The sequence below is a fragment of the Sphingomonas silueang genome (assembly GCF_040049155.1).
In the GTDB taxonomy this organism is placed as follows: domain Bacteria; phylum Pseudomonadota; class Alphaproteobacteria; order Sphingomonadales; family Sphingomonadaceae; genus Sphingomonas; species Sphingomonas silueang.
The window spans coordinates 1-48,434 of record NZ_JBDZDK010000030.1 but is presented as its reverse complement, the minus strand read 5'-3'; the positions used below and the strand labels follow the sequence as shown (position 1 = coordinate 48,434).

Sequence of the window (48,434 nt, the reverse complement as noted above, 5' to 3'; positions counted from 1 at the left end):
ACGAGCGCTCGTACGACCAGTCTCAGAACCGAAAACTTCCCGCACCGCCCGCGCCCTCGTCAAAGACGATAAGCATCCCGGCTACGGCCAAACGGGCAAGGCGGCCCTCAGGCCACGCTTACAGGCGATCTGCATCCCGAGCGATTGACCAGCCCGCCCCGCGCCCTCCGGCGCGGGCTAGTCGCCTAGAACCGGCTCGCGCTCGCGGACAATCGTACCATCGATCTCGCGCCATTCGGAGGGAGTGAGCACCATCCCAGAGAGGGGCAAGCCAAACGCCCGTGAGAACGCGGGCGCGATCGCCGTCCGAAGCGTTCGCACCCGACGCCACCCGGGCTCGCCAGCTCCATCGATGGCGACCAGCACCAAATCGACATCCGCCGGATGAGCGTCCAAGTCCAGCACGGAGCCGAAAAGAAAGGCGGCTGACAGATCACCCTGGACTGGTGCCAGTGCGTTGCGAAGCCAAGCTCTCATTCGGCGAACCCGACACCCTTGCGCTTCAAATAGGCGAAGAACTGGCCGTAGGGCATCACGGAGACGCCGTTCGCGCGACCGTAGGCCTTCGCCTCGACGGTCGCGCCGCTCCAGGTATTCGAGTAGGCAATGATCGTCGCGCCAAGCTCGCGAGCCTTCTCCACGACGTCGCTATCAACATTATACTCGCTGGAATTAGGGCAATAGACGCGCTCCTCCCCACCCTGAAACGTGATCGTCAGGATGGGGTCTCCGCCGTCGCACGCCGCGTCACTCTCCTCGTCGATCTTGGTCCGCAGCCAATTAGTGCTCAAATCTTGTCTCCCGAGGCTTCGTAATAGGCTGACAGGACAGTGGATCGCTGGTTAACGAGGTGACCTCGGATCGAGGCCGGAAACATGAACTTTTTGTAGAGGTCAGTCTGCACAGTTTGGAAAGTCTCATACATCGCGACGTGCAGCAGCAGCGACTGATACGAGGCGAGCGAGTCGGTTTCCGACATGAGATGCGTCTTCGTTCGCAGGATTGTCTCTATCACGACGTTGTTGGCGAGCACCTTCTTTTTCGTCTCCGCCCAGACGAGCGCTGCAGCCTCTCGGCCGGCCTCATCTTCCGGCCAAGTCTTCCTGCTCGTCTTCTCGAAAATCTCGGCGTTGATGTCGATCAGCGCCAGCAGCGGGTTGTAGAATTCGCTGAGCGACGCGGAGAGCTGGTCGATCTTGCGCTGCTTAAGGGCAGCCTTGAACGTCTTGCCGGCTTGGAGATGCACGATCCAGAGCGCGATCGCGTTGGTGATTGCGAGCGTCAGTCCGGCTCCGACAAGCGGCCACACGCCCTTCTCGTACCATTCGTTGTCGTCCTTCGGGGCGAGTTGGAGTGCCTCGCTGGACTGGATGACGAGCGAGTGGGTGGCAGGAGGAGCGCTTGCGGCCGGCACCGCTGCGAGCGCTGCCAGCGTCAGCGCCCCCCATGCGGCCGTCACCCGGCGTGGCGCCTTCACGGTTGAGCCGTCGATCTTAATGCGATCTGGATAGGAGCAAATGTCATCATTATAGCATAGCGGGGGCATCGGCTCTTGTCAGGTGAACGATACCAAGGCTGCAAGACCACAGCTGGCCGGAAGCCGCCCGTTTCCAATCGCGAATCTTGGCAGGGAGCTAAGCTCAAGTCGCCCGTCAAAAGCGCGCCGAGTGCTTTGTCCCAGCTCTCGCCATCGAGGTTGGTCGACCGAGCGCGATGAATGAATGTCTGAAATTGAGCAGCTGGGAAGGCGGTCTGAACGTCCGGAAATGGGTCGTCTCAGCCGAACGGCTGCTTGGGGGTTCCGAACCCGATCCCGGCCGCTAGGTGGATCGTCCGGATATATCCAAACCGGCAGTCACACCACTCGCAGCAGTCCCGTTTCTCCGTGTCCAACCGACCGTTTCGAGATAATGCAATCGGGAACAGGTTTTGGGAAAACGGCTCAAACCTAAGCGCATCGGAGACTGAGCATGCATTTGCTGTCCCTCTGAACCTTCCTTTACGGGAACGCCGATCAGGCTCTGGTTAGCTCAGTTTTGCGCGTGATAGTCCAATGCTCCAGTCGTTTGTAGACGATCACCTTGTCGCCGATCAGATCTCCATGCCGGCGACAGAAGAGGTCGAGCTGATCGCGATCGCCGACCAGTTCGACACAGATCGTCAGATGCGGATCGGCAATTTCCGAGCCGTTCTCCCGGATCGGTTCGTGATTGCTGAAGCCGTAATGGGTATTTTGCGCGACGGCGTTGATGATGCCGTCCGCCTTCGCGGTGCGAATCAGCTCGCGATAGAGCGGCTTTGCCCCCCAGAAGCGACGCGGGCCGATCTTGTCGGACGGTTTCAGATAGATGCGCAGCATCCCGACTTCGCGGTGATGGACGGTGAAACGATTGGGCATGACGGGCTTTCGACAGGAAACAGGATCAGGCGCGCGTGCGCCGGCGAGAAGCGCGGTGCGTGCGGGCATCGCGCAGGGTCGCGTCGGGTGTGAGGTGTGCGGCAGGTACCTTTGGCACAGCGACGCGCTGCGACAGGTAGATGCCGTTGTGGCCTGAGCAGAGGTAGGCGACGAAGCACGCGACTGCGATCGGCACCGCATAGGCCGCGCCGAACAACTCGATCCCCATGAACGTGCAAGCCAGCGGTGTGTTGGCCGCGCCCGCGAACAGCGCGACGAAGCCGATCGCTGCGAATAGCCCCGACGGTACTCCGAACATCGGCGCGAGCGCATTGCCGAGCGCCGCGCCGATAAAGAACAGCGGCGTGACCTCGCCCCCCTTGAAGCCCGCGCTCAGGGTCACGACGGTAAAGAGCAGCTTCAGCGCCCAGCTCCACGAGTGCGTATCGGGACCAAAGAAGCTGGCGATGGTCAGGCTGTCCGGTGTCGCGGCGAGCGTACCCAGGCCAAGATAGTCGCGGGTTCCGAGCAGCCAGACCAGCGCAATCACGGCCAGCCCGCCGATAACGGGTCGTAGTGGGCCATAGGGGATCACGCGCTTCAACCATCCGCCCAGCGCGTGATTGGCCTCGGCAAAGGTCAGCCCGGTCAGACCGAAGGCAATGCCGGCGACACCGGCCTTGGCGACGAGCAGCGCGTCGACCGGCACCAGCGCATCGACATGGTAGACGCCGTGATGAATGCCCCAGGCAAGACAGGTCCAGTCACCGACCAGCGCCGCGACCAGGCATGGCACCAGCGCGCGATACTCGACCCGACCGATCGCCAGCACCTCCAGTGCAAAGACCGCGCCCGCAATCGGCGTCCCGAAGACCGCGCCGAACCCAGCCGCGATCCCGGTCATAAGGAGGGTGCGTGTCGCTTCCGCATCCAATCTGAGCGCGCGTCCAAACCCGCTGGCAAGACTGCCGCCCAACTGCACGGCGGTGCCTTCACGTCCCGCCGATCCCCCGAACAGATGTGTCACGACCGTGCCGAAGAAGATGAGCGGAGCCATGCGCAGCGGCACGCCGCCCCCCGGTTCGTGGATTTGCTCGACGATGAGGTTGTTGCCGCCTTCGACCGAGCGCCCTGTCAGATGGTAGAGCAGTCCGACCACGAACCCGCCGATCGGCAGCAGGTAGAGCAGCCAGGGAAAGGCGAAGCGAAGCCGGGTTACGGCGTCGAGGCTCCGCAGGAAGGCCGCGCAGAGCGTTCCCACCGCTGCGGCCATCGGGACCAGGATCAAAGCCCACCGCAGTACCGACGTGGCATGGGTGCGGCGATCGCGAATGAACGCTGCCATGTTGAACTGGTCATAGAGATTGCGAAATGTCGCGCGCACGATTCCTCCTTGCTGCCTTGCGGCGCCTGGTAGGAATCATCGGCCCTTGCGAGGGCGGTTCGACCGAATGGCCCGGCGGAAATCCATCGCCGTGCCTGCGCATATGCTGTCCGACCGCGACCCGGTCAACCAACCGCAGAAGCATGAGACTATCGTTTTGGTGAGGACCGATAAAATGGCTTTGGCCACGGAATAAACCCCGACGAGCATCGTCTACGCTTTCGAGACCGATGCGCTGGAGGCTTATGCGTAGACGAGATTGGATGCTGGGTCTGACGGCTTCGGCCCTACTTACCGGCGCAGTCGCGGCCGCCCCCGCCGATGGCTACGCTACCATGATGTCTGTCGCGATGGACCGGATGATGGCGGGCATGATGGTCAAGCCGTCCGGTGACGTCGACCGCGACTTCGTGGCGATGATGCTTCCGCATCATCAGGGTGCCATCGATATGGCGGTGGCGGAGCTGCGCTACGGCCATAACGAGCAGCTCAAGCGCATCGCGCAGGAAATCATCATCGATCAGCAGCAGGAGATCGCCGCCATGAAGCTGGCGATCGGCCAGCCGCTACCGCCTTCGACGCCAGCCCCGACGCAGGGCGGCGACCACCATAGCCCTATGGAGCACTGACATGATCCGGACCATCCTGCGCTCGGCCGCCTTGCTGATGAGCGCCGCACCGGGCCTCGCCATGGCCCAGCAGGCGCCGTGGAACGCTAAGGACATGCCCGTCAGCCACCGCGACCGCGTCTATGCGTCTGAACAATTCTCCAACACGGTGTCGGTGACCGACCCGGCCGACAACCGGCTGCTCGGCGTCATCAAACTCGGCGATCCCCAGCCGATGAACTTCTCCCCGCTCTACAAGGGACAGGTGCTGGTTCACGGCCTGGGCTTCTCGCCGGACGGGAAGACCTTGGCGGTCGTGTCGATCGGATCGAACGCCGTGTCGTGGATCGACACCGCCACCAACACCGTCAAGCACACGACCTATGTCGGGCGCAGTCCGCACGAGGCGTTCTTCACGCCGGACGGCAAGGAGGTGTGGGTCACGGTCCGCGGCGAGGATTATATCGCCGTGCTCGACCCCACGACGTACAAGGAGACGGGGCGCATCAAGACGCCCGGTGGTCCGGGCATGACGATCTTCTCTCCCGATGGCCGGTACGGCTATGTCTGCTCTTCGTTCAATCCGGTATTGGCTGTGTTCGATGTCGCGACCCACGCGCAGGTCGGACAGGTGGCGCAGCCAAGCCCCTTCTGCCCCAACATCGCCGCGACGCCGGACGGCAAGCAAGTGTGGTTTACGCTGAAGGACATCGGCAAGACGGTCGCATTCGATGCTCGGCCACCCTTCGCGATCCTGAAGGTGCTGGATACCGGGCCTATCACGAACCATGTCAATTTCGCCCGCACGGCCAAGGGGCAGTTCGCGTATGTGACGGTCGGCGGAGAGAATGTGGTCAAGGTGTTCCGCACGTCCGACTTCACGCCGGTGGCAACAATTCCGGTCGGCAAGATGCCGCACGGTGTTTGGCCATCGGGCGACGGCCGGCGCGTTTATGTCGGGCTAGAGAATTCCGATGAGCTGGCCGCGATCGACACTGCCGGCAACACGGTCGTCGCTACCGTGCCGGTCGGACAGGCACCGCAGGCGATCGCCTATGTGTCGAACGCAGTTCCGACAGGCCCCGGCACCGACAATCTCCAGCCGCTCGGCACAGCGGGCAAGGCGCTGCATCTGACCATGGGGCCGATTGGCGGCAAAGGTACGGCAAGCAGCATCACCCTCTTCGACCAGGGCATCATTCAGGTCGTGCAGAGTGCCGTTACCGGTTTGCAGCCCAAGAAGCCTTACATGCTCGTACTGACCGCCAATGCGGACGGCAGCGGCGCTGTAGAGCCGCTTGCGAACTTCATGAGCAACCCGGCAGGTGCGGCGATCGTCAACGCATCGGGTCCGATCCGCCAGATCGTTCAGGGCAGCACCGCGACACCCCGGCGCTTTCTGGCGGTTGCGGAGGTGGTGAACGGCGCGCCGGGGCGCATCGTGCAGGTGCAGCGCGACTGAGATGGACCCGCTTGCCGCCGCGATCGAACCGCTGATCCCCGGGCTGCGCCGCTATGCCCGGTCGTGGTTGCGCGACCGGGTGATGGCGGATGACGTGGTGCAGGATTGCCTGGAGCGCGCGGTCGGGCGCTGGCGACAGCGACGGGGTGCGGAGGTCCGCCCGTGGGTCTATGCGATCCTGCACAATTTGTTGGTCGATCATCAGCGGCAGCATAGCCGGCGAGGTACGGCGGTTCCGCTCCACCTCGTGGACGACGCCGCGCTCGGCCGCCCGGCCGATCAGGACACAGGCCTGCACCACCGCGACCTGCTGCGCGCGCTTGATGCGTTGCCTGAAGAACAGCGAACGGTGCTGCTCCTGGTCTCGGTCGAGGGCCTGCCCTATGCGGAGGTCGCTGCCGTAGTCGGCGTGCCGCTGGGCACGGTAATGTCGCGCATATCGCGGGGGCGCGACCGTCTGGCGACCCTCCTCCGGGAGGGTGAACGGCCGCGATTGAGGAGCGTGCAATGACCAGCCCGATCGGCGAGGACGATCTGGCCGCATGGATCGATGGCAGGCTGTCGCCCGAGCGGCAGCGCCTGGTCGACGCCTATCTTGAAGGCCAGCCGGACGTGCATGCCCGTGTGCGAGAGCAGGCGGAGCAGGCGCGAGCCCTTGCATCCCTGTTCGCCCCCGTCGCGGATGAACCGATCCCGGCGACGATGCGCGTGGCAGCGATCAGGGGACGGCAACGGCAACCGCGTTGGCAGCTCGCCATCGCCGCGTCACTTCTGCTGGCGTTGGGGTTTGGCGGTGGCTGGTCGAGCGCGCGGTGGAGCGGCGAACCCCGCGCGGGCATCGCGGCGCTGGCCAACGAGGCGAGTGATAATTTCCGTGTCTATGCCGCCGACCGGATACGACCGGCGGAGATCGGCCCCGACCAGCGCGCCATGCTGATCCGATGGACCTCCGCTCGATTGGGTGAGCGCGTCACGATCCCGGACCTCAGCACGGCCGGCTATCGCTATGGCGGGGGGCGACTGGTCGCGACGCCCCACGGCCCTGCGGCACTGCTCCTCTACGACGGACCGCAAGCGTCGAAACTTGCGGTGCTGACGAGGCCCATGCAGATCGACAAGACCGCGAGCATGACCAGCACGTCCAGCGGGACCATGGGCCGGGTCACATGGGCGGTTGATGGGATCGGCTATAGTGTGGTGGGCGAGCGACCCGCGGCCGAGTTGCATCCGATCGCCGACGAGGTCCGGCGCCAGGCCGATGCGGCGCTGGTGTCCTGATTGCACCTTGCCGCTTCCCGACGCCGACAGGCACCGGGCGATCCAGCGGGATCACGGCTTGCGCTCGACGTCCTTCCTGTCGGCCTCGGCCGGCGTCCGGCGAGCCCGCTCGCGGATGCGGCGTTCCAGCGGCGCACCGACGAACAGGACGAGCATTGCAAGGCTCACCCCGCCGATGATGAGCGGCCACACTGCCAACCCCGCTGCCGCGCCGATCGTGGCCGTCACCCAGATGCACGCGGCGGTCGCCAATCCATGCACTTCCTGACCCTGGCCGACCCGCAGCACCGCGCCGGCACCGATGAAACCGACGCCTGTCAGAATGCCCTGCATCGCCCGTCCTGCGGCGTCGGCGTTTACATTTGGCAGGCCACTATGCACGACCGCCTGCACGGCGATGCAGCTCGCCAGACCGACCAGACCCAGCGTTCGCAAGCCCATGATCTGCCGGTTCTCGCGCGAGCGTTCCCAGCCGAGCACCATCCCGGCCGCGGTCGCCACCACCAGCCGCCCGATCGCATCGATCCAGAAGCCGATGTCCGATGCCGCTGACGCTTCGATCATTCGACCAGCACGTGGACGTGATGCCAGGCGGTGCACAGATATCCGGCGAAGTTCCACATCGTGTCCGGCCGTTCGGGCTGTCCCTGTCCAGCCCCGTCGAAGGCGCGCACGACAAGGTGCTGGCGACCTTTGGCAAGCGTGGCGTCGAGGGTCCAGCGCCGCCAACCCCAGTGCGTCTCCGGATCATCGGCGAACGTCGCCTGTTGCCACTCGCGACCACCGTTTACCGACACTTCGACCCGAGAGACGCGGCGATCATAGGCGATGGCATAGCCCTCGATCCGCACCTCCCCGGCCGGCAGGCTTTCGCCAGAGCCGGGCACGCAGATCGCGGCGTTGAGCGGCATGGCATTGATGGTCAGACCCCGGCTCCAGTCGACGGTGTCGCTCGTCACATCGGCGGGAAACAGCTTGTAGTCGTGCGCCTGGATCGGTGCGTCGGAAGGCATGTCTCGCACCTCGATCCGTGTCAGCCATTTGGCGCTGCGCACGCCGGCATAGCCCGGCACCACCATGCGGAGCGGTGCGCCGTGTTCGGGCGTCAGCGGCTCGCCGTTCATCGCCCAGACGAGGAGGACGTCGGGCTGCCGCGCCTTGCTCATGGCGATCGATACCCCGAACAAGGCTTCCTCGCCCTCCACGTCCACCTCGTCCGCGCCGGTGAACGCCACGAACAGGTCGGACGCATCAGGTGCGCCGACCGCATCGAGCACATCGGCCAGGCGTACGCCGGTCCACTCTGCATTGCCGATCGCGCCGACATCCCAAGGATCACCCGACGTTTTTCCGACCTGCTGGAGGTCAGTGCGCCGGTTGCCGGCGCACTGGAGAACTGCCGTCACCGTCCGCGTGGGGAACGTAGCTTTCAGTTCCTCTACCGAGAAAGAGCGGCTCGCCATGCCCGTCCCGCTCACCTCGATCCGATGATTGGCGGGCAGATCCGGCACTGGCCCGTGGCTGCGCACGTAGAACAGCGCCTGCGGCGTCAGGAACCGCTCGATCAACGCACTGGGCGTCGGCTCGGCGTTGTAGGGATCGGATTTGCGCTCGATCATATCGGTCATGGACGAACAAACGCCGCAAGCGCGCGGATCGCTTCAAGTCTTCAAGACCATCACAGACGAAAGGCTGCCGATCGTTCCGATATCCAGATTGGAATGAGCAGATCAAACGGTTGGTCGTATCGATCAGATTGCGCGATATAAGCTGCATGACCCTGGAGCAGCTCAGAATATTCGTCGGTGTCGCGGAGCGCGAACACGTCACCAAGGCAGCGGAGGTGCTGAACGTCACGCAGTCTGCTGCCTCCGGCGCGATTGCTGCCCTCGAAGCGCGCTACGGGGTTCCTCTGTTTCACCGCGTCGGGCGTGGCATCCAGCTGACCGAAGCAGGCCGCGGCTTTCTGGAGGAAGCGCGCGCGGTGCTGGGGCGGGCAGCGCATGCCGAGACGATGCTGGCGGACTATGCCGGGCTTGCCCGTGGTTCATTGCGGATCGTCGCCAGCCAGACGATCGCGAGCTACTGGTTGCCGGCAAAGCTCGCCGCCTTCCACGAACGCCACCCGCAGATCGCGGTTGAGCTCGCGATCGACAACACCGAAGGTGCGGCAGCGCAGGTCCTGAGCGGCGCGGCGGAACTCGGCTTTGTCGAGGGCGAGGTGGACGAACCGGCACTCGCCCACTGGACTGTCGGGCGTGATCCGATGGTGCTGGTCGGCCGCGAGGACGCCGAACGTGTCGACGAGGCCTGGCTGCGCACTGAACGCTGGATCGTCCGTGAGCTGGGATCCGGTACGCGCTCGACCTTCGAGGACGTGCTGCGAACGCGCGGGTTTGATCCGGCCCAGCTGACGATAGCGATGACGCTGCCGTCCAACGAGGCGGTGCGTACCGCGGTCGAGGCCGGTGCCGGCGTTGCCGTCTTGTCGCGATTGGTCGTAGCTCGTGCGCTCAAGGCCGGTGACCTTGTCGAGCTGCCGCTCGGGCTGCCCGACCGCGCCTTTCACGCGCTGCGCCACAAGGAACGCTATCGCACCCGCGCGGCCGACGCGCTGACGGACCTCATCAAGGAGCAGGTCGCATGACTGCCGACACGCACTCCGTTCTGAGCGGCCTCAAGCCGCTCAGCCGGCTCGATCACCCCCGCGAGATGATCCGCCAGTTCACGCCCAACTGGTTCGCCGCGACGATGGGCACGGGCATCCTCGCGCTCGCACTGCCGCAGGTACCCGGCATTGGACCCTCGCTGAAGCCATTCGGCGAGGTGTTGTGGTTCTTCAACATCGCACTCTTCGCGCTGTTCGCCGGCCTCTATGGCGCGCGCTGGGTGATGTTCGGGCATGAGGCGCGGCGCATCTTCGGGCACAACACCGTGTCGATGTTCATCGGGACCATCCCGATGGGGCTGGCGACAATCATCAACGGCTGCCTCGCCTTCGGCATCGCGCGGTTCGGGAATGGCATCGTACCGGTCGCGCAGGTCTTGTGGTGGATCGACGTCGCCATGTCGCTCGCCTGCGGCGTGCTGATCCCGTACCTGATGTTCACCCGCCACGAGCATAGCCTGGACGGCATGACCGCGGTATGGCTGCTGCCGGTCGTCGCTGCCGAAGTGGCGGGTGCCAGCGGCGGGCTGCTCGCGCCGCATCTGGCCGATCCCCACGCGCAGCTAGTCACGCTTGCGACCTCCTATGTGCTGTGGGCCTATTCGGTGCCGGTCGCGTTTGGCATCCTCGCCATCCTCATCCTGCGCATGGCACTCCATAAGTTGCCGCATGAAAGCATGGCGGCATCCTCCTGGCTGGCGCTGGGACCGATCGGCACGGGTGCTCTGGGCATGCTGGTGCTCGGGGCGGACGCGCCGGCGATCCTCGCGGCGCACGGGCTGGCCGGTGTCGGTACCGTCGCGGAAGGGATCGGCGTTGTGGCCGGACTCTGCCTGTGGGGCTTCGGCCTGTGGTGGCTGGCGCTCGCGACGCTTATCACCATCCGCTACTGGCGCGCCGGCGTCCCGTTCAACCTGGGCTGGTGGGGCTATACCTTTCCGCTCGGCGTCTACACCGTCGCCACCTTCCGCCTAGGCACGACGCTGAACCTCGGTTTCTTCGGTTTCGTCGGCACGGTGCTGACGGTTGCGCTTGCGGCGATGTGGCTGCTCGTCGGCGCCAAGACGCTGGCCGGCGCATGGCGCGGCAACCTGTTCGTCTCACCCTGCATCGCCACCCCGAACTGATCCGCCATGATGATCGGATCAGTCGGTCCGATCACTTGCGAAACGCCCCTTCGATCCGCCAGCGTGGCTGGCCACAGGAGAGCCTTGTCATGTACAATTTCGACGCCGGACTGGCGAGTGAGACCAGCCGTCGCCGCTTTCTCAGGCATGCCGCGCTCGGTACCGCCGGCCTTGCCGCCGCGCCGGCACTGGCGCAGCAGCTCGTCGACCTGAAGCTGCCTGGCGGCAATGCCGAACGGCCGATGACCAGCGCCTTTCCCGGCAAGGGCAGCATGATCCTCCAGCGTGTCCATCCGCCCTTGCTGGAAACGCCGATGGACGTGTTCGACAAGTCGGTGTTCACGCCCAACGACCAGTTCTTCGTCCGCTGGCACTGGGCCGACATCCCGACCTCGATCGATGTCGAGACTTTCCGCCTCAACGTCTTCGGCCACGTCAACCGACCGCTGTCGATCAGCCTCGCCCAGCTGCTGCGCCTGCCGCGGGTCGAGATGGCGGCGGTCAACCAATGCTCGGGAAACAGCCGTGGGCTGTTCCAGCCACGTGTTGCCGGCGCGCAATGGGGCAACGGCGCGATGGGCAATGCCAAATGGCTCGGTGTGCGCCTGCGCGACGTGCTCGACCTCGCCGGGGTCAAGACAGGCGCGGTGCAGGTGCGCTTCGGTGCGCTCGATCAACCGGTCGTGGCGGGCGCCCCTGACTTTGAGAAGGCGCTCGACATCGACCATGCCCGCGACGGCGAAGTGATGATCGCCTTCGGCATGAACGGCGAGCAGCTGCCGCTCCTCAATGGCTTTCCCTGCCGGCTGATCGTGCCGGGCTGGTACTCGACCTATTGGGTCAAGATGCTGAACTCGATCGAGGTACTGCCCGGCCCCGACGACCAGTATTGGATGGCCAAGGCCTACAAGATCCCCGCGACGCCGGGCGCGAATGTCGCGCCCGGCGCCAGAGACTTCCCGACTGTCCCCATCAACCGCATGATCCCGCGCAGCTGGATGACCAGCCTGCCCGATGGCCAGACGATAGCCTATGAGGCATCGATCCCGGTCGGCGGCATCGCGATGGGCGGCGACTGCGGCGTCGCCAAGGTCGATGTGTCGTCGGACGGAGGCCGCACCTGGTACAGGACGACGCTCGGAGCGGACGAGGGCAGGTACAGCTTCCGTCGGTGGGATGGTCGCGTGCCGCTGCGACGCGGTGCCAACCCGATCATGGTGCGCTGCTGGAACACCAACGGTGTCGCCCAGCCGATGAAGCCGATCTGGAACCCGGGCGGGTTCATGCGCGGCAATATCGAGACCACCACCATCATCGCGGCCTGAGGAGCGAGTAGCATGAAGACCCCGTCTCCCGGCATCATGGCTGCTGGCCTGATCGGCCTGACCGGCATTATCCTCGTCTCGATCGGGGCGCCGAGCAGCCGCAAGGCGCCTGCCCCGATCTCCGAGACATCCGAGCCGGCACCGCCCACCAGCGTCTCAGCCCGCGGCTTTTCGCTCGCCTCGACCAGCGTCGACCTGCCGGTCGATGACGCTACCTACCCCGATGGTCCGCACGCCGACGTCATCAACGCCAACTGCACTTCGTGCCACTCGGCCAGCATGGCGCTAACTCAGCCTGCGCTATCGGTGGATCAGTGGAAGGCGACCGTCACCAAGATGCGTGAGGTGTACAAGGCGCCGGTGGCCGAAAAGGACGTCGACGCGATCGTTGCTTATCTCATCGCTATGCCGAGCCAGAAAGCGGCACCCGCAACCGGCAAGGCACAGGATCCCGACCCCAAGGTGGCTCCTGATGTCTCAGGTGGAACCGGATAAGCAAACCTCTCGCATAACCTAAAAAGGCGATTTCGACAGACGATCGGCAGCCTTCAGTAGGACTTTTTCAACAGCCACGGACGGTTTTGACACCGACTTGCTGTTTACTGGCCTATAGGCTAGGGGGGTATCCTATGTCACATTTGTCTCAAACCAATGTCGATCTGGTCGCCCGCGTTCGTCGCATCGCCGGACAAGTCGGCGCGGTCGAGCGAGCACTTCAATCGGACTCGTCGTGTTCCGACGTGCTCCATCTGGTTGCCGCCGTGCGCGGGGCGGTGAATGGCCTCATGGACGAGATTATCGCCGAACACCTCGAAGCGCATGTGTCGCGGCCCGGCCTCGATGATGCCGAGCGGGCGGCAGGTGCCGAAGAACTGCTGGCGGTGATCCGCCGCTACGCCAAATAGGACGCTTTTCATGGCGGCTTTGCCCGAAATCGACGCCTTCACGCACGACCATGTATTCCTGGGCGCGGCGCACGACGACAATGCCCGCCGGACCCTGTGGGTCGTGGCGCTTACCGCCGGGATGATGGTGGTGGAGATCATCGCCGGTTATCTGACCGGCTCGATGGCGCTGCTCGCCGATGGCTTTCACATGGCGACACACGCGGGCGCGCTCGGGGTCGCCGCGGCCGCTTACGCCTATGCCAAGCGCCATGCCTCCAGCCGGGCCTATAGCTTCGGCACGGGCAAGGTCGGCGACCTGGCCGGGTTCGCGTCGGCGATGGTGCTGGGCCTGATCGCGCTCGGGATCGGTGTCGAGTCCATCCTTCGCCTGTTTCAGCCGATCACGGTCGCATTCGGGGAAGCGACGCTCATCGCGGTGGTCGGTCTGGGCGTGAACATCGCCTGCGCCTTCCTGCTCTCGGGCGGGCACCATCACGGGCACGACCATCATCACGGGCATGACCACCATCACGGGCACGGGCATGCGCACGGCGCGCATGGCGGTGACAACAACATGCGCTCCGCCTATGTCCATGTCCTGGCCGACGCGCTCACCTCGGTTCTCGCCATCGCCGCGCTGCTGGCGGGCCGCTATCTCGGCTGGGTGTGGATGGATCCGGTGATGGGCATCGTCGGTGCGATCGTCATCGCGCGCTGGTCATGGACGCTGATGCGCGACACGGCGTCCGTGTTGCTCGATGCGACCGATCATCATGTAGAGGAGGAAGTGCGCGAGTTGGTCGAGGCGCCAGGCGACGCGCGTATCACCGATCTTCATGTCTGGCGCGTCGGTCCGGAAGCCCACGCCGCGATCGTCAGCGTCGTAGGCGGGCAGGGCGTGACCGGCGACGATATCCGCGCCCGCCTCGCACCGGTTCATGAAATCGCGCACCTGACCGTCGAGTGCCGCTAGCCCTCGAAGGCGGTCAGGATCGGGCATGGTCCCTCCGCTCCTGACCCGCATTCATGTGCGAGCCGGCGAAGCGAGGCGCGCACCCGCTCAAGCTCCTCGATCTTCGCATCCAGTTCGGCAATGCGCTCGCCCGCGAGCTGGCGCGCGCGGGCGCGATCGTCGGTCGCATCCAGCGCCAGAAGCTCACCGATCTGCTCGAGCGTGAAACCGGCTGCCTGCGCCGAGCGGATGAAGCGAAGGCGGCGGGCGTCATCGGTGCCGTAGCGCCGGATGCCGCCTCCGGCGCCAGCCCCGGTCGGCCGGTCTGGCTCGTCCAGCAAACCGCGACGCTGATAGTAGCGCACCGTTTCGACGCCGACGCCGCCCTCGCGCGCGAGCGCCGCGATCGTCATGCCGGTCATGCCTTGACTCCGTACTATGGTACGGACCCTATATAGGCGGGGCGAGGATATTGGAGAAGCGGCATGGCGAGCGCCCCCGCCAAACAGGCGACGATCTACCGGATGGTGATGCCGGAACATACCTGCCCTTTCGGGCTGAAGGCGAAGGATCTTCTGCGCCGGGAAGGCTATGCGGTCGATGACCATTGGCTGATGACGCGGGAAGAAACCGACGCTTTCAAGGCGACGCACGGCGTCAAGACGACCCCGCAGATCTTTATCGCCGGGGAGCGGGTCGGCGGCTATGACGATCTGCGCCGCTTCTTCGGCAAGATGGTCCGCGACCCCAAGGCCGTCACCTATCGCCCGGTGATTGCCGTGTTCGCGATGACGGCGCTGATGGCGCTCGCCGCCAGCTATGCGGTACTCGGCACGCCCTTCACGGTGCGGGCGGGTGAATGGTTCATCGCGTTCTCGATGTGCGCTCTGGCGATGCTCAAGCTCCAGAACGTCGAGAGCTTCTCGAGCATGTTCCTCAACTACGATCTGCTCGCGAAGCGCTGGGTGCCCTATTCCTATGTCTATCCCTACGCGGAAGGAGCGGCGGGCGTCCTGATGGCAGCCGGCGCGTTGACCTGGCTGTCGGTGCCCGTCGCGCTCGTTATCGGTACGATCGGCGCGGTGTCGGTGTTCAAGGCCGTCTACATCGACAAGCGTGAGCTGAAATGCGCGTGCGTGGGCGGGGACAGCAACGTGCCGCTCGGCTTCATCTCGCTCACCGAAAACCTGATGATGGTCGCGATGGCGCTGTGGATGATCGCTGCGCCGCCCGTGCTGGCGATGGCGCACTGACGCGAAGGTCGGCACGCGTCGTCAATGCGGGCTGATCGCCGTAACTTCTGCCGTCATACCCTTCGCCTTGGCGGTGAATGCGACCCGCTGCCCCGACCGCAGTCCCTTGAGCAGGGTCGGGGGGGATGCCCGGAAGGTCATCGTCATTGCGGGCCAGCCGATCGTCGGGATCGGGCCGTGCTTGATGGTTACGGTTCCACCTTTCGCGTCGACGGCAGTGATCGTCCCCGATCCGCTGCCGGATTTTACAGCCGATGCAGCCGGCCTGCTGCCTTGAGCAAGAGCGCTCGCTGCGATCGGCGTGACTAGTAGCATGAATGCGGCGCGCATGGAGAAAGTGGCTTTCATCAGATCTTCCTTTCGGGGCGGGTTGAAGCTCGCCGCCGCAAGAGCAAGTAGGCGGCTGGCAGGATGAACATGGAGAGGAAAGGGGCGGTCAGCATTCCACCGATCATCGGCGCGGCGATCCGGCTCATCACCTCCGATCCGGCGCCATGCCCGATCAGCACGGGGAACAGCCCGGCGACGATGACAGCGACGGTCATCGCCTTGGGACGTACCCGCAACAGCGCGCCCTCCCTGATCGCTTCCGATACTTGCTCGCCCGACGGTGACGGCCCGCGCTCGGCCAATGCGTGTTTCAGGTAGATCAGCATGACGACGCCGAACTCCGCCGACACGCCGGCGAGCGCGATGAACCCGACACCTGTGGCGACCGATTGCGCATAGCCGAGCAGCCATAATGTCCAGATGCCGCCGGTCAGCGCGAAGGGCAGTGTGCCCATGATAAGCGCCGCCTCGTCGAGGCGACCGAAGGTAAGGTAGAGGAGAAGGAAGATGATCGCGAGTGTCGCCGGCACGACGAGCATCAACCGAGCCTCGGCACGCTGCAGATACTCGAATTGTCCGGAATAGGCGATCGAGACGCCGGGGCTGAGCCGAACATCTTTGCCAACAGCACGGCGCAGATCGGCGACCGTGGAGGCCAGGTCGCGCCCGCGCACGTCGACATAGACCCATGTCGAGAGTCGACCATTTTCCGTCTTGAGCATCGGTGGACCTTCCGCGATCGACACGGATGCGACGGTGCCGAGTGTGATCTGCTGACCCGATGCGGTGACGATTGGGAGAGTTCGCAGTCCCTCCAGACTGTCACGCAGCTCGCGGGGGTAGCGGACGCTGATCGGGTAGCGGGCAAGGCCCTCCACCGTCTGGCCGATCGTCTCGCCGCCGATCGCGCCGGACACAATCTCCTGCACATCGGCGATGTTGAGACCGTAGCGCCCCGCGGTCACCCGATCGATATCGACATCGACATAGCGGCCTCCGGTCAACCGTTCTGCCAATGCCGAGCTGACGCCCGGCACGGTCCTGGCGACACGTTCGATGCTGCCGGCGATGCGGTCCAGCTCGGAGAGGTTGGACCCCGACACTTTCACCCCGATGGGACTCTTGATGCCGGTCGCGAGCATATCGATCCGATTGCGGATCGGAGGCACCCATACGTTCGTGAGGCCGGGCACGCGCACTGTGCGGTCCAGCTCCTCCACCAGCTTTGCCGGCGTCATCCCCGCGCGCCATTGATCGCGCGGCTTGAATTGGATGGTCGTCTCGAACATCTCGAGCGGTGCCGGGTCGGTCGCGGTCTCGGCGCGCCCGGCTTTGCCGAACACGGTTTTGACCTCGGGAACGGTTTTTATCAGCCGGTCTGTGCGCTGGAGCAGGGCCGAGGCGCTCGCGGCCGAAAGGCCGGGAAGCGCGGACGGCATGTAGAGCAGATCGCCCTCATCCATCGTCGGGATGAACTCGCCACCCAATCGGGTCAGCGGCCATGCCGTCGTCGCCAGTACCAGGGCGGCGATGCCGATCGCCGCCCAAGGCCGCGCCAACACGCGGTCGAGCGCCGGGCGATAGGCACGGGTGAGCACGCGGTTGATAATGTTGTCGTTCTCGGCCGGAATGCGTCCCCGGATCAGCCATCCCATCAGGACCGGCACGAGCGTTACCGACAGGATCGCCGCTGCCGCCATCGCATAGCTCTTGGTGAAGGCGAGCGGGGCGAACAGCCGTCCCTCCTGCGCTTCGAGCGTGAACACCGGCACGAACGACAGCGTGATGATGACGAGGCTGAAGAACAGCGCCGGCCCGACCTCGGCCGCGGCCTCGGTGATGACGCGCCAGCGTTCCTCGCCCGCCAGCGCCACGCCCGGATGGTCGTGTTCCCATCGCTCGATCCGCTTGTGCGCGTTCTCGATCATCACGATCGCGGCATCGACCATCGCGCCGATCGCGATGGCGATACCGCCCAAAGACATGATGTTGGCGTTCACCCCCTGCACACGCATGACGAGCAAGGCCGCGAGCACCCCCAGAGGCAAGGTGACGATCGCGACCAGCGCAGACCGGACATGCCACAGAAACAACCCGCAGATGATCGCGACGACGACGAACTCCTCGATCAGCTTGCCCGTCAAATTCTCCACCGCGCGGTCGATCAATTGCGAGCGGTCATAGGTGGTGACGATCTCGACGCCGGGGGGAAGGCTCGCTTTCAGTTCCGCGAGCTTGGCCTTGACGGCTTCGATCGTCTGCCGTGCATTCTTGCCCTGACGCAGGATGACGACTCCGCCCGCGACCTCGCCTTCGCCGTTCAGCTCGGCGATGCCGCGGCGCATCTCGGGGCCGATCTGGATCGACGCGACGTCGCCCAAGGTAACGGGGACGCCGGCACCGGCGACCTTGAGCGGGATCGCGCGGAAATCGTCGACGGTGCGCAAGTAACCTGACGCGCGCACCATATATTCGGCTTCGCCCAGCTCGAGGACGGACCCGCCGGCCTCCTGATTGGCGCGGCGAATGGCATCGACGGCCTGAGTGTGCGTGACACCGAATGCGGCGAGCCGCGTCGGGTCGAGCAGCACCTGATATTGCTTCACCATTCCGCCGATGCTCGCCACCTCCGCAACGCCGGGCAGCGTTTTCAGTTCATAACGTAGGAACCAGTCCTGCAAGGATCGGAGCTGCGACAGGTCACGGCGGCCGGTGCGGTCCAACAGCGTGTATTCATAGACCCAGCCGACCCCCGTCGCATCAGGACCCAGCGCGGCCTGCGCGCCTTGGGGAAGCCGTCCCTGCACCTGGCTCAGATACTCCAGCACGCGTGAGCGCGCCCAATAGAGGTCGGTCCCATCCTCGAAGAGGACATAGACGTAGCTGTCGCCGAAGAACGAATAGCCGCGCACGGTTTTCGCGCCAGGCACGGACAGCATCGTCGTGGTGAGCGGATACGTCACCTGGTTCTCGACGATCTGCGGGGCTTGGCCCGGCCAGCTCGTGCGGATGATGACCTGCGTGTCGGACAGGTCGGGGAGCGCATCGACGGGGGTGGCACGCATTGCGAACACCCCGGCCATGGCGAGCGCGATGGCCGCCAGGACGACGAGGAAGCGGTTCGCGACCGACCAGCGGATGATCGCGGCAATCATCGCCCAGCCTCGCGCGTCATGCGGCGCAGCGTTGGACCATCGGCGGGTTGATCAAAGCCGAACCGCACCCGCTCACCCTTGCGATACCCACGCACCAACGCGGGATCGGCGACGCGGAACGTCATTGTCATGGCCGGCCAGCCGATCGCCGGAACGGGCTGATGGGACAGGGTGACGGAACTGCGATCGATCGCCTCGATGCTGCCGACCGTCTCGTAGATCGACGCGGTGGGTTTCACGGCCGGCTTTGTTGCGGGTGACGCTTCGACACCAATCGGACGCGCATCGAGGCCAGCGAGGCTCGCTTCGGAGTCGATCAGGAACTGGCCCGACGCGACAACCTTCTCACCCTCGGTCAGGCCGGCGACTATCTCGGTTTTGCCGCCGCCTTCTGCGCCAGTGCGAACCTCGGCGGGTCGAAAGCGTCCACCCGGCCCTGCCAACATGACGAGTGTGCGCCGGCCGGTCCGGATCACGGCCTCACTCGGAACAAGGAGTGCATCGCGGCTCCCCTGGTCGAGCGCCACGCTGGCGAACATACCGGGGCGCAACCGGCCGGCACGGTTGGGGAGCTCGACGCGGATTGTGAGCGTGCGGCTCGCTGCCTCGGCCTGGGGCAGGATCGCAGCGATGCGGCCCCTGAAGCTTTCGCCCGGGAAAGCCGCCAGCGTGGCGATGACGGGCGTGCCGATCCGCAGGTTTCCTGCGAGGGCCTCAGGGACAGCCGCGTTCAGCCACACGGTGGCGAGGCCGTTCACCTCCGCCAGTGTCTGTCCTTGCGCGACCGTCATCCCCTGTCGGACGCCGAGCGTCTTGATGACGCCCCCCACGGGCGTGCTGATCGTCGTCACACCTTGCGGTCGGCCGCGCCACTCCGCCGATGCAATCGATCCGGCGGGCATCCCGAGAAGCAACAGGCGCTCTCGTGCCGCCCGCGTGAGCCCGGCATCCCCGGTGCGGCGCACGGCGAGATACTCCGCCTGCGCGCCCGCCCATTCGGGCACAAGGATATCGGCGAGCGGGGCGCCTGCCGGCACGACATCGCCTGGCGCGCGCGCATAGACGCGCTGAACGAAGCCGCCGCTGCGTGCCTGCACGACCGCAACGTTGCGGTCATTGAACTCGATGCTGCCGGTTGCCGAGGCCGAGTTTGACAACGATCCGCGTTCGACCGTGACGATCCGCGCGCCGAGCCGCTGGAGGCTGGCCGGATCGATCGCTACGCCCGGTGCGGCGCTACCGCCTGCGCCCTCGTCGGCATAGCGGGGGATCAGTTTCATCCTCATCGACGAGAGACCCGGGCCGTCGTGCCGCTCCCCCGGGATCATCGGATCATACCAGTAGAGGATCTTCTTCTGCGGGGCTGGGGATGCCGTTTGATCGGCAGCCGAGGACGTGCCAAGTTTCGCGAGCCCGAAGCCCACGCCCCCTGCGACCAGCACCAGCGCGCTTACCGCGGTGACAAGGCGGGCGCGGGTAATGGTAGTGTCGCTCATCGATCGGCGCTCCCGAAGGTAATGGTGAGGCGGACAGAGTCTGCGGCGACGAGCGCCTCACGGTCGAGCACGGTCAGCTCGGCGTCGGCGAGCGCGGTCTTGGCTTCGATGGCATCCGCAAGACTCGCGCGACCGGCAGAGTAGCTCGCTATCTCCAGATCGGCTCGCTTCCGAGCGAGCGGAAGGAGCACGTCGCGCGCGCGCTGCCATTGGCTGTGATGCATTTGGTGGTCCGCCAGCGCGGCCTCCAGATCGGCTGCCAATGTGCGCCGGGTTTCTTCGCGCGCGGCCTCGGCCTGCGCCTGTGCGGATTTGCGGGCTTCGATGCGCGGGTTCTGACGCGATCGAGCGAACAGCGGCAGGCTCATCGAAACTCCCGCCGACACCATGTCGCCATACCGGGGGTCACGGCGTTGATAAGCTACCTCTACCCCCCAATCGGGTCGCTTCTCCGCTCGCGCCGCATCCACGTCGGCCTGGGCGCGCTGAATACCGGCCTCGGCGAGAACCATGTCGGAGTGAAGGCTGAGCGCGTCCCGCAGCCGCGCCGGAGCCAGATCGATCGCGGGCATATCGCCGGCAATCTCGGGCGCCGATACGCCGGTCCAGCGAGCCAGCATCGCGCGGGCGCGCGCAACGGCGGCCATCAACTCGTCGCGGCGGTCGTCGAGTGCCGCGATCTCCTGATCGGTCGTCAGTGTCTGACCAGGGCGGACCGAACCGGTCGTCACGGCGGCCCGCGCAGCGGAAGGGAGAGATCGAAGGAATAGCAGAACGGTGTCGAGGGCAGCTAGTCGACGCTCGGCATAAGCAAGGTCGATCCATGCCTGCCCCGCTCCCAATCGCACCTCCCGGAGCTTGGTCGCTTGCGATGCTTCTGCCGTTGCGATCACGGCGCGTGCCTGCGCTTGCGCGGCATGACGCTTGGCAAGGTTGGGTAGGTCCTGTTGGAAACCGACACGCCCCATCGTCATGTCGTCTCTGGATAGGGAGAAGGCGGGTGGCCCAGAGACAGGATAATTCTCGATTCCGATCGACACACGGGGGTCCGGAAGGCTTCCCGCCGCACGTGCATCGGCTTGGGCGGCGCTGACCCCCGCGCGACCGGCAACCGCTCCCGGGGCGTTGGCAACCGCATCGCGCAGCGCTTGGTCATAGGTAAGTGTCTGCGCGTGCGCGGCGCTCGTCGTGAGCGCGGCGACCGCGAGCATCATGGATGCGCGCATCCCTCTAGTCCCTCCATGTCATAATGATGGCCGGGCTCCAAATGGTTGATCGGAGCCCGGCACCTGTTCAGGCTCGCCAGCTTAAGTTGACTGGCCGCCCTTCATTGACATGCAGGCGTCGCGACCGCGTTCCATCATCGGGCACACGCAGGCGCTCGACTGGGGAACGTCCGTAACCCATACGCGACGTGGGGCTTGAAGCGGCGCCCGCGGGCCCGGCTGGTAATTGGAACGCCACTCCCAATGACCATTGCTTTTATTTTCAGATGTGGCCGCCGTCGCTGCCGACGCGGCGAGGCTAGCGGCAAATACCGCCAAGATGAACGTTTTCATGTCACTTTCCAATTTGATCGAGATTTAAAATCGGCAGAGCCGCAACCGGCGAACGGCTGCAGCCTGACACGGCTTGACTCGATCAAACGGTAGGCGGTTCGGGCTCGGGAGCGACGTTGAGGCCGGCAAGTGCCCGGCTGGCAGGCCAGATAACGATTTGAGATGCGATCGAGCGCTTCAGCACTCTTGCCGGCTCCTCAAACGTCATGGGAACAACGCATCCCATTTGGGCGATACACGCCAGCGTCAGTCCTTTGCATGGGTGTTCCGATGACGGATCCGGGGTCGCCATACCCGCGCAATCCATGCGGGATGGGGTGACATGGCTCATCGCCATCTTGGGTGAGAGCGATGGGCCGGCCGCATACGCAATTCCTTGGCCCAAAAGGCCAAGCAACGCTCCAACAAGAAGCAAGAGAGAAAGACGAGCTTTCAACACCCGGATACTATCCCAATTGTCAACGCCGAGGTCAATACGGGTGGTTTGCCGGGTGCCGTAGTGCCGGCATGAAGCGCCGGGGAAGATTTGCCGCTCACAAGACAACCTGTCGTTTAGGCGCCGTGGCTAGGGTCAGGACTCGTTGATCACAGCCAGAAGATGACGGTGGCGGCGAGGGCGACGGCGGAGAAGAAGGCCGTTGGGCAGCGATCATAGCGGGTGGCAACACGCCGCCAGTCCTTCAGGCGGCCGAACATGATCTCGATGCGGCTGCGGCGCCGGTAGCGGCGCTTGTCATAGCTGACGGGCTCGTTGCGGGATCGCCGACCCGGGATGCAGGGCTTTATGCCCTTGGCCTGGAGAGCGTCCCTGAACCAGTCTGCGTCGTAGCCGCGGTCGCCCAGCAGCCACTGCGCCTTTGGCATGTCATCGAGCAGCGCTGCAGCACCGGTGTAGTCGCTGACCTGGCCCGCGGTCATGAAGAAGCTCAAGGGGCGTCCGTTCGCGTCGGCGACGGCGTGGAGCTTGGTGTTCATGCCGCCTTTGGTGCGCCCGATCAGCCGACCAAGATCCCCTTTTTAACCCGCAGGCTCGATGCCGTGCGGTGCGCCTTCAGGTAGGTCGCGTCGATCATGACCGTCGTCGGCTCGGCGTCAGCGGCAGCCAAGCCTTCCATCATTCGTGTGAACACGCCCGCCGCGCCCCAACGCTTCCAACGGTTGTACAGCGTCTTGTGCGGGCCATAGTCGCTGGGAGCATCTCGCCAGCGCAGCCCATTGCGGTTGACGAACACGATGCCGCTCAGCACCCGTCGGTCGTCCACCCTCGGTCTGCCGTGGCTCTTGGGAAAGAACGGCCGCAGCCGCTCGATCTGCTCATCCGTCAGCCAAAACAGGTTGCTCATCCAGGTCTCCTCACGGAGCCTGAATCAGATCGCGACCCTCACATCAATAGGTCCTGACCCTAGCAAAGACACGCCGGCCAGCGGCACCGAACGCAATGACGTCATAGGGCTGGGTTCTCATGCCGGGCACCTCCATGCCCGGTGAGCCCATCGGCATTCCGGCCACGGCCAAGCCGCGCACGCCTTTAGGATGCTGGGCCAGCGCGCGCTTCATGTCCGCGATCGGGACATGTCCCTCAAACGCCATGCCGTCGATGATCGCGGTATGGCAGGACGCGAGGTCAGCGGGCAGGCCGATCTTACGCTGCAGCACCTCACGGCGATCATCGTCGATGATCTGGACCTTGCGGCCGAACTGCTGACGCACCTGCGCCGCCCATTTCTCGCAACAGCCGCAACCCGGATCGCGGTGCATGGCGATGTCGGCCGCGGCCGATGCGACCGCTGGGATGGTCATTAGCAAGGCGGCGACGGCGCCACGAACACCATTCTTCATCATCAGCTCCTAAAAGGAAATCCCCGCCCTGCCGGGGGGTAGGGGGATCGACAGGGCGGGGCAGCGCTCCCTTATTGCGGGCGCTTGCCGTGCTTGCTGAGCCACGCCTGCAGCTCGGCAATATCCTTTTCCTGTTTCGTGATCGTCATCTGCGCCATGCGCTTGGTCTCGGCGTCGCGCGCGTCACGCACCGCAACGCGCGACATGGCGATGGCGCCTCGGTGATGCTCGATCATCTTGCGCGTCCACATTTCGGCCGCGTCGCCCTGCTTGGCCGCCATCATCTTCTGATGCATGTCCATCTCGGCCTGGCCGTAGGGATTGCCGGCCATCATGCCCGCCATGTCGTCGTGGTTCATGCCGGCCATCTGACCGTGGTTCATGCCCTGCATTCCGCCGCTCTGCTGCGCGAGGGCGGGCGTGGCGAGCAGCGCCAAAGCTGCGAATGTTGGTGCGAAGCGCATTATTGATCTCCCTGGGTTCTAAGACTTCTACGCGTGCGAGGCGGCTATCCCTCACCCGGGGTGCTAGAACGCGCGAGAAATTGTCAGGAAACAGGACTTTATTTCCGAGGGCTACGCTCCTGAGCCGCGTATATTATGCCTCGATCACGATGTTGCGACGCCGCGTTTTGGGCCATCGCATGTAGAGAAGCACTGCCCCCCCTAACCAAAGCGCAAGCCCACCGATCGCGAAGGCGAGCAGCCAGGGCGTGTTGAAGTTCTCGTGATTCGTCCAATCCATGATGTGAAGGCCCCAGAAGAAGTCGTAGAGCCGCCAAGTGCCGGTTCGGACAGCCGAGATCCGACCGGTGTCGGCCGCGACAAAGACGCGGGTGGAATCGAGGTCGGCGAACGCGACGCGCCAGGCGGGGAGCGTGCCGCGATATTCGGGGCTGGCGCGCTCGATCCGCTCTACCTTCGCCGCTGGTCGAGCACCGCCACGCCATGCCAAACGCGCGATCTCCTCGGCCTCACGAGCCGTTGGTGCTGGCAGCGCTTGGCCCGTCGCGGCGTCGAACAGGCGCGTTCCCTTGGCTGTCGCGACCTCGGCGACCGGGCGGCCAAGCCACATGCGATAGGTGATGGCCTCGATGGGCGCATCTGCTGCGCCTACGATCGCCGATGGTGGGGCGAACGTGCTGCCGCGGGGAAGGGGCGCCGCGCCTTTGCGGTCAACGAGGTGATCGCCATGCACCCGATCGATCGGCAGGAAGCTCATCAGGGCGCCGCTTGCGAACCATAGCAGGAGCTGCGCGCCGATGATGATCGCGAGCCATTTGTGCGTGCGGCTCGCGAGTAGATGCAGCCTCAGTTTCGCGCTTTTCAGAACCACTCCTCCCTCAACCTCGTCGCCGGGGTCACTTCATACCCGGCATGTCCTTCATCATCTCGTCGTGATCGGCCGGGGCGCTCACGACCAGTGCCTTATACTGTTCGGGCGTCATGCCGGGGAGCTTGCGGACGAACGCGACCATATTCCAAATTAGGGGGTCGGGATGCGTCTTGCCCCATGCCGGCATGGCGCTGAGCTTCACCCCGTGCTTGATGATCCAGAATTGCTGGGCGGGGGTGAGATCTTGAGCGCGCGCGAGTTCCGGCGCCTGTGGATAGAGGCCCTGGCTCATCTCGGATTTCTCGACGCCGGGGCCGAGATGGCAACCGGAACACATTTCTCCGTAAAGGCCCGCGCCGACTGACACGCGCTGCGCCGATGCCAGATCGGCCGGGGGTGTTATGCCGCGCGCGCGTGCCTCAATCGACCGATCGCGCAGGCGTTCGAGCATTGAATAGACCGCCGGCGTGTGCGGTTCGTCGGCCGCGATGTTATACACGCCAAGGTAGATAAACGCGGCTGCGCCCAGCGCCAGGACGATCGCCAGGGCGCCTACGAACGGCAGGCTCGGGAAGTGCTGCCTTATCGAGCGCCTGCCGTCTTGAGCCATCTGTTCCTCCATCGATCAGAACCAGACACGAACGCCGGCGACGATGCTCTTGGACGTTGCGCGATCCCCATCGGCGCGCGCGTAGCGGGCGGTGTCGCCGAAGCGGCGATCCCATGACACGCCGACATAGGGGGCGAACTCGCGCCGGATCTCATAACGCAGCCGCAATCCAAGCTCGGCGTTGGATAGGCCCGATCCGATCCGGTTTTCCGGCACGTCCTGCGCAGCGAAATTGAGCTCGGCGCGCGGTTGCAGGATCAGCCGCTGGGTGATGCGCTGGTCGTAATAGCCCTCAAGCCGCCCTAGCAGGTCGCCCTTGTTGGACAGGAATACCGCGCCCTCTAGCTCGAAGAAGCCCGGTGCCAGCCCCTCCAGCCCGACGGTCGCATAGGTGCGTTTCGGGGACGGCCCCAAATCCTGGCGGACACCCGCTTGTAGATTGAAATAAGGGCCAATGGTCCGGCTATAGAGCGCCTGCACCTCGGCGCTCTCGATGCCCTCGCGGAAGGCTCCCTCGCCCTCAGACTTGATGAAGAGGCGGTTGATGTCACCCCCGAACCACGCCTCGCCATCCCAGCGATAGCCGTCACGACCGTTGCGGAATTGATACTCAGCGAGGTTCAATAGCACCTGGCTGAAGTTTTGACCGCCGTGATGCTGCTGAAGGTGATGGCGACCCATCGCCATCGCGTCCGCGCCGTAAACGCTGTCGGCCGCATGGTCGGTCGGCAGGGGCGGGGCGGGGGCGTTTCCTGCGGGAAGCGCGGTGCCAGTCTGCTGCACCCCATCGGCCGCCATGCCTGGCATTCCGGCCATTCCCGACATGCCCTGCATGTCGTGGCCGCTGTGCTGGTCGGCTGGCATGGTCATCCCCGGCATCGCCGAATGGTCCATGCCCTGCATCGGCTGCTGGGAGCCCTGAGGGACCGTTTGGCCGTTTCCGGGCATCTGCATCCCCGGCATGGCTTCCATGCCCTGCTGTGAGCCCTGCGGAGCCGCATGGTCCATGCCGGGCATAGACGAGTGATCCATGCCCGGCATGGTCCCGTGATCCATACCATTCATGCCGGCCGTTGGCGCGGCGCGGCGTTTCGTCGTCGAAGCTGATGGTCGCCTCGCAGGAGCTGACCTAGTCTTGGCCGGCTTGCCTTTGGCCGTGGGCTTCACCACCGGCTTCTTTTTCGCAGGCATCGGCATGGTCATGCCCGGCATTGCCGAATGATCCATGCCCTGCATCGACTGAGCGGCGACAGGACCGGCGATGCCGAGCATGGTGGTGGCGGCGAGCGCCGCGGTCAGCCGGTTCATGCCGCCTCTCCCGCGAACGGGCGAACGGTGACGACGCGCATCATGCCTGCGGTCATGTGGTAGAGATTGTGACAGTGGAACGCCCAATCGCCGGGTGCATCGGCGGTCAGATCAAAGGTCATCTTGCCTCCAGGCGGCACGTTGACGGTGTGCTTGCGCGGCGCATGATTGCCGTGCCCCGTCACCAGCTCGAAGAAATGGCCGTGGAGATGGATGGGGTGCGGCATCATCGTATCGTTGACCAACGTCACCCGCGCCCGCTCGCCTTTGCGGAACGGGATGGGGTCGGCGGGATCGCTCAGCTTCTGCCCGTCGAAGCCCCACATGTAGCGCTCCATGTTACCGGTCAGATGGATCTCGAACTGACGCGACGGCGCGCGCACGTCGGGGTTGGGCGCGAGCGAAACGAGGTCGCGATAGGTGAGGACGCGGTGATCCAGGCCCCCCAGACCCTGGGGCGGTTCACCGCTACGGTCCTTCGGCATCGGGGAGATGGTCTGCACGCCCGGCCCCATCTTCACGCCCGGCGCATTCTTCGGGTCGCGCATGTTCATGTTCATGCCGCCACCCGACCCGTGGTCCATCCCGGCCATGCCGCCAGCCTGGCCCGATCCGCCCGACATGGCACTATGGTCCATGCCGGCCATGCCAGCACCGCCCGCTGCCATTTGGCTATGGTCCATCCCGGGCATTACAGCGCCGCCCATCTGGCTGTGGTCCATGCCCGACATGCCGGACATGCCCGCCATCGCTGCGCCTGCCGCGACCGTCCCGTGATCGGTCGGCCCCTTCCAGCCCGTCAGCTTCCAAAGATTGCGCGAGGCGTTCTGCATCAAGGTGGGGTCCGGCCCGCGCGTGGCGACCGGGCTCTCGTCCTTCATGCCGGACATGCCCTGCATCCCGCCCATGCTCCCCATGTCCATGCCCATATCGGTCATGGTCAGCAGCGTGCGCGGACGAAGCGGCGGGACCGGGGCGACCATCCCCTCACGCGGGGCGAGCGTCGCCCGGCCCATGCCGGAGCGATCGATAGCCTCGGAGACGAAGCTGTAGGCCCGGTCCTCGGGCGTCACGATCACGTCGAACGTCTCGGCAACGCCGATCTGGAACTCGTCGATCTTCACCGGACGGACATTCTGCCCATCGGCCTGCACGACGGTCATCGGCAGGTCGGGGATGCGGACGTTGAAGTTGGTCTGCGCCGCGGCGTTGATGATCCGCAAGCGGACCCGCTCGCCCGGCTTGAACAGCCCCGTCCAGTTGTCATACGGCCCGTAGCCGTTGACCAGGAAGGTATAGGTCGAGCCGGTGACGTCGGCGATGTCGGCGGGGTCCATTCGCATCTTTCCCCACTCGATCCGGTCCTTGAGCGGCATTTCCCGACCCGCGAGCAAGCCCGCGAGGGTCGGCCGCTGATAGTTGAAATAGGCGCCGCCCATCTGCTTCAGCTTCCGGAAAATCTGCTCGCCGGTCATCTGGCTGTGGTCGGACAGCACGATCACATGCTCGCGGTCGAACGCGATCGGATCGGCACCGGCCGGGTCGATCACGATCGGCCCGTAAAGTCCGCCCTGCTCCTGCTCGCCGGAATGGCTGTGATACCAGTAGGTGCCCGACTGGATGATCGGGAACTCGTAGATGAAGGTCGAGCGCGCCTTGATGCCGGGGAAGCTGATGCCGGGCACGCCGTCCATCGCGAACGGCACGAGCAGCCCATGCCAGTGGATCGAACTGTCCTCGTCGAGATTGTTGGTGACGGAGAGGCGGACCTTTTGCCCCTCCTTCAAGCGAATGAGAGGGGCCGGCACCGTGCCGTTGACGCCGATTGCGGGCGTCGACTTGCCGTCGACGGGAAGTCTGAAACTGTCGATCGTCAGCGCGATGTCAGTGCCCGAGACGGTCGGCAGCGGTTTGACGATCCCGCCCGAGACAGGCTGCGCCCACGCGGGCATATAGGCGGTCAGCGCCATGCCACCGCCAGCAAGGGCGGCGCCGCGAAGCATCTGGCGGCGATCGATAGTGCGGCTCATACGGTCCTCAAGGCTCTCGAACGGGAGTGTCCCTCTAGCCTTGATACGCAGCTCAGGGCGCTATCCCTCAGCGCCCGCCCAATCGCTCCAGCAACTTCGATCGCGCGCGATAGAGGCGGGTTTCTACCGCCTTTTCGCTGATCGACAACACTGCCGCGGTTTCAGCCTGGCTCAACCCCTCGATCGTGCGCAGCACCAAGGATTCCTTCAATGCGGTCGGCAAGCCCGCAATGGCGCGCGTCACGCGGTCGAGTTCCTGTCGGTCGCCCGTCGCGTCGTCGATCGCCACCTGGTCGTCTGCAATGGCTTCGGCTTCCGCGCCGATCGGTGCGGCGAACGCCAGAAAGCGCCGCACGGTGCGCTTGCGCCCCCAATCGCGGCACTTGTTGATCGCGATCGTCGATAGCCACGCGCGCATCGATCGATCGCCGTCGTAGCGGGGCAGGGCCTGATGCGCCGCGACGAAGGTCTCCTGCAGAAGGTCCAGCGCCTCGTCGGCCTCGCCGACGCACGCGCGCACCATGCGGAAGATTGACTGCCGATGGCGGCGCATGATCTCGGCGAAGGCGGCTTCGCGCCCGGCGATGCTGAGGGTCGCCAGCTCGCCGTCCGTAAGCGTGGTCCAGTCGAGGCTCACGCGCCGAACCTCAACGTGCGTCGTCGGTGAGCGCCTTCACCACGGCCTGATCGAACTGGCCGGTCTGATTGGGCCGCAAGAGCTGGCGCATGGCGAAGATGTGCGCCAGCGTCGCTTTCTGGAGCTCGCCCATGACGGCGTGGCTCTGGTCGACCGCTGCGGCGACGCGCGGCCCGTTGCCATGCTCGGCCTCGATCGCTTCAGCGAGCCGGGCATTGTTCGCCCGCAATTCCAGCTCGAATGCGCGCCGCTGCACGGCGAAACGCTGCTCCAGCACTTCAAGTCGCGCTTCCTGGTTGGCGTCCAGCGCCAGCTTATGATGCAGCACGTCGTGCAGCTCCGAGCCGGGCTGGGCACGTGGCGGAAGTAGCGCCCGCCCCACGAACACACCGATGATCGCGGCGATGAAGCACGCGACAATGCCAAGCAGAAGGCGGATGCGGCCGCTCATTGCACGCCGACGAGCAGCGTGGAGGGCGCGAGCGGCGACACCGGCCCCAAGGGCGATAGCGAAGCCGCGCTGGCTTCCTTCGCGGGCACACCGGCACCGAAGATGCCCATGACGAGCGCCGCAGCGATCGTCATTGCCCCAACGCCTAAGCCGGCGCGCGCCGCTGGACGTGCGGCGACCCGCGCCAGCACGCGATCTTCCATGCCATCAAGGCTCGCGGGCACGGGTGCTTGCGCCAGCCTCATCAATACTGCGTCGAGGTCCATGTCGTTCACTCCACCCCTCTAGCATGGATTACGCAAGCGACGCGCCCATCCCTCAAATCCATCCGTGAGGGGTGGTCGATCGGGGCGCGTAATGAAGGACAGGAACCCTCCTGTCGAAAGGCCCCCTATGCGCCGCCTATCCGTTCTGACTGCTGCTGCCGCTCTCGTCATGTTCGCCGGAACGGCGAACGCCCATCCTAAGCTGGTGTCGGCATCGCCGGCCGCCAATGCGACGGTCGCGAAGCCCGCTCGTATCGAACTTCATTTCAGCGAGAAGCTGATGCCAGCCTTCTCCAAGGCCGATCTCACGATGGCAGCGATGCCCGGCATGGCAGCCATGAAGATGGCCAGCGCCTCCGCGCTCTCGTCCGATGGCCGGACCCTCGTCATCACCCCGAAATCGCCGCTCCCATCGGGTCGGTATAGCGTCGCGTGGAATGTCGTCTCGACCGACACCCACAAGGTCGCAGGAACCTACGTCTTCGCGGTGAAGTGAGGCGATGGGGGACTGGTCGCTTATCGGCGTCCGCTTCGCGCTCTACGTGACGCTGGCTGCGCTGTTCGGCCTTGCCGCATTCAGCCTTTATGGGCTGCGGGCGCGCGAGCGCGGCGACGCGCTCGCGCTGCGTCCCTGGTTCATCGCCAGCGCTGGCCTGAGCCTGTTGTTTTCAGGCGCCTGGGTCGTGCTGATGGCCTCCTCAATGGCCGGAACGCCGGCCTGGCCGATCGACCGTGAAGCAGTCGGCGCGCTGCTCACCGGCTCTGCGATCGGAGCAGCATGGAAGCTGCGCATGGTCATGGTGGCCCTCGCGGCGCTGGCAGCGCTGGTCGCGGGCGGGCGCGGCATCTGGCTGAGCATCGTCGCGCTCTGCTCGGCCGTGGCACTCGCAACGCTGGCGTGGACCGGACACGGCGCGATGGACGAAGCCGTGATGGGCTGGGTCCACCTCATCGTCGACATTCTCCATCTGATCGCCTCGGGCGCTTGGGTTGGCGCACTACTGGGGCTGCTCCTGCTCGTCTCCCGACCCGCGGCGCGCGTAGACGCGGCGCATCTGGGGCTGACGCACCGCGCGCTGCACGGGTTCGGCGCGATCGGGACGGTTGTGGTCGGCACGATCCTCGTCACCGGCCTGGTCAACGGCTGGATGCTGGTCGGGATCGGCAACCTCGCCACGCTTCCTGCGACGCTCTATGGTCAGCTCCTGATCGCAAAGCTGGCGCTGTTCGTCGCCATGCTAGGGCTCGCCTCGCTCAACCGCTTCCGGCTCACGCCGGCATTCGAGCGGTCGATCGCAGCGGACGATCACAAGGGCGCCCTCGGCGCGCTGCGGACAAGTCTGGCGATCGAAACCGCCTGTGTCATCGCGGTTCTCGGGCTGATCGCCTGGCTCGGGACGCTCGCGCCGCCTGCATCGGCGATGTGATGCGCGGCCGGGGAGCCCTCGCGGTCCCCGGCCGTTCACGGGGCCGCGCCTGATGGATCAGTCGATCCTGCTCGACGAGACGGGGAGGATGCTGGCCGTGGCCGGCCTGATCTGCGTGGTGCTGCTCGTGCCGATGATGATCGTCGGGCTGATAATCAGCATCATCCAGGCGGCGACGTCGATTAGCGAACAGACGCTGAGCTTCGTGCCTAAGCTGATCGCGCTAGGCGTATGTTTGGTGATTTTCGGGAGCGCAGCGACCGAGCTCCTGACCAAGTTCACGGCCGAGCTGTTCGCTGTGATCGCGAGCATGGGCCGTTGATATGCAGATAGCTGCGCGGGCGGGCGACCGCCCGCGCAAGCCCCGCTATGCCGCCATCCGATCGCAGGAATCGGCGCACTTCCGGCACGCTGCCACGCAATCCTCCATGCCGCCCAGGGCCTCGCAGCTCGCTGCGCAAGCCCGGCAGATCTCGGCACACTCGCGGCAGATATGCTGATGGTGGGCGGACTTGCGCGCCATGAAGTCGATCGCAACCGCGCAAATTTGCGCGCAGTCGGCCATGATCTTCATATGCTCGGGCGCGGCGTGCTGGCCGCCCATTTCGAGGCAATGGTTCATCGCCATGTGAAGACAGGTCACATGGCATTCGTGGCAGGCGTCCATGCACGCCTTCATGCCGGGGTCGATCTGGTGCATCGCATTATCTCCGTATGAGCCCCCGCCTGTTCCTAGATACGCGCGCCGCGCGATCACCCCTTGCCGCGATCTCCGTCGTTCGCGGCAAGTTACATGGCCCACCGACCGAACAGCGTCGCAACGATGATGCCCGCGCCAAGCATGATGAGCGTCAACACTGTCATCGCGGCGATCTGAGGTCCGGTCACGCGCGCGCCGGCCGCCATGCCGCTCATCCCTGCCATTGCGTCGTGTCCCATGTCCGGCATCGGCGTGGCCGATTGCCGGTCCGCGCCGACTTCGTGTCCGCCATGCCCCAGCGCGCGCACCGTGCCCATGCCGTGCTTCAAGCGCACGCCAACCAGCCAAAGGTTGATCGGATAGGCGACTGCGAACCCGACGAGTGTCGCCAGCGACATGACGCCCCAAAAGCGGAGCGAGCTGGCGTGCATCGCGGCCATGTCGCGGCTCATCAACACCACCATCGTCGGGATCATGCCGGCCATGACGGCATTCATCGACAGCCATTCGGGGATGAACGACATGCGAAGCGCGCCCCAATAGGAACCGCCCGCCATGTCGCGCATGAAAAGCGCCTGGAAAATCAGCAGTCCGAACGCGAAGCCGAACACATATTCCGCGATCACGTCCTGCCACATCGGCAGGCCGAGCGCCGTGGTGATCGCGGCTGCGGCGATGACGCCGGTTGCATCGCCCGCCATGCAATGGATGGCCGAGCCGAACGCCTGCTTCCAGAGCGGTCGAACGAAATCCTCGTGCCGCTCGTTCGCCGGCTCCTGGCAGGACAGGACATAGGCCGCGGCCATGATCGGGCCACCATAGAGCGTGACCAACAGCCACCCCCATTTCATCACGCGCAGCTCGGGGTTGCGGGTGAAGGCATCCCACGCGACGTAAGCGACCGAAAGGGCGGTCAGCACGAACCACCCGATCAGCACGGCGTCGAGCCAGGGGGCCGGGGATGGCATCGTCACGGCAGCACTCCTCTACATGCTAGAGGATACGCGGCTCTCCGGATCATCCCTTGCGCGGAGCGGGCTAGGCGAGCTTGCTGGAAACGGCCTTGATCGCTTTCAGTCCCGATCCGAACCGCGCGATGGCCTCCCGGTTCTTCTCCAGCTCGCCATAGGGCAGGTAGGATATGTCGAGGTCGGCTACGCGGCTGAACGCGGGCCGCTGCAACTGCGCGCGAACGTCCGTCTCGCGCGCGTCGGGCGCGACAAGGAACAGCCCCGCGGTCGCGTGAAGGTCGCCACCGCTCAAGGCCAGGTCGAGCATCCTGACGATGCCCGAATAGATCGAGGTCGAATGCTCCACCTCGAACGCCGCGGCGACATGATCGCCGGCCTTCTCAAGCCACAGCACGTCGATCAGCCGGATCGAGTCAGCGCCCTTCGACGTCGCGATCGTGTCGGGCAGGCGCTCAAGGCATCCTGCGCCCAAGGGTGATCCGTCGAAGGCGCGGCTGCGGTCGTTCGCGGCGATCCATACGTCATAGCCGAGCGCCAACCCTAGATCGCGAAGCCATGCCTGGATTTCGGTATGGGTGCGCTCGTTCTCGCCCTCGCGCTGAGCGGCCTTGCTGAGCGTGCGCGCTTCCTCGCGCGCCGCCTCAAGCCGCTGCCCCCAGCTCGCCAGCGTCGCGCCGCTCACGTCGAGGGGCGGAGCCGGATAGCGATCGGAGCCGATGTCGAACAACAGACCGCCGATCGCGCCTAAATCATTCGATAGCAGCTCGCGGAAGCGGTCGTTGAGATCGAGGATGCCGGTCCGCATCGCCAGAAAATGCTCCCAGCTCCCGAGCTTCACATTCGCCCCCGTCAGCGCGTTGTAGCCCTTAACGATTGCGGTGTTGAAGGGCGGCACCAGCGTCGGGTGAAGGAAGTAGAGGAGGTTGGCGACCGCCGGACCCAGCCCCTTGATCTTCAAACGGTCGATCGCGTGGATATGGCTGATGATCTCCTCGGCCGTGTCGCAACAGGAACAGGCGTCGAGCAAGCGGCCGAACGCGCGCTGATTGTCGGGGCTCTCGTAAATGTCGGGGATGCGGAGCTTCGGCTTCCAGAGGAACGCATGGTCCGCGCCCTTGAAGATTTGCCGCTGCTCGGCGACGGAATGGACGACGGTTTCGAGCGACGATCCGCGGTAGGCGACGCCGAACGTGCCGCGCTCGATCTCGCCGACAACCTGGGTGATGCCGCGCCGGATTGATCGGAAGTTCTTCAACCGCTCGTCCCAAAGAAACCAGCTCCGATAGGTCGCGCCCTGATCGTCACGCCAGCGGGCAATTAAGCGGCGCACCAGGCCGTCATGGTCGGTGCCAGTAGAAAGACTGTCGATCTGCGCTGCCATATGTCCCCGATTGCCCCCGGCCCGCGTTTGGCGAGCTAGTAATAGACCTAAGCTGCGGCCCTTATGGCGTCGAGGGTGTAGAGCTGGCCCCCGCAATATGAGGGCAACGCCGCTCCCGCGCGTAGATTCAACATACACGCCAGCGGTGCCGACAGGGCCTTGACCCTAACACGGTGTCATACCCTACATGCTCTCGGGTCGAAGGAGTCTTGCCATGAACGACCCTCATTACCATTCCCAAGCCGGGCGTTGCGGCTGTTCGAAGCCTGCGCCTGAATCGGTCTCCACGCCCTCATCCTGTTGCGGGGGCGGCTCGGCCGCTCCCGCAAAGATCGAGCACGAACATCATCACACCGAAGCGGGCGGCTGCTGCTCGGGCAGTAAGGACAACGATGCCGCAGCAGCAGTGATCGACGCGGTGTGCGGCATGACGGTTGATCCCGCAAAAACGACACACCATGCCGAGCACGCTGGTCATGCCTATCATTTCTGTAGCGCAGGGTGCCGGAGCAAGTTTGTCGCCAATCCTGACGCCTATCTGAGCGATAAGCCGAAACCGGAGCCGATGGCGACGCCGGGGGCGATGTGGACGTGCCCGATGCACCCGCAAATTCGCCAGGAAGGGCCGGGAACTTGCCCAATCTGCGGCATGGCGCTCGAACCCGAAGAACCGTCGCTCGACGATACTCCCAACCCTGAGCTGGTCGACTTCACGCGCCGACTGTGGGTGGCGGGCGCGCTCACGATCCCGCTGCTCGTCGTCTCGATGTTCGCGGAAATGTTAGGCCTGCATGTGGTTAGCCCTGCGGCCTCGCCTTGGGTCCAGCTCGCACTCACCGCGCCGATCGTGCTGTGGGCGGGCTGGCCGTTTTTCGAGCGGGGGTGGACATCGCTTCGTACCCGCCATCTCAATATGTTCACACTGATCGCGATCGGCGTAGGTGCCGCCTTCCTCTATAGCGTGGTCGCGACGCTCGCGCCGGGCATCTTCCCAGCGACCTTCCGCACGCATGGGAGCATGGTTCCCGTCTATTACGAGGCGGCCGGCGTCGTGGTGACACTGGTGCTGCTCGGGCAAGTGCTCGAACTGCGCGCTAGGGCGGCGACAGGGCGCGCGATCCGCGCTCTCATGGATCTCGCCCCCAAGACGGCGCGACGCTTGCAGCCTGACGGTTCTGAAGAAGAAGTCGGGCTTGCCGACGTGGCAACCGGTGACCGGCTGCGGGTCCGCCCCGGTGAAGCCATCCCGGTCGATGGCGTCGTGGTCGAGGGTCGTTCGTCGGTCGACGAAGCCATGCTCACCGGCGAACCCGCGCCGGTCCTCAAGGAAGTCGAGGCGATCGTTACCGGGGGCACCGTCAACGGGACGGGCAGCCTGGTGATGGAAGCCCGCGCGGTTGGTTCGGACACGATGCTCGCGCGTATCGTCCGCATGGTCGCGGAAGCGCAGCGAAGCCGCGCCCCGATACAGGCGGTCGCCGATCGGGTTTCAGGATGGTTCGTGCCGCTCGTCGTGCTGATCTCGATTGCGACCTTCATCACTTGGTCGCTGGTCGGCCCTGAGCCGCGCATGGGCCATGCCCTGCTTAACGCCATCGCAGTGCTGGTGATCGCCTGCCCGTGCGCGCTCGGGCTCGCCACGCCCATGTCGATCATGGTCGGCACGGGACGCGGCGCTCAGGCCGGCGTGCTGGTGAAGAACGCGGAAGCCTTACAGGGGCTGGAAAAGGTCGATACCCTTGTCATCGACAAGACGGGTACGCTCACGGAAGGCAAGCCCAAGCTGATCGCGGTCGAGACGGTCAGCGCGGTCGGAGAGAACGACATGCTCGCGCTTGCCGCGGCCGTCGAAGGCCAATCCGAACATCCGCTCGCGCACGCAATCGTCGTTGCCGCCAAAGAACGAGGATTGCAGCTCGGCACAGTCGCGGACTTTGCCTCGCAAACCGGGCTGGGTGTCAGCGCCACGGTGGGCGGCCGCTCGGTCGTGATTGGCAATGCGGTGCAAATGAGCCGGATCGGCGCTGATCTCAAGCCGGTCGACGCCGCGGCCGATCGTCACCGTGGCGAAGGCGCGGGCATCATCCTCGTCGCGATCGACGGGGCGCTCGCCGGTCTGCTCGCAGTCGCCGATCCGGTGCGCGCATCGGCGCGCGACGCTATTGCCGCGCTTCGCAAGGAGGGCCTGCGGGTCGTCATGCTCACCGGCGACAATCGTGGGACGGCCGATGCTGTCGCGCGCGCCGTGGGCGGTCTTGATGACGTGCGCGCCGATCTGCTGCCGGAAGACAAGGCGCGTATCATCGGCGAGCTGAAAGCGAGCGGCGCAAGGGTCGCAATGGCGGGCGATGGGATCAACGACGCCCCGGCGCTCGCCGCCGCGGATGTCGGCTTGGCGATGGGAACGGGAACAGACGTGGCGATCGAAAGCGCCGGCATGACGCTCACGCGCGGCGATCTCTCGGCGATCGTGCGCGCCCGCAAGCTCGCTCGCGCGACGATGCGAAATATCCGCCAAAACCTGTTCTTCTCGTTCTTGTTCAACGGAATCGGCGTGCCGGTTGCGGCCGGCGTGCTTTACCCGGTTGCCGGTATCCTGCTGTCGCCGATGCTGGCCGGTGCAGCGATGGCGCTCTCGTCCTTCACCGTGGTCCTGAACGCACTGCGGCTCAACGCGGTAAAGCTGTGAACATCGGAGCGGCGTCGGACGCCAGCGGCGTCTCCCAACGCATGATCCGCCACTATGAAAAGATTGGTTTGGTGCCCGCGCCGCCACGGCGCGGGAACTACCGGGACTACGCCGACGCTGACGTTCATCGGCTGCGATTTATCGCCAACGCGCGCGACCTGGGGTTCCCGATCGAGGAAATCCGCACGCTGCTGGGGCTGTGGTCGGATCGCGATCGGTCGAGCGCGGAAGTGAAGACGCTGGCGGAAGCCCGCGCTGCCGAACTGGGCCGCAAGGTCCGCGTCTTGGACGCCATGCGCCGCTCGCTTACCGGGCTCGCCCAAGCCTGTCATGGCGATGATCGGCCTGATTGTCCGATCATCGAACGCTTGGCTGAATAACTTGCGCGGCTAACTTTTACTCCACTTGAGCGTGATCGTGCGTCGCACCGTTTCACGCGTTTCGCGCTGCGGCTTTGCCGCACCCCTCGATCGCCGCGCGGTTGGCCGTCACGATCCTGTCGGCCCCGACGATGGCGCGGAACGCGGTGGGACTGGCGCTCTGGATCATACGCTGCCCGGCTTCCCAGCGGGGCAAGTCGAGCGTCCGCGCCGCCATGCGCTCGGGCCATTGCCAGCTCGCCGGTGCGATCTCGCGCGCGACCAGGCCCGGCACGATCGCCCATGCGAGGATGCCGGCCGCCACCCCACCCAGGGCAAACCATAGCTGCCGATTCTTCTGGTCGGCGCGTGTCCATGCGGACCCGGCGATGGCGCGAAGATCGGCCATGATGCGGGCCTTGTCCTCGCCCGCCTTGGCGAGCGCCGCCTGATCCTCGCGCCGGGCGGCGCTGCCCGCCGCGGCGATGCGCTGCGCCATCTGCTCCGGCGTCATCGCCAGCGCCGGGGCCGCTTTCAGGAATTGGCCGATGCGCGCGACGTTCTCGCCTGCCGTGTTCACGTTCTGCTGGAGCACGCCAAGCGTCTCGGTATGGTCGGGTATGTCGATCGCCGCGCTCGGCCGCCAAGCCCTCCACGGCGCAGCGCCAGCTCGCCGCGCATGGCCTCGAACGCCTCGGCCGCGCCTGCTCCGCCCTGATCGTCCTCGTTCGTCACCTGTCGTGAGCCTGCAACCCGTGATATTCCTCCGAGTTAATCAAAGGAGACCCAACAATCACCGGACCGGTCATGCCTAAGACACCACACACGAAAGGCCCGGACGAAACCCTTTCTCTCCTCGCCGATCCCTATCGGTTCATCTCCAGGCAGTGCCAGCGCCTAGGCGCAAACGCTTTTGAATCCCGTTTCCTGCTGAAAAAGACCAACTGCCTTAAGGGGGCCAAGGCCGCCGAAATCTTCTACGATACGACCCGCTTCGAGCGCGAAGGTGCCATGCCGGTCGCTATTCAGAAGACACTGCTGGGCCAAGGCGGCGTTCAGGGTCTGGACGGCGAGACCCATCGGCACCGCAAGCAGATGTTCATGGGCCTGATGACACCAGAGCGCGTGCGGGCGCTGGCGCAATTGTTCGAGGCCGAGTGGCGCAGGGCGGTGCCGGGCTGGACGCGCAAAGGAGAGATCGTCTTCTATGACGAGTTGCATGAGCCGCTGACGCGAGCGGTATGCGCTTGGGCGGGAGTTCCTCTTCCGGACGATGAAGCCGGCAACCGCGCGGGCGAGCTGCGGGCGCTGTTCGACGCCGCCGGCTCGGCGAGCCCAAGGCATCTTTGGTCACGGCTGGCCCGTCGTCGCGTCGACGCATGGGCGAAGCGGATCATTGAAGGCATTCGGGCCGGGAGCATCGGCTCGGGCTCGGGGACCGCGGCTTACGCGATAGCCTGGCATCGCGACCGGCACGACGATCTTCTTTCGCCGCACGTCGCAGCGGTCGAACTGGTAAATGTCCTTCGCCCGACCGTCGCGATCGCAGTGTACATCACCTTCGTCGCCCACGCGCTGCAAACCTGTTCAGGGATCAGGGCGGCCTTGGTTCAGCAGCCGGACTATGCCGAGCTCTTCGTCCAAGAGGTCCGCCGATTCTATCCCTTCTTTCCCGCTGTGGTGGCGCGCGCGAGCCAAGATTTCGAGTGGGAGGGGATGGCCTTTCCGGAAGGGCGTCAAGTGGTGCTAGACCTTTATGGGAGCAATCACGACGCAGCGACCTGGGCCGACCCCCAGGAGTTTCGCCCTGAGCGTTTCAGGGCTTGGGACGAAGACTCCTTCAACTTCATTCCGCAGGGCGGCGGCGATCACTATCTCGGCCATCGCTGTCCCGGCGAATGGATCGTCCTCGCGATCATGAAGGTGGCGGCACACCTCCTCGTCAACGCGATGCGCTATGACGTACCGGACCAAGACCTGAGCATCGATTTCGCCAGGCTGCCAGCGCTTCCGAAAAGCGGCTTCGTGATGCGCAACGTCCACATAGGTGGCTAGGGCCGCGTGCCGTGGTGATGGTGATCGGCTCCGTTATCGACCGTTTGCGCGAGTACGGGGTGCGATGCGACATCTACGCAGTCGAATGTTGGTTCAGCAAGTCGATCACGGCGCACCTCGCCGCCCCGTCGCCTTCGCAACGGTCGATGGTCGCAGCCAGCAGGCTTTCTAGTTGCGCCAGATCCTCCATCTTAGCGCGCACACGCTCTAGATGGTGAGCCGCGATCTCGCGGACCTCACTGCATGACGCCTGCGCAGAACCGCCAAGAGACAGGATCGCGCGCACCTCGGCCGGGGAGAAGCCGAGTTCGCGCGCGCGACGGACGAACCCAAGTGCGCGGACGTGACCGGTCCCATATACCCGCCGCCCGCCGCTTGTGCGGGGTGGCGTTGCGAGAACACCAACGCGCTCGAAGTACCGGATCGTCTCGATATTCACGCCAGTCCGGCGAGACAGCTCGCCGATCGTGATGCTTTCCTCAACGCGCATATATTGCTTGCTCCTGTAGTCACTACAGGATGCATAACGGGCTAACCCGCTAGAGGCGATAGATGAACCAAGAGACCATCCCGCGTGAACCCCTAGGCGCACCAACGTCACGACGTCGCGCCGACACGGGGCTATCCGCCCTCGGCGCGCTTGCGAGCTTAGCCGCTGTTCTAGCTGCGGCGTCATGCTGCGTCCTGCCCCTCGCACTCGCGGCGCTCGGCCTGGGGGCGGGCCTGTCCAGCAACTTCGCCGCGCTGATACCACTACGGTGGCCGCTAACGGCGACCTCCCTCATCGGCTTGGCTGCTGGGTGGTGGGCCTACGCGCAGCGGCGGAGGTCCTGTGCTGGGGACCGGTCCTGCACAATGCCGCTGCCCTCGCGCGCGACACCTATCCTGCTCGCGATCGGAACGGTTCTGACGCTTATCGCGTTCGCCTGGGACCTCCTAGAAGCGCCGCTGATGAACGCGCTTTCCTGATGCAGCTCACCTCAACCCTGACCTGTCCCAAATGCGGCGGGGTGGCCACCGAAAGGATGCCCACCAACGCCTGCCAATTCTTCTATGATTGCCGGCATTGCGCGGTGGTGCTGCGGCCCCTGGCTGGCGACTGCTGCGTGTTCTGCTCATTTGGCGATGTCCCATGCCCTCCGATCCAGGAAGCGAAAGCAAACGGGACTGTGGCGGGCTGCTGCGGGTGAGGCGATAGCTTCACGTTTCTTCGTGAACTGGGGTCCTGCTCGCCAAGGTCGCGCAAGCGAAATTGCCTACTTCGGTCTTATTCGACCGGTTCCTGACCTGCCTCAACTGCTCATTTTCGAGAGGGCATTTGAACAGGATAGCATTTCGGGCGCTTCAAAAACCCTTGCTCCTCCAGTTGCTAGAGCATGTAACCGCAATTTGCTCTCCTGCGGACGGGGGGCTGGAGGTGGCTTTTTGACGGCCCGTGTTGAAGCAATCGGTATGTCTCGACGCTCATTAGTGGCGCGGCTGGTGGCCTGTGGAACCGGCTTGGTGCTCGGTTCTCCAACGCTCGCGCGACAGACTTCCCGGTCTGCGGCCTCGTGGAACTTCGGCGCGGCTCACCTCGAATGGGAGCCGCTGGAAGTCGGCACGGGTGATACCCTCCTTGTTTCGGCACAAGTGCGCGGAGTGCCGGCGCGGGCGGTGCTCGACAGTGGCAGCGGCGCGTCGATCATGAGCACGGCGCTCGCGACGAAGCTCGGCTTGAACAATGGTGAGCGGCGCATGATTAGCGGGCTGAGCGCCAAGGCCCCGGTGCTGCTGGTCCGCGACATCGACGTACAGCTCGCCCGCGAAACCCGTCGCTTACCCTTTGCCGTTGTTGGTGATCTGAGTTCAGTGTCGGCGGCCTTCGGACGACCGATCGACGTTCTCCTCGGTGCCGATATGTTCACGGGCAGCTGCATCGCGCTCGATTTCGCGAACAGGCGTATGGCGGTCGTCAAGTCAGGCACGTTTCTCGCCGGCCCCGACTGGCGCGCTGTCGCGCTCGGACGCGGTGCCAAGCAGGAGCTGTTCATCCGGGCCTCCGTCGAGGGCCTGTCTCCCGTGCCCTTGATGATCGATCTTGGCAGCTCGGCCGCGCTGATGCTCTCGTCGGCCTATGCCCGCGATCAAGGGCTGTTGAACGGGAAGCTCGTCTCGACCGCGGCGATCGGCGGCGTCGATGGCGTGCGGGTCAACGATGCTTTCACAACCCAGAACATCAACATTGAAGGGCTTGGCGTCTCGAACGTCCCCACACTCGGGATGAGAGCTTGGCTCTCCACCAGCACGGTTGGCAATGTCGGCCTACCGCTGATCGCTCAATTCGACGTGGTGTTCGACGTGACCGCCGGATTCGTGTGGCTCCGGCCACTCGGTCCTCGTCGTCGCCTGCCGATGCTGAAGGACCGTAGCGGCCTTGGCCTCGCAGCCTCACCAACGGCGCTCACCGTCGTTCATGTGGCGGCGAACAGTCCCGCGGAAAAGGCTGGCTGGGCGGTTGGCGACCGGATCGTGGCGGTGAACGGCCATTCGATCGATGCGAACTATACGCGTGGGGAGCTCTGGCAAGTGCGCTCCCGGCCTGCTGGCACCCTCGTAAAGCTGACGATAGCCTCGGGTGATGTGCGCGACCTCAGGCTAGCCGACTATTACTGATCGGCTTGAGGGTGGCCTTTGCCGATCGCCTTCATGATCCGACAATCGGCCATGCGCGCCTTGGTGCAGCTCTGGCTGAGCATTGCCAACTCATCCCGCAACACCGCGAGTTGCGCCAGCCTCTCCTCAACATCCTTGAGGTGCTGAGCAGCGATAGCTGAGGCGGCACCACAATCCTGGTCCGGGTTCTGCGCCAGCCCCATCAACGATCGTATTTCGTCGACCGAAAAGCCGAGCCGGCGACCGTTGCGGATGAAGTGCAAACGCTCGATGTCGCTGGCATCATAGGTTCTACGGCCCGACGCCGTGCGCGGGGCGGAGCGCAGCAACCCGATCGACTCATAAAACCGGATCGTCGTCACTTTTGTCGACGTCTCGCTGGCGAGCTGCCCAATCATCACCGGCTTCATCATGCCATCCTTGCTAATGCGAACGTGTCGCACATTTCGCTTGCTTCTACAGCGACTGGAGGTGGTAAGGAAGGCCGCATGAATGCTTCTACCGAAAGCTGCGGGTGCCACGGGGAGCCCGCGCGCGCGCAAACCGATCCGGCCTATCGCCGTGCGCTGCTGACCGTCGTGGTGCTCAACCTCGGCTTCGGAGTCGCCGAGCTGTTCGGCGGGTTCATCGCCGATAGCCAAGCGCTGAAAGCGGATTCCCTCGATTTTCTCGGGGACGGGTCGATCAGCCTTATCGGTCTTCTCGCGCTTGCCTGGTCCGCACGGGCGAGGGCAAAGGTCGCGCTGACGCAGGGGTTGTTTCTCGGTGCGCTTGGCGTGGGCGTAATCGGTTTCGCGATTTGGCGCGCCCTGAACGCAACCGCGCCGGATGCCGAACTGATGGGCACAATCGGCGTTGTCGCGCTCGCGATCAATGTCGTGTCCGCCTTGGTGCTTGCGCGTTTCCGGGAAGGGGACGCCAATGTTCGCGCGATCTGGCTGTTCAGCCGCAACGACGCGCTCGCCAATGTCGCGGTGATCGCCGCGGCCGGTCTGGTGGCGTGGACAGGAAGCGCCTGGCCGGACCTCGCCGTCGCCGGCCTCATCGCCCTCCTGTTCCTCCACTCCGCTTATGAAATCGTCACTGGCGCTCGGCGCGAACTGGGAGAGCGGTAGTGCGTCTGCTCACCTTGATCCGGGCAATGCTCTCGCTGCGGCTGCTCGCCGCGCTCGCTGCGCTGCTGATCCCTGCTGCGGCATTCGCCGAACCCGGCGACGTGCAAACCGCATGGCGGCTGCTCGACTATATGGCCGTCGATTATGGAGGCGCGGTCGCGAACGGTCGGATCAAGAGCGCGTCGGAATACGCCGAAATGAATGAGTTTGCCGCGTCGGTCTCGACACGGCTTCAAGGCCTGCCGGCGAAGCCGGAGCGCCAAGCCCTCATTCAGCGGGCCGCCAACCTCCAAGCGGTAATCGCGGAAAAGGGATCGACTGAACAGGTGGCAACACTGGCGCACGGGCTCGCGGCCGATCTGCTGCGCGCCTACCCGGTGCCGCTCGCGCCCGATAAGGCTCCGAACCTCGTCTCCGGCCATGCCCTGTTCCAACAATCCTGCGCGTCCTGTCACGGCATGACGGGCAACGGCCGTGGCCCCGACGCCGCCAAGCTCGCGACACCCCCGATCGCCTTTACCGATGCCGAACGTGCGCGCCAGCGCAGCGTCTTCGCGCTCTATCAGGTGGTGACGCAGGGCATCGACGGGACGGCGATGCAGAGCTTCGCCGATCTGCCGAACGATCAGCGCTGGGCGGTAGCATTCCGAGCCGGGAGCTTCGCCTTCACGGACGCGCAGGCGCGCGAAGGCGAGCGGCTGTGGAAATCCGATCCGACCCTTCGCCGTCGCATCCCGGACCTGAAAACCCTGGTCGCACTCACCCCGGCCGCGCTCGGCGCGGCGATCGGCGACGCCAAGGCTGACGCCGTGCTCGCGTTCCTGCGTCGCCACCCTGAACAGGTGATGCAACAGGCTCCCGGCTCGCTCGCGGTCGCCCGCGCCAAACTCGCCGAAAGCGTGGCCGCTGCCCGGCGTGGCGATGCGCGGATGGCAAAAGAGCTGGCGCTGTCAGCCTATCTCGATGGGTTCGAGCCGATCGAACCAACGCTCACCGCGCGCGACGCGACGCTGATGGGCCGAATCGAGGGCGCCATGGGGGAGTTCCGCGCCGCGATCGACCGGGGCGCGTCGCCCGATGATCTCGCGGAGAAGGTCGCAGTACTGGGCGGCCTTTTCGACGATGCGGAAGCGGCGCTCGCGCCTGATGCCGCCACCGAAGCGTCCACGTTCCTGGGCGCGTTCACGATCCTGCTGCGTGAAGGGCTCGAAGCCCTGCTCATCGTTGTCGCCATGATCGCGTTCCTGCGTAAAGCCGAGCGCGGCGAGGCGCTGCGGTACGTGCATGGCGGCTGGGTCAGCGCGATCATCGCGGGCGGGATCACCTGGGCGGTCGCCACCTATGCGATCGGGATCAGCGGTGCGAGCCGGGAGCTGACGGAAGGGTTTGGCTCGCTGTTCGCCGCGGTCGTGCTGCTCTCGGTCGGGATTTGGATGCACGGCAAGGCGCAGGCCGATCAGTGGCAGCGCTATATTCGCGAGAAGATGTCGCGGGCGCTCTCGGGCGGGTCGGGCTGGTTCCTGTTCGGGCTGGCGTTCGTCGTAGTTTATCGCGAGGTCTTCGAGACGATCCTGTTCTATGCCGCGCTTTCGGCGCAAGGTGACAACGGGATGCTTCTCGCGGGGGCCGGGTCGGCGATTGGACTGCTCAGCCTGATCGCTTGGGCCATGCTTCGCTACAGTCGCAAGCTGCCGATCGCGCAGTTCTTCCGCTATAGCTCCTGGCTCATGGCGGTCCTGACCGTCGTGCTGGCGGGTAAAGGCGTCGCCGCGCTCCAGGAAGCCGGCCTTATCAACATCGCACCGCTCGCGGACGTGCCACGGCTGTCGATGCTCGGCGTGTTTCCCACTTGGCAATCGGTGCTGGCGCAACTCCTGATGGCGGTCGCCATTGCGGTCGGGTTCGCCTGGAACGGGCGCGACCGATCCCGCTCGGGTTCCGGCTCAGTGACCCTTGGTTCGAATTAGTGCAATGACATGAAAACCCTTCCGTGATAGAGGCAAGCTAGTGCGAGCCTTTTTGCCTTTCCTGACATGCCTGATGCTGGTCCTGACCAGCTTCTCCGGCATGGCCCATGCCGCCGATCTGGCGGGGGGAAGCATCGCGGGCGTTGAGTTCACGGTCCATACCGCCGGTGACATCGATCAGGTGCCATCGGACTCGGACAAGAATGTCCCGCATCATCACAATTATTGTCACGGACACGACGTCGGCGCGCCTGCGCGCACGACGATGGAATATACCCCCGTCCTCACAGTGCCCAAGCCGACAATCTCCGCCTCTGCGTCGCTCGACGGCCGCACCGGCATGGTCCATTTGAGGCCCCCCCAAGCCTGACGTCCGATTTGGGCGTGCGTTGGCGCGCCCCTGTCGATCATCGTCAGGAGTCCTATTTTCATGAATCGTATCTTCGCGGCCATGCTGGCCGCAGCGTCTTGCGCCACGATGGCGCAGGCGCAGGTCGGACCGTCCGCGCCTGTTGCGCAGGATGCGCCGGTCTACACGCTTGACCAAGCGGTCAGTGCAGCGGGCGGTTCGGCCCCTGCTGCGGAAGCGGCGACAGCTGGAATCGACGCGGCCCGTGCAGGTCGCACAGTCGCCGGCTTGCGGCCCAATCCGGTGGTTCAAGGCCAAGTCGAGAATGTCATCGGCTCCGGGCCGTATCGGGGGGTCCGCAGCGCGGAAACCACGGTCGGCTTTGCGATCCCGATCGAGCTAGGCGGCAAGCGCGGCGCCCGCGTCGCGGTCGCCAATGCGCAATTGTCCCGGGCCGAGATCCAGGCCGCGATCATCGCGGCGGATGTCCGGCTTCAGGTAACGCAGCTCTATGTCGAAGCGGTCGCGGCCGATCGCCGGGTAATGACAGCCCGCGATCAGGCCCGGATCGCCAGCGATGCGCTGCGGGCCGCGAGCGTTCGCGTGCAGGCAGGGCGGGCATCGCCACTCGAGCAACAGCGCGCGGATGTCGCGCGTATCAATGCCGACGCCAATGTGGAGCGGCAGCTTCGCTTGGCCGAGGCGGCCCGCGCCAATCTGGCGCGTCGGATCGGACGGCCGATCGACGGCCTGCTCGATGACACGCTGCTCGATCGCCTTCCCGGTGTGAACGTCTATGGGCCGTTGGCACCGGTCAACACGACCGGCACACTCGCGCTGGCGGCAGCCAACGCGGATTTCTCCATTGCCGAAGCCGGCGTGCGGCTCGCGCGCGCCAATCGCGTGCCTGACCTGAACGTCGGGCCGTCGATCCGCCGCCTGGAAGCGACCAACGACATGGCGGCGGTGTTCAGCGTGTCGATCCCGATCCCGGTGTTCAACAATGGTCGCGCCGCGATTGCGCAGGCGACCGCGCAGCGGACCCAGGCGGATGCGCAGCGCCGCGTGACCGCGCTCGACATCGAACAGGCGATCACGGACGCGCAGGCGCAGGCGGCCAATGCCGCAACGACGGCTCGTGCGGCGTCGGGGCCGGCGCTGGCGGCTGCACAGGAGGCCGCCCGCATCGCGCGGATCGGCTATCGCGAGGGCAAGTTCGGCCAGCTCGAATTGCTCGATGCTGAACGCACGCTCGCCGAAACGCGGGTCGCCGCGATCGACGCGCTTGCCAATTACCAGAATGCCCGCGCGCAAGTGGAGCGACTGACCGCTCGTGCGCCCAATGGGGGGAATCAGTGATGAAGAGCTTTTATCTCGCGGGCGCGGCGTCGCTCGCCCTGCTCTTGGCTGCCTGCGGCGGCAAGGATGGCGGAAACGAGGCAACTGCCGAAGGCGCAGCTGCCAATGAGACGGCAGCGGGCACGGAAAAGGGCGGTGCTGAAGGCGGTCATGCCGGTGAAGGCGTCGTCACATTGGGTGCCGACCAGATCGCCACAGCGGGCGTCCAGGTCGGACGGCCGATCATCGGCGGGGCCGGGACGATCGAGCTGCCCGCGATCATCGAGGGCGACCCACAGGGAACGCAGGTCGTCTCGGCCGCAATTGCGGGACGCGTGGTCGCGCTCACCCGTAACCTCGGCCAATCGGTCGGACGCGGCCAGACCATTGCGGTCATCGAAAGCCGCGAGGCGGCGCAGATCAAGGGCGAGGTCGAGGCGGCGCGGGCGCGGCTTCAGCTCGCTAATTCGAACCTCGCGCGCGAACAGCGGCTGTTCGCGCAGAGAGTCTCCCCTGAACAGGATCTGATCGCCGCCCGCACAGCGGCGACGGAGGCGCGGATCGCCCTGACGCAGGCGCAGAGCATGGTTTCGGCGGCGGGTGTCGGCGGCGGCGGGCTCAACCGGCTCGGCATTGCCGCGCCGATCTCGGGCCAGATCATTGCGCGCCCCGTGACGCTGGGACAAACGGTCGCGGCGGATGCCGAACTCTATCGCATCGCCAACCTGAGCCAGGTGTCGATCGCGCTTAATCTCAAGCCCGAGGATGCGGGCCGGGTGCGTCCCGGCAATACGGTGCTGGTGAAGGCGGCAGGCCGTCAGGCGACCGCCCGCGTGACCTTCGTGTCGCCGGCGCTTGATCCGCAGACGCGGCTCGTGCCTGCGCTCGCCACCCTCGACAATCGCGGTGGCGAATGGCGGGTCGGCGAGCCTGTGACGGCAGCCGTGCAGCTCACGGGCAGCGGCGGGAGCGGGGCGGTCCGCGTGCCGACGACGGCGGTCCAGAGTTTCGAGGGCAAGTCGGTCGTGTTCGTGCGCACGCCCACCGGCTTCAAGGCGACCCCGGTCCAG

The 48,434-nt window shown here is 65.3% G+C and carries 52 protein-coding genes and 1 riboswitch; of the genes, 25 read left to right on the top strand and 27 right to left on the bottom strand.

Annotated features, from left to right (window positions below; all coding sequences use genetic code 11):
• Window positions 1-473: 473 nt before the first annotated feature.
• From ABLE43_RS19500 to ABLE43_RS19485, 4 genes are all read right to left on the bottom strand, one after another.
• Window positions 474-791: a hypothetical protein gene (locus ABLE43_RS19500; RefSeq protein ID WP_348979811.1), complete on the bottom strand. Its 318-nt coding sequence runs from the start codon at window positions 789-791 to the stop codon at window positions 474-476.
• On the bottom strand, window positions 788-1,459 hold the full coding sequence (locus ABLE43_RS19495) for a hypothetical protein (RefSeq protein WP_348979810.1): 672 nt from the start codon (window positions 1,457-1,459) through the stop codon (window positions 788-790). The genes ABLE43_RS19500 and ABLE43_RS19495 overlap by 4 nt, the downstream gene beginning before the upstream one ends.
• Before the next feature lie 555 nt (window positions 1,460-2,014).
• Window positions 2,015-2,398: a DUF190 domain-containing protein gene (locus tag ABLE43_RS19490; RefSeq protein WP_007406288.1), complete on the bottom strand. Its 384-nt coding sequence runs from the start codon at window positions 2,396-2,398 to the stop codon at window positions 2,015-2,017.
• Between the two features lie 25 nt (window positions 2,399-2,423).
• Entirely contained in the window at window positions 2,424-3,782 is a 1,359-nt protein-coding gene (locus ABLE43_RS19485) for a voltage-gated chloride channel family protein (RefSeq protein ID WP_042489218.1), read from the bottom strand.
• Window positions 3,783-3,805: 23 nt separating this feature from the next.
• Window positions 3,806-3,882: riboswitch (Fluoride riboswitch) on the bottom strand.
• Between the two features lie 163 nt (window positions 3,883-4,045).
• Here ABLE43_RS19485 and ABLE43_RS19480 point away from each other — a divergent pair.
• Genes ABLE43_RS19480 through ABLE43_RS19465 form a run of 4 tightly spaced genes read left to right on the top strand, consistent with a single transcriptional unit; the run spans window position 4,046 to window position 7,130 of the window.
• Window positions 4,046-4,411, top strand: coding sequence for a DUF305 domain-containing protein (locus tag ABLE43_RS19480; RefSeq protein WP_219994278.1), 366 nt, complete (start codon window positions 4,046-4,048; stop codon window positions 4,409-4,411).
• Between the two features lie 37 nt (window positions 4,412-4,448).
• Window positions 4,449-5,852, top strand: coding sequence for a beta-propeller fold lactonase family protein (locus ABLE43_RS19475; RefSeq protein WP_348979813.1), 1,404 nt, complete (start codon window positions 4,449-4,451; stop codon window positions 5,850-5,852).
• 1 nt (window position 5,853) lies between these two features.
• The gene (locus tag ABLE43_RS19470; RefSeq protein ID WP_007406239.1) at window positions 5,854-6,363 is read left to right on the top strand and encodes an RNA polymerase sigma factor; all 510 of its coding nucleotides are present in this window, start codon (window positions 5,854-5,856) and stop codon (window positions 6,361-6,363) included.
• Window positions 6,360-7,130, top strand: a complete 771-nt coding sequence (locus ABLE43_RS19465) for an anti-sigma factor family protein (protein ID WP_007406229.1) — start codon at window positions 6,360-6,362, stop codon at window positions 7,128-7,130. Before ABLE43_RS19470 ends, ABLE43_RS19465 begins: the two co-directional genes overlap by 4 nt.
• 51 nt (window positions 7,131-7,181) lie before the next feature.
• On the opposite strand, the gene ABLE43_RS19460 is transcribed toward ABLE43_RS19465, so the two are convergent.
• Together ABLE43_RS19460 and ABLE43_RS19455 are read right to left on the bottom strand one after the other, a co-directional pair.
• Entirely contained in the window at window positions 7,182-7,694 is a 513-nt protein-coding gene (locus tag ABLE43_RS19460) for an MgtC/SapB family protein (protein WP_058733712.1), read from the bottom strand.
• Window positions 7,691-8,758, bottom strand: coding sequence for a molybdopterin-dependent oxidoreductase (locus ABLE43_RS19455; RefSeq protein ID WP_058733711.1), 1,068 nt, complete (start codon window positions 8,756-8,758; stop codon window positions 7,691-7,693). Before ABLE43_RS19455 ends, ABLE43_RS19460 begins: the two co-directional genes overlap by 4 nt.
• A 146-nt stretch (window positions 8,759-8,904) precedes the next feature.
• On the opposite strand from ABLE43_RS19455, the gene ABLE43_RS19450 reads away from it, so the two are divergent.
• The 6 genes from ABLE43_RS19450 to dmeF all read left to right on the top strand — a co-directional run bounded on the left by ABLE43_RS19450 (window position 8,905) and on the right by dmeF (window position 14,110).
• Window positions 8,905-9,777, top strand: coding sequence for a LysR family transcriptional regulator (locus tag ABLE43_RS19450; protein WP_058733710.1), 873 nt, complete (start codon window positions 8,905-8,907; stop codon window positions 9,775-9,777).
• The gene (locus ABLE43_RS19445; protein WP_125960888.1) at window positions 9,774-10,925 is read left to right on the top strand and encodes a TDT family transporter; all 1,152 of its coding nucleotides are present in this window, start codon (window positions 9,774-9,776) and stop codon (window positions 10,923-10,925) included. The genes ABLE43_RS19450 and ABLE43_RS19445 overlap by 4 nt, the downstream gene beginning before the upstream one ends.
• An 89-nt stretch (window positions 10,926-11,014) precedes the next feature.
• Window positions 11,015-12,250, top strand: a complete 1,236-nt coding sequence (locus tag ABLE43_RS19435) for a molybdopterin-dependent oxidoreductase (protein ID WP_125960889.1) — start codon at window positions 11,015-11,017, stop codon at window positions 12,248-12,250.
• A 12-nt stretch (window positions 12,251-12,262) separates the two neighbouring features.
• On the top strand, window positions 12,263-12,745 hold the full coding sequence (locus tag ABLE43_RS19430) for a hypothetical protein (protein ID WP_125960890.1): 483 nt from the start codon (window positions 12,263-12,265) through the stop codon (window positions 12,743-12,745).
• A gap of 134 nt (window positions 12,746-12,879) precedes the next feature.
• The gene (locus tag ABLE43_RS19425) at window positions 12,880-13,155 is read left to right on the top strand and encodes a metal/formaldehyde-sensitive transcriptional repressor (RefSeq protein ID WP_081609170.1); all 276 of its coding nucleotides are present in this window, start codon (window positions 12,880-12,882) and stop codon (window positions 13,153-13,155) included.
• Window positions 13,156-13,165: 10 nt separating this feature from the next.
• The gene (gene dmeF, locus ABLE43_RS19420) at window positions 13,166-14,110 is read left to right on the top strand and encodes a CDF family Co(II)/Ni(II) efflux transporter DmeF (RefSeq protein WP_017980771.1); all 945 of its coding nucleotides are present in this window, start codon (window positions 13,166-13,168) and stop codon (window positions 14,108-14,110) included.
• Here dmeF and ABLE43_RS19415 read toward each other — a convergent pair.
• Window positions 14,107-14,511 (bottom strand): MerR family transcriptional regulator, encoded by a 405-nt coding sequence (locus tag ABLE43_RS19415; RefSeq protein ID WP_017980772.1) that lies wholly within the window; start codon window positions 14,509-14,511, stop codon window positions 14,107-14,109. The two genes, dmeF and ABLE43_RS19415, sit on opposite strands and share 4 nt — an antisense overlap.
• 63 nt (window positions 14,512-14,574) lie before the next feature.
• Here ABLE43_RS19415 and ABLE43_RS19410 point away from each other — a divergent pair, with 63 nt between their 5' ends.
• On the top strand, window positions 14,575-15,342 hold the full coding sequence (locus tag ABLE43_RS19410) for a glutaredoxin family protein (protein WP_125960891.1): 768 nt from the start codon (window positions 14,575-14,577) through the stop codon (window positions 15,340-15,342).
• A 21-nt stretch (window positions 15,343-15,363) separates the two neighbouring features.
• On the opposite strand, the gene ABLE43_RS19405 is transcribed toward ABLE43_RS19410, so the two are convergent.
• From ABLE43_RS19405 to ABLE43_RS19340, 14 genes are all read right to left on the bottom strand, one after another.
• Window positions 15,364-15,690 carry a copper-binding protein gene (locus ABLE43_RS19405; RefSeq protein WP_017980774.1) on the bottom strand — a complete coding sequence of 109 codons (327 nt, stop codon included), beginning with the start codon at window positions 15,688-15,690 and terminating at the stop codon, window positions 15,364-15,366.
• Window positions 15,690-18,827 carry an efflux RND transporter permease subunit gene (locus ABLE43_RS19400; protein WP_018251208.1) on the bottom strand — a complete coding sequence of 1,046 codons (3,138 nt, stop codon included), beginning with the start codon at window positions 18,825-18,827 and terminating at the stop codon, window positions 15,690-15,692. The genes ABLE43_RS19405 and ABLE43_RS19400 overlap by 1 nt, the downstream gene beginning before the upstream one ends.
• Window positions 18,824-20,323: an efflux RND transporter periplasmic adaptor subunit gene (locus tag ABLE43_RS19395; protein WP_043060764.1), complete on the bottom strand. Its 1,500-nt coding sequence runs from the start codon at window positions 20,321-20,323 to the stop codon at window positions 18,824-18,826. The genes ABLE43_RS19400 and ABLE43_RS19395 overlap by 4 nt, the downstream gene beginning before the upstream one ends.
• Window positions 20,320-21,537: a TolC family protein gene (locus ABLE43_RS19390; protein WP_018251210.1), complete on the bottom strand. Its 1,218-nt coding sequence runs from the start codon at window positions 21,535-21,537 to the stop codon at window positions 20,320-20,322. The genes ABLE43_RS19395 and ABLE43_RS19390 overlap by 4 nt, the downstream gene beginning before the upstream one ends.
• A gap of 930 nt (window positions 21,538-22,467) precedes the next feature.
• Window positions 22,468-23,225, bottom strand: a protein-coding gene (locus ABLE43_RS19385; protein WP_348979808.1) for an IS5 family transposase whose coding sequence is annotated in 2 segments (ribosomal slippage) — window positions 22,468-22,892 and window positions 22,892-23,225 — 759 coding nt in all. Because the reading frame shifts where the segments join, the coding sequence is not laid out codon by codon here.
• Window positions 23,226-23,268: 43 nt separating this feature from the next.
• The gene (locus tag ABLE43_RS19380) at window positions 23,269-23,724 is read right to left on the bottom strand and encodes a DUF411 domain-containing protein (RefSeq protein WP_425475292.1); all 456 of its coding nucleotides are present in this window, start codon (window positions 23,722-23,724) and stop codon (window positions 23,269-23,271) included.
• A gap of 68 nt (window positions 23,725-23,792) precedes the next feature.
• On the bottom strand, window positions 23,793-24,185 hold the full coding sequence (locus ABLE43_RS19375) for a DUF305 domain-containing protein (RefSeq protein WP_042469554.1): 393 nt from the start codon (window positions 24,183-24,185) through the stop codon (window positions 23,793-23,795).
• A gap of 133 nt (window positions 24,186-24,318) precedes the next feature.
• Window positions 24,319-25,056, bottom strand: a complete 738-nt coding sequence (locus ABLE43_RS19370) for a PepSY domain-containing protein (protein ID WP_348979807.1) — start codon at window positions 25,054-25,056, stop codon at window positions 24,319-24,321.
• Window positions 25,057-25,081: 25 nt separating this feature from the next.
• Window positions 25,082-25,666: a c-type cytochrome gene (locus tag ABLE43_RS19365; protein WP_348979806.1), complete on the bottom strand. Its 585-nt coding sequence runs from the start codon at window positions 25,664-25,666 to the stop codon at window positions 25,082-25,084.
• A gap of 15 nt (window positions 25,667-25,681) precedes the next feature.
• Window positions 25,682-26,974 (bottom strand): copper resistance protein B, encoded by a 1,293-nt coding sequence (locus ABLE43_RS19360; protein WP_024310688.1) that lies wholly within the window; start codon window positions 26,972-26,974, stop codon window positions 25,682-25,684.
• Window positions 26,971-29,004, bottom strand: a complete 2,034-nt coding sequence (locus tag ABLE43_RS19355) for a copper resistance system multicopper oxidase (protein WP_017980784.1) — start codon at window positions 29,002-29,004, stop codon at window positions 26,971-26,973. The genes ABLE43_RS19360 and ABLE43_RS19355 overlap by 4 nt, the downstream gene beginning before the upstream one ends.
• A 67-nt stretch (window positions 29,005-29,071) precedes the next feature.
• Window positions 29,072-29,641, bottom strand: coding sequence for an RNA polymerase sigma factor (locus ABLE43_RS19350; protein ID WP_017980785.1), 570 nt, complete (start codon window positions 29,639-29,641; stop codon window positions 29,072-29,074).
• Between the two features lie 10 nt (window positions 29,642-29,651).
• On the bottom strand, window positions 29,652-30,092 hold the full coding sequence (locus ABLE43_RS19345) for a periplasmic heavy metal sensor (protein ID WP_017980786.1): 441 nt from the start codon (window positions 30,090-30,092) through the stop codon (window positions 29,652-29,654).
• Complete coding sequence (locus ABLE43_RS19340) at window positions 30,089-30,358, bottom strand: hypothetical protein (RefSeq protein WP_020486670.1); 270 nt, start codon at window positions 30,356-30,358, stop codon at window positions 30,089-30,091. The genes ABLE43_RS19345 and ABLE43_RS19340 overlap by 4 nt, the downstream gene beginning before the upstream one ends.
• A gap of 127 nt (window positions 30,359-30,485) precedes the next feature.
• Here ABLE43_RS19340 and copC point away from each other — a divergent pair, with 127 nt between their 5' ends.
• From copC to ABLE43_RS19325, 3 genes are read left to right on the top strand one after another with little or no spacing between them, the layout of a single operon-like run.
• The gene (gene copC / locus ABLE43_RS19335; RefSeq protein WP_020486671.1) at window positions 30,486-30,854 is read left to right on the top strand and encodes a copper homeostasis periplasmic binding protein CopC; all 369 of its coding nucleotides are present in this window, start codon (window positions 30,486-30,488) and stop codon (window positions 30,852-30,854) included.
• A 4-nt stretch (window positions 30,855-30,858) separates the two neighbouring features.
• A complete protein-coding gene (copD, locus tag ABLE43_RS19330) occupies window positions 30,859-31,785 on the top strand; it encodes a copper homeostasis membrane protein CopD (RefSeq protein ID WP_017980789.1) in 927 nt (308 codons plus the stop codon).
• A gap of 52 nt (window positions 31,786-31,837) precedes the next feature.
• A complete protein-coding gene (locus ABLE43_RS19325; protein ID WP_017980790.1) occupies window positions 31,838-32,107 on the top strand; it encodes a flagellar biosynthetic protein FliQ in 270 nt (89 codons plus the stop codon).
• Between the two features lie 45 nt (window positions 32,108-32,152).
• Here the strand turns inward: ABLE43_RS19325 and ABLE43_RS19320 are convergent, their stop codons facing one another.
• The 3 genes from ABLE43_RS19320 to ABLE43_RS19310 form a co-directional block, all read right to left on the bottom strand.
• The gene (locus tag ABLE43_RS19320; RefSeq protein WP_017980791.1) at window positions 32,153-32,485 is read right to left on the bottom strand and encodes a four-helix bundle copper-binding protein; all 333 of its coding nucleotides are present in this window, start codon (window positions 32,483-32,485) and stop codon (window positions 32,153-32,155) included.
• An 89-nt stretch (window positions 32,486-32,574) separates the two neighbouring features.
• Window positions 32,575-33,453: a DUF4396 domain-containing protein gene (locus ABLE43_RS19315; RefSeq protein WP_017980792.1), complete on the bottom strand. Its 879-nt coding sequence runs from the start codon at window positions 33,451-33,453 to the stop codon at window positions 32,575-32,577.
• Between the two features lie 70 nt (window positions 33,454-33,523).
• Window positions 33,524-34,837: a hypothetical protein gene (locus ABLE43_RS19310; protein ID WP_017980793.1), complete on the bottom strand. Its 1,314-nt coding sequence runs from the start codon at window positions 34,835-34,837 to the stop codon at window positions 33,524-33,526.
• A gap of 331 nt (window positions 34,838-35,168) precedes the next feature.
• Between ABLE43_RS19310 and ABLE43_RS19305 the strand changes: the two genes are divergently transcribed.
• Together ABLE43_RS19305 and cueR are read left to right on the top strand one after the other, a co-directional pair.
• Window positions 35,169-37,526, top strand: a complete 2,358-nt coding sequence (locus tag ABLE43_RS19305) for a heavy metal translocating P-type ATPase (protein WP_371262954.1) — start codon at window positions 35,169-35,171, stop codon at window positions 37,524-37,526.
• A complete protein-coding gene (gene cueR / locus ABLE43_RS19300; RefSeq protein WP_017980795.1) occupies window positions 37,523-37,906 on the top strand; it encodes a Cu(I)-responsive transcriptional regulator in 384 nt (127 codons plus the stop codon). Before ABLE43_RS19305 ends, cueR begins: the two co-directional genes overlap by 4 nt.
• A gap of 52 nt (window positions 37,907-37,958) precedes the next feature.
• On the opposite strand, the gene ABLE43_RS19295 is transcribed toward cueR, so the two are convergent.
• Window positions 37,959-38,480, bottom strand: a complete 522-nt coding sequence (locus tag ABLE43_RS19295) for a DUF6118 family protein (RefSeq protein WP_017980796.1) — start codon at window positions 38,478-38,480, stop codon at window positions 37,959-37,961.
• A 212-nt stretch (window positions 38,481-38,692) separates the two neighbouring features.
• Between ABLE43_RS19295 and ABLE43_RS19290 the strand changes: the two genes are divergently transcribed.
• A complete protein-coding gene (locus ABLE43_RS19290) occupies window positions 38,693-39,940 on the top strand; it encodes a cytochrome P450 (protein WP_017980797.1) in 1,248 nt (415 codons plus the stop codon).
• 73 nt (window positions 39,941-40,013) lie between these two features.
• Here the strand turns inward: ABLE43_RS19290 and ABLE43_RS19285 are convergent, their stop codons facing one another.
• The gene (locus tag ABLE43_RS19285; protein ID WP_017980798.1) at window positions 40,014-40,430 is read right to left on the bottom strand and encodes a MerR family transcriptional regulator; all 417 of its coding nucleotides are present in this window, start codon (window positions 40,428-40,430) and stop codon (window positions 40,014-40,016) included.
• Window positions 40,431-40,492: 62 nt separating this feature from the next.
• Here ABLE43_RS19285 and ABLE43_RS19280 point away from each other — a divergent pair, with 62 nt between their 5' ends.
• The 3 genes from ABLE43_RS19280 (at window position 40,493) to ABLE43_RS19270 (ending at window position 42,595) form a co-directional block, all read left to right on the top strand.
• Window positions 40,493-40,909, top strand: a complete 417-nt coding sequence (locus ABLE43_RS19280) for a mercuric transporter MerT family protein (RefSeq protein ID WP_017980799.1) — start codon at window positions 40,493-40,495, stop codon at window positions 40,907-40,909.
• Window positions 40,909-41,130: a GDCCVxC domain-containing (seleno)protein gene (locus ABLE43_RS19275; protein ID WP_081609171.1), complete on the top strand. Its 222-nt coding sequence runs from the start codon at window positions 40,909-40,911 to the stop codon at window positions 41,128-41,130. Before ABLE43_RS19280 ends, ABLE43_RS19275 begins: the two co-directional genes overlap by 1 nt.
• A gap of 262 nt (window positions 41,131-41,392) precedes the next feature.
• The gene (locus ABLE43_RS19270; protein WP_081609172.1) at window positions 41,393-42,595 is read left to right on the top strand and encodes an aspartyl protease family protein; all 1,203 of its coding nucleotides are present in this window, start codon (window positions 41,393-41,395) and stop codon (window positions 42,593-42,595) included.
• On the opposite strand, the gene ABLE43_RS19265 is transcribed toward ABLE43_RS19270, so the two are convergent.
• The gene (locus ABLE43_RS19265) at window positions 42,589-43,005 is read right to left on the bottom strand and encodes a MerR family transcriptional regulator (protein ID WP_004212867.1); all 417 of its coding nucleotides are present in this window, start codon (window positions 43,003-43,005) and stop codon (window positions 42,589-42,591) included. The genes ABLE43_RS19270 and ABLE43_RS19265 overlap by 7 nt on opposite strands.
• A 78-nt stretch (window positions 43,006-43,083) precedes the next feature.
• On the opposite strand from ABLE43_RS19265, the gene ABLE43_RS19260 reads away from it, so the two are divergent.
• From ABLE43_RS19260 to ABLE43_RS19240, 5 genes are all read left to right on the top strand, one after another.
• Window positions 43,084-43,710, top strand: coding sequence for a cation efflux transmembrane domain-containing protein (locus ABLE43_RS19260; RefSeq protein ID WP_004212870.1), 627 nt, complete (start codon window positions 43,084-43,086; stop codon window positions 43,708-43,710).
• The gene (locus ABLE43_RS19255) at window positions 43,710-45,677 is read left to right on the top strand and encodes an FTR1 family protein (RefSeq protein ID WP_061780295.1); all 1,968 of its coding nucleotides are present in this window, start codon (window positions 43,710-43,712) and stop codon (window positions 45,675-45,677) included. Before ABLE43_RS19260 ends, ABLE43_RS19255 begins: the two co-directional genes overlap by 1 nt.
• Window positions 45,678-45,750: 73 nt before the next feature.
• Window positions 45,751-46,047 carry a hypothetical protein gene (locus tag ABLE43_RS19250; protein ID WP_007406840.1) on the top strand — a complete coding sequence of 99 codons (297 nt, stop codon included), beginning with the start codon at window positions 45,751-45,753 and terminating at the stop codon, window positions 46,045-46,047.
• A 60-nt stretch (window positions 46,048-46,107) separates the two neighbouring features.
• Window positions 46,108-47,385 (top strand): TolC family protein, encoded by a 1,278-nt coding sequence (locus ABLE43_RS19245; RefSeq protein ID WP_037456198.1) that lies wholly within the window; start codon window positions 46,108-46,110, stop codon window positions 47,383-47,385.
• Window positions 47,385-48,434, top strand: a 1,050-nt coding sequence (locus tag ABLE43_RS19240; RefSeq protein WP_348979805.1) for an efflux RND transporter periplasmic adaptor subunit, incomplete at its 3' end; no start/stop codon positions are given. The genes ABLE43_RS19245 and ABLE43_RS19240, both read left to right, overlap by 1 nt.

Bases quoted from the DNA above. Each gene is read 5' to 3' on its own strand.
- ABLE43_RS19275 (WP_081609171.1), top strand. From the start codon at position 40,909: ATGCAGCTCACCTCAACCCTGACCTGTCCCAAATGCGGCGGGGTGGCC.
- ABLE43_RS19465 (WP_007406229.1), top strand. From the start codon at position 6,360: ATGACCAGCCCGATCGGCGAGGACGATCTGGCCGCATGGATCGATGGC.
- ABLE43_RS19270 (WP_081609172.1), top strand. From the start codon at position 41,393: ATGTCTCGACGCTCATTAGTGGCGCGGCTGGTGGCCTGTGGAACCGGC.
- ABLE43_RS19325 (WP_017980790.1), top strand. From the start codon at position 31,838: ATGGATCAGTCGATCCTGCTCGACGAGACGGGGAGGATGCTGGCCGTG.
- ABLE43_RS19380 (WP_425475292.1), bottom strand. From the start codon at position 23,724: ATGATGAAGAATGGTGTTCGTGGCGCCGTCGCCGCCTTGCTAATGACC.
- ABLE43_RS19430 (WP_125960890.1), top strand. From the start codon at position 12,263: ATGAAGACCCCGTCTCCCGGCATCATGGCTGCTGGCCTGATCGGCCTG.
- ABLE43_RS19360 (WP_024310688.1), bottom strand. From the start codon at position 26,974: ATGAACCGGCTGACCGCGGCGCTCGCCGCCACCACCATGCTCGGCATC.
- ABLE43_RS19365 (WP_348979806.1), bottom strand. From the start codon at position 25,666: ATGGCTCAAGACGGCAGGCGCTCGATAAGGCAGCACTTCCCGAGCCTG.
- ABLE43_RS19290 (WP_017980797.1), top strand. From the start codon at position 38,693: ATGCCTAAGACACCACACACGAAAGGCCCGGACGAAACCCTTTCTCTC.
- ABLE43_RS19310 (WP_017980793.1), bottom strand. From the start codon at position 34,837: ATGGCAGCGCAGATCGACAGTCTTTCTACTGGCACCGACCATGACGGC.
- ABLE43_RS19345 (WP_017980786.1), bottom strand. From the start codon at position 30,092: ATGAGCGGCCGCATCCGCCTTCTGCTTGGCATTGTCGCGTGCTTCATC.
- ABLE43_RS19285 (WP_017980798.1), bottom strand. From the start codon at position 40,430: ATGCGCGTTGAGGAAAGCATCACGATCGGCGAGCTGTCTCGCCGGACT.
- ABLE43_RS19260 (WP_004212870.1), top strand. From the start codon at position 43,084: ATGAATGCTTCTACCGAAAGCTGCGGGTGCCACGGGGAGCCCGCGCGC.
- ABLE43_RS19480 (WP_219994278.1), top strand. From the start codon at position 4,046: ATGCTGGGTCTGACGGCTTCGGCCCTACTTACCGGCGCAGTCGCGGCC.
- ABLE43_RS19460 (WP_058733712.1), bottom strand. From the start codon at position 7,694: ATGATCGAAGCGTCAGCGGCATCGGACATCGGCTTCTGGATCGATGCG.
- ABLE43_RS19490 (WP_007406288.1), bottom strand. From the start codon at position 2,398: ATGCCCAATCGTTTCACCGTCCATCACCGCGAAGTCGGGATGCTGCGC.
- ABLE43_RS19470 (WP_007406239.1), top strand. From the start codon at position 5,854: ATGGACCCGCTTGCCGCCGCGATCGAACCGCTGATCCCCGGGCTGCGC.
- ABLE43_RS19475 (WP_348979813.1), top strand. From the start codon at position 4,449: ATGAGCGCCGCACCGGGCCTCGCCATGGCCCAGCAGGCGCCGTGGAAC.
- ABLE43_RS19280 (WP_017980799.1), top strand. From the start codon at position 40,493: ATGAACCAAGAGACCATCCCGCGTGAACCCCTAGGCGCACCAACGTCA.
- copD (WP_017980789.1), top strand. From the start codon at position 30,859: ATGGGGGACTGGTCGCTTATCGGCGTCCGCTTCGCGCTCTACGTGACG.
- ABLE43_RS19450 (WP_058733710.1), top strand. From the start codon at position 8,905: ATGACCCTGGAGCAGCTCAGAATATTCGTCGGTGTCGCGGAGCGCGAA.
- ABLE43_RS19435 (WP_125960889.1), top strand. From the start codon at position 11,015: ATGTACAATTTCGACGCCGGACTGGCGAGTGAGACCAGCCGTCGCCGC.
- ABLE43_RS19315 (WP_017980792.1), bottom strand. From the start codon at position 33,453: ATGCCATCCCCGGCCCCCTGGCTCGACGCCGTGCTGATCGGGTGGTTC.
- ABLE43_RS19395 (WP_043060764.1), bottom strand. From the start codon at position 20,323: ATGAGCGACACTACCATTACCCGCGCCCGCCTTGTCACCGCGGTAAGC.
- dmeF (WP_017980771.1), top strand. From the start codon at position 13,166: ATGGCGGCTTTGCCCGAAATCGACGCCTTCACGCACGACCATGTATTC.
- ABLE43_RS19390 (WP_018251210.1), bottom strand. From the start codon at position 21,537: ATGATGCTCGCGGTCGCCGCGCTCACGACGAGCGCCGCGCACGCGCAG.
- ABLE43_RS19340 (WP_020486670.1), bottom strand. From the start codon at position 30,358: ATGGACCTCGACGCAGTATTGATGAGGCTGGCGCAAGCACCCGTGCCC.
- ABLE43_RS19245 (WP_037456198.1), top strand. From the start codon at position 46,108: ATGAATCGTATCTTCGCGGCCATGCTGGCCGCAGCGTCTTGCGCCACG.
- ABLE43_RS19355 (WP_017980784.1), bottom strand. From the start codon at position 29,004: ATGAGCCGCACTATCGATCGCCGCCAGATGCTTCGCGGCGCCGCCCTT.
- ABLE43_RS19410 (WP_125960891.1), top strand. From the start codon at position 14,575: ATGGCGAGCGCCCCCGCCAAACAGGCGACGATCTACCGGATGGTGATG.
- ABLE43_RS19375 (WP_042469554.1), bottom strand. From the start codon at position 24,185: ATGCGCTTCGCACCAACATTCGCAGCTTTGGCGCTGCTCGCCACGCCC.
- ABLE43_RS19405 (WP_017980774.1), bottom strand. From the start codon at position 15,690: ATGAAAGCCACTTTCTCCATGCGCGCCGCATTCATGCTACTAGTCACG.
- ABLE43_RS19250 (WP_007406840.1), top strand. From the start codon at position 45,751: ATGCTGGTCCTGACCAGCTTCTCCGGCATGGCCCATGCCGCCGATCTG.
- ABLE43_RS19320 (WP_017980791.1), bottom strand. From the start codon at position 32,485: ATGCACCAGATCGACCCCGGCATGAAGGCGTGCATGGACGCCTGCCAC.
- ABLE43_RS19265 (WP_004212867.1), bottom strand. From the start codon at position 43,005: ATGAAGCCGGTGATGATTGGGCAGCTCGCCAGCGAGACGTCGACAAAA.
- ABLE43_RS19425 (WP_081609170.1), top strand. From the start codon at position 12,880: ATGTCACATTTGTCTCAAACCAATGTCGATCTGGTCGCCCGCGTTCGT.
- ABLE43_RS19445 (WP_125960888.1), top strand. From the start codon at position 9,774: ATGACTGCCGACACGCACTCCGTTCTGAGCGGCCTCAAGCCGCTCAGC.
- copC (WP_020486671.1), top strand. From the start codon at position 30,486: ATGCGCCGCCTATCCGTTCTGACTGCTGCTGCCGCTCTCGTCATGTTC.
- ABLE43_RS19400 (WP_018251208.1), bottom strand. From the start codon at position 18,827: ATGATTGCCGCGATCATCCGCTGGTCGGTCGCGAACCGCTTCCTCGTC.
- ABLE43_RS19415 (WP_017980772.1), bottom strand. From the start codon at position 14,511: ATGACCGGCATGACGATCGCGGCGCTCGCGCGCGAGGGCGGCGTCGGC.
- ABLE43_RS19455 (WP_058733711.1), bottom strand. From the start codon at position 8,758: ATGACCGATATGATCGAGCGCAAATCCGATCCCTACAACGCCGAGCCG.